At 43.0% G+C, this 57,671-nt stretch carries 43 protein-coding genes (1 of these 43 only partly in view); 22 read left to right on the top strand and 21 right to left on the bottom strand.

Annotated features, from left to right (window positions below):
- From SWP_RS04290 to SWP_RS04275, 4 genes are all read right to left on the bottom strand, one after another.
- Positions 1–1,012, bottom strand: the 5' portion of a protein-coding gene (locus SWP_RS04290; RefSeq protein WP_020911155.1) for an aspartate aminotransferase family protein. Its footprint begins 317 nt before the window's first position; 1,012 of the gene's 1,329 nt are visible here — the first part of the coding sequence; its start codon is at positions 1,010–1,012; its stop codon lies off the left edge, out of view.
- Between the two features lie 155 nt (positions 1,013–1,167).
- Positions 1,168–2,712 carry a glutamate synthase-related protein gene (locus tag SWP_RS04285; RefSeq protein WP_020911153.1) on the bottom strand — a complete coding sequence of 515 codons (1,545 nt, stop codon included), beginning with the start codon at positions 2,710–2,712 and terminating at the stop codon, positions 1,168–1,170.
- A 142-nt stretch (positions 2,713–2,854) separates the two neighbouring features.
- A complete protein-coding gene (gene gabT / locus SWP_RS04280) occupies positions 2,855–4,135 on the bottom strand; it encodes a 4-aminobutyrate--2-oxoglutarate transaminase (RefSeq protein WP_020911152.1) in 1,281 nt (426 codons plus the stop codon).
- Positions 4,136–4,165: 30 nt separating this feature from the next.
- Positions 4,166–5,623, bottom strand: coding sequence for an NAD-dependent succinate-semialdehyde dehydrogenase (locus tag SWP_RS04275; protein WP_020911151.1), 1,458 nt, complete (start codon positions 5,621–5,623; stop codon positions 4,166–4,168).
- A 175-nt stretch (positions 5,624–5,798) separates the two neighbouring features.
- Here SWP_RS04275 and SWP_RS04270 point away from each other — a divergent pair, with 175 nt between their 5' ends.
- Positions 5,799–6,734 (top strand): LysR family transcriptional regulator, encoded by a 936-nt coding sequence (locus SWP_RS04270; RefSeq protein ID WP_020911150.1) that lies wholly within the window; start codon positions 5,799–5,801, stop codon positions 6,732–6,734.
- Positions 6,735–6,831: 97 nt separating this feature from the next.
- On the opposite strand, the gene SWP_RS04265 is transcribed toward SWP_RS04270, so the two are convergent.
- Together SWP_RS04265 and SWP_RS04260 are read right to left on the bottom strand one after the other, a co-directional pair.
- A complete protein-coding gene (locus SWP_RS04265; RefSeq protein WP_020911149.1) occupies positions 6,832–7,917 on the bottom strand; it encodes a DUF3083 family protein in 1,086 nt (361 codons plus the stop codon).
- A 293-nt stretch (positions 7,918–8,210) separates the two neighbouring features.
- On the bottom strand, positions 8,211–9,089 hold the full coding sequence (locus SWP_RS04260; RefSeq protein ID WP_020911148.1) for a LysR family transcriptional regulator: 879 nt from the start codon (positions 9,087–9,089) through the stop codon (positions 8,211–8,213).
- A 122-nt stretch (positions 9,090–9,211) separates the two neighbouring features.
- Here SWP_RS04260 and SWP_RS04255 point away from each other — a divergent pair, with 122 nt between their 5' ends.
- Complete coding sequence (locus SWP_RS04255) at positions 9,212–10,405, top strand: serine hydrolase domain-containing protein (protein ID WP_020911147.1); 1,194 nt, start codon at positions 9,212–9,214, stop codon at positions 10,403–10,405.
- A 445-nt stretch (positions 10,406–10,850) separates the two neighbouring features.
- Here the strand turns inward: SWP_RS04255 and SWP_RS04250 are convergent, their stop codons facing one another.
- Both SWP_RS04250 and SWP_RS04245 read right to left on the bottom strand, forming a co-directional pair.
- Positions 10,851–11,339 (bottom strand): hypothetical protein, encoded by a 489-nt coding sequence (locus SWP_RS04250; protein WP_020911146.1) that lies wholly within the window; start codon positions 11,337–11,339, stop codon positions 10,851–10,853.
- A gap of 254 nt (positions 11,340–11,593) precedes the next feature.
- Positions 11,594–11,842 carry a DUF3297 family protein gene (locus SWP_RS04245; protein WP_044556270.1) on the bottom strand — a complete coding sequence of 83 codons (249 nt, stop codon included), beginning with the start codon at positions 11,840–11,842 and terminating at the stop codon, positions 11,594–11,596.
- A 986-nt stretch (positions 11,843–12,828) separates the two neighbouring features.
- Here SWP_RS04245 and SWP_RS04240 point away from each other — a divergent pair.
- Entirely contained in the window at positions 12,829–13,992 is a 1,164-nt protein-coding gene (locus SWP_RS04240; protein ID WP_020911144.1) for a carcinine hydrolase/isopenicillin-N N-acyltransferase family protein, read from the top strand.
- 269 nt (positions 13,993–14,261) lie between these two features.
- On the opposite strand, the gene SWP_RS04235 is transcribed toward SWP_RS04240, so the two are convergent.
- Positions 14,262–14,564 (bottom strand): glutaredoxin family protein, encoded by a 303-nt coding sequence (locus tag SWP_RS04235; protein ID WP_044555655.1) that lies wholly within the window; start codon positions 14,562–14,564, stop codon positions 14,262–14,264.
- Between the two features lie 249 nt (positions 14,565–14,813).
- Here SWP_RS04235 and SWP_RS24085 point away from each other — a divergent pair, with 249 nt between their 5' ends.
- The 3 genes from SWP_RS24085 to SWP_RS22985 all read left to right on the top strand — a co-directional run bounded on the left by SWP_RS24085 (position 14,814) and on the right by SWP_RS22985 (position 19,428).
- Positions 14,814–14,981 carry a hypothetical protein gene (locus SWP_RS24085; RefSeq protein WP_187148535.1) on the top strand — a complete coding sequence of 56 codons (168 nt, stop codon included), beginning with the start codon at positions 14,814–14,816 and terminating at the stop codon, positions 14,979–14,981.
- Between the two features lie 504 nt (positions 14,982–15,485).
- Entirely contained in the window at positions 15,486–16,046 is a 561-nt protein-coding gene (locus SWP_RS04225) for a CBS domain-containing protein (protein ID WP_020911140.1), read from the top strand.
- Between the two features lie 610 nt (positions 16,047–16,656).
- Complete coding sequence (locus SWP_RS22985) at positions 16,657–19,428, top strand: GEVED domain-containing protein (RefSeq protein WP_020911139.1); 2,772 nt, start codon at positions 16,657–16,659, stop codon at positions 19,426–19,428.
- Between the two features lie 201 nt (positions 19,429–19,629).
- Here SWP_RS22985 and SWP_RS04210 read toward each other — a convergent pair whose 3' ends face one another.
- Positions 19,630–20,409: a hypothetical protein gene (locus SWP_RS04210; RefSeq protein ID WP_143711166.1), complete on the bottom strand. Its 780-nt coding sequence runs from the start codon at positions 20,407–20,409 to the stop codon at positions 19,630–19,632.
- A 521-nt stretch (positions 20,410–20,930) separates the two neighbouring features.
- Here SWP_RS04210 and SWP_RS04205 point away from each other — a divergent pair.
- Positions 20,931–21,371 (top strand): dCMP deaminase family protein, encoded by a 441-nt coding sequence (locus SWP_RS04205; protein WP_020911136.1) that lies wholly within the window; start codon positions 20,931–20,933, stop codon positions 21,369–21,371.
- 67 nt (positions 21,372–21,438) lie between these two features.
- Here the strand turns inward: SWP_RS04205 and SWP_RS04200 are convergent, their stop codons facing one another.
- The 3 genes from SWP_RS04200 to SWP_RS04190 form a co-directional block, all read right to left on the bottom strand.
- Positions 21,439–23,766 (bottom strand): TonB-dependent receptor domain-containing protein, encoded by a 2,328-nt coding sequence (locus SWP_RS04200; RefSeq protein ID WP_020911135.1) that lies wholly within the window; start codon positions 23,764–23,766, stop codon positions 21,439–21,441.
- 368 nt (positions 23,767–24,134) lie between these two features.
- Positions 24,135–24,800 carry an SDR family oxidoreductase gene (locus SWP_RS04195; protein ID WP_020911133.1) on the bottom strand — a complete coding sequence of 222 codons (666 nt, stop codon included), beginning with the start codon at positions 24,798–24,800 and terminating at the stop codon, positions 24,135–24,137.
- A gap of 62 nt (positions 24,801–24,862) precedes the next feature.
- Positions 24,863–25,891 (bottom strand): metal-dependent hydrolase, encoded by a 1,029-nt coding sequence (locus tag SWP_RS04190; RefSeq protein ID WP_020911132.1) that lies wholly within the window; start codon positions 25,889–25,891, stop codon positions 24,863–24,865.
- 461 nt (positions 25,892–26,352) lie between these two features.
- On the opposite strand from SWP_RS04190, the gene SWP_RS04185 reads away from it, so the two are divergent.
- Together SWP_RS04185 and SWP_RS04180 are read left to right on the top strand one after the other, a co-directional pair.
- Entirely contained in the window at positions 26,353–27,327 is a 975-nt protein-coding gene (locus SWP_RS04185) for a methylenetetrahydrofolate reductase (RefSeq protein WP_020911131.1), read from the top strand.
- Positions 27,328–27,878: 551 nt separating this feature from the next.
- Positions 27,879–28,193, top strand: coding sequence for a hypothetical protein (locus SWP_RS04180; protein ID WP_020911130.1), 315 nt, complete (start codon positions 27,879–27,881; stop codon positions 28,191–28,193).
- Positions 28,194–28,868: 675 nt separating this feature from the next.
- Here the strand turns inward: SWP_RS04180 and SWP_RS04175 are convergent.
- Positions 28,869–31,457, bottom strand: coding sequence for an acylase (locus SWP_RS04175; RefSeq protein ID WP_020911129.1), 2,589 nt, complete (start codon positions 31,455–31,457; stop codon positions 28,869–28,871).
- Positions 31,458–31,937: 480 nt separating this feature from the next.
- Here SWP_RS04175 and SWP_RS04170 point away from each other — a divergent pair, with 480 nt between their 5' ends.
- The 12 genes from SWP_RS04170 (at position 31,938) to SWP_RS04110 (ending at position 44,965) form a co-directional block, all read left to right on the top strand.
- A complete protein-coding gene (locus SWP_RS04170; RefSeq protein WP_020911128.1) occupies positions 31,938–33,305 on the top strand; it encodes an ADP-ribosylglycohydrolase family protein in 1,368 nt (455 codons plus the stop codon).
- Between the two features lie 370 nt (positions 33,306–33,675).
- The gene (locus SWP_RS04165) at positions 33,676–35,340 is read left to right on the top strand and encodes a Na+/H+ antiporter NhaC family protein (protein ID WP_020911127.1); all 1,665 of its coding nucleotides are present in this window, start codon (positions 33,676–33,678) and stop codon (positions 35,338–35,340) included.
- A gap of 1,508 nt (positions 35,341–36,848) precedes the next feature.
- Entirely contained in the window at positions 36,849–37,280 is a 432-nt protein-coding gene (locus tag SWP_RS04155; RefSeq protein ID WP_020911125.1) for a hypothetical protein, read from the top strand.
- Positions 37,281–37,361: 81 nt separating this feature from the next.
- On the top strand, positions 37,362–37,895 hold the full coding sequence (locus tag SWP_RS04150) for a Na+/H+ antiporter subunit E (RefSeq protein ID WP_020911124.1): 534 nt from the start codon (positions 37,362–37,364) through the stop codon (positions 37,893–37,895).
- Complete coding sequence (locus tag SWP_RS04145) at positions 37,889–38,185, top strand: MrpF/PhaF family protein (RefSeq protein WP_020911123.1); 297 nt, start codon at positions 37,889–37,891, stop codon at positions 38,183–38,185. Before SWP_RS04150 ends, SWP_RS04145 begins: the two co-directional genes overlap by 7 nt.
- On the top strand, positions 38,182–38,523 hold the full coding sequence (gene mnhG, locus SWP_RS04140) for a monovalent cation/H(+) antiporter subunit G (RefSeq protein ID WP_020911122.1): 342 nt from the start codon (positions 38,182–38,184) through the stop codon (positions 38,521–38,523). Before SWP_RS04145 ends, mnhG begins: the two co-directional genes overlap by 4 nt.
- A gap of 47 nt (positions 38,524–38,570) precedes the next feature.
- Entirely contained in the window at positions 38,571–39,572 is a 1,002-nt protein-coding gene (locus SWP_RS04135; protein WP_020911121.1) for a Na(+)/H(+) antiporter subunit B, read from the top strand.
- Positions 39,572–39,940 carry a cation:proton antiporter subunit C gene (locus SWP_RS04130; protein WP_020911120.1) on the top strand — a complete coding sequence of 123 codons (369 nt, stop codon included), beginning with the start codon at positions 39,572–39,574 and terminating at the stop codon, positions 39,938–39,940. Before SWP_RS04135 ends, SWP_RS04130 begins: the two co-directional genes overlap by 1 nt.
- Positions 39,934–41,412: a monovalent cation/H+ antiporter subunit D family protein gene (locus SWP_RS04125; protein WP_020911118.1), complete on the top strand. Its 1,479-nt coding sequence runs from the start codon at positions 39,934–39,936 to the stop codon at positions 41,410–41,412. The genes SWP_RS04130 and SWP_RS04125 overlap by 7 nt, the downstream gene beginning before the upstream one ends.
- Entirely contained in the window at positions 41,409–42,899 is a 1,491-nt protein-coding gene (locus SWP_RS04120) for a monovalent cation/H+ antiporter subunit D family protein (RefSeq protein ID WP_020911117.1), read from the top strand. Before SWP_RS04125 ends, SWP_RS04120 begins: the two co-directional genes overlap by 4 nt.
- The gene (locus SWP_RS04115) at positions 42,889–43,266 is read left to right on the top strand and encodes a hypothetical protein (protein WP_020911116.1); all 378 of its coding nucleotides are present in this window, start codon (positions 42,889–42,891) and stop codon (positions 43,264–43,266) included. Before SWP_RS04120 ends, SWP_RS04115 begins: the two co-directional genes overlap by 11 nt.
- Positions 43,253–44,965 (top strand): Na(+)/H(+) antiporter subunit D, encoded by a 1,713-nt coding sequence (locus SWP_RS04110; protein ID WP_020911115.1) that lies wholly within the window; start codon positions 43,253–43,255, stop codon positions 44,963–44,965. The genes SWP_RS04115 and SWP_RS04110 overlap by 14 nt, the downstream gene beginning before the upstream one ends.
- Positions 44,966–45,427: 462 nt before the next feature.
- Here SWP_RS04110 and SWP_RS04105 read toward each other — a convergent pair whose 3' ends face one another.
- Together SWP_RS04105 and SWP_RS22980 are read right to left on the bottom strand one after the other, a co-directional pair.
- Positions 45,428–46,036: an AidA/PixA family protein gene (locus tag SWP_RS04105; RefSeq protein WP_020911114.1), complete on the bottom strand. Its 609-nt coding sequence runs from the start codon at positions 46,034–46,036 to the stop codon at positions 45,428–45,430.
- Positions 46,037–46,347: 311 nt separating this feature from the next.
- On the bottom strand, positions 46,348–46,797 hold the full coding sequence (locus SWP_RS22980; protein ID WP_020911113.1) for a DUF1842 domain-containing protein: 450 nt from the start codon (positions 46,795–46,797) through the stop codon (positions 46,348–46,350).
- Between the two features lie 498 nt (positions 46,798–47,295).
- Between SWP_RS22980 and SWP_RS04095 the strand changes: the two genes are divergently transcribed.
- Entirely contained in the window at positions 47,296–49,323 is a 2,028-nt protein-coding gene (locus tag SWP_RS04095; RefSeq protein ID WP_020911112.1) for an amidohydrolase, read from the top strand.
- 496 nt (positions 49,324–49,819) lie between these two features.
- On the opposite strand, the gene SWP_RS04090 is transcribed toward SWP_RS04095, so the two are convergent.
- The 5 genes from SWP_RS04090 to SWP_RS04070 all read right to left on the bottom strand — a co-directional run bounded on the left by SWP_RS04090 (position 49,820) and on the right by SWP_RS04070 (position 57,517).
- Positions 49,820–50,311: a DUF6985 domain-containing protein gene (locus tag SWP_RS04090; RefSeq protein WP_228371111.1), complete on the bottom strand. Its 492-nt coding sequence runs from the start codon at positions 50,309–50,311 to the stop codon at positions 49,820–49,822.
- A gap of 313 nt (positions 50,312–50,624) precedes the next feature.
- A complete protein-coding gene (locus tag SWP_RS04085) occupies positions 50,625–52,751 on the bottom strand; it encodes a TonB-dependent siderophore receptor (protein ID WP_020911110.1) in 2,127 nt (708 codons plus the stop codon).
- 386 nt (positions 52,752–53,137) lie between these two features.
- The gene (locus SWP_RS04080; protein ID WP_020911108.1) at positions 53,138–54,274 is read right to left on the bottom strand and encodes a hypothetical protein; all 1,137 of its coding nucleotides are present in this window, start codon (positions 54,272–54,274) and stop codon (positions 53,138–53,140) included.
- 709 nt (positions 54,275–54,983) lie between these two features.
- The gene (locus tag SWP_RS23345; RefSeq protein WP_020911105.1) at positions 54,984–55,868 is read right to left on the bottom strand and encodes an AraC family transcriptional regulator; all 885 of its coding nucleotides are present in this window, start codon (positions 55,866–55,868) and stop codon (positions 54,984–54,986) included.
- An 83-nt stretch (positions 55,869–55,951) separates the two neighbouring features.
- Positions 55,952–57,517, bottom strand: coding sequence for an Ig-like domain-containing protein (locus SWP_RS04070; protein WP_228371110.1), 1,566 nt, complete (start codon positions 57,515–57,517; stop codon positions 55,952–55,954).
- Positions 57,518–57,671 lie beyond the last annotated feature (154 nt).

Here is a 57,671-nt window from a genome sequence, read left to right as displayed (position 1 = left end):
TATTGATACTGTCATACGCATCACTCTCATTCAAAATAGTCAGTGTCGCTTTGGCTGCACTAAGAGCAATCATATTCGCGGTATAAGTACCACCGTGGGTGACCCCCTTTTTGTTAAAGCTAATCACGTCCATCACATCGGCTCGACCGCCAAAAGCGGCAACTGGGTAACCATTGCCCATTGCTTTAGCATAGGTGGTCAAATCTGCATGGATCCCATAAAGTGCTTGAGCGCCGCCTTTTGCGACGCGAAAACCTGTTTTAACCTCATCCATAATCAACAAGCTGCCGTTAGCATCACAGATATCACGTAACTTCTGCATGTACTCTTGGCTAGAGGCGATACTGCCACAGTTACCCAAAATTGGTTCAATGACGATAGCTGCAATGTCTTCACCCACGCGGGCAAATACTTCATCAATAGCAGCAAAGTCATTTAGCGGTACCGTCTCTAAATGCTCACGGCTCGCCTCAGGAATTCCGCCACCAAAAGAGGCTATCTTAGGTGCAGCTTCAGTGGTGTTATCCCAGTTATCAACATCTGATTTCCACATCATCTCGTCGTATAGGCCATGAAAACCACCTTCTACGACAACAATTTTGTTGCGGCCACTAAAACCACGGGCTGTGCGCACGGCGCCAATAACAGCTTCAGTGCCAGAATTTGCAAAACGCATCTTCTCTATATTTGGGCACATCAGCTTTATCAGTTCAACCACTTGCGAGTCTAAATCGGTTGAGAAACCTGAAATGGTGCCGCGCTCGGTTATCGCCGCAACCACCTCTTGATCTACACGGCTATCGCGGTAACCCAAAATGATTGGACCATAAGCGAGACGAAAATCAATAAACTGTTGATCGTCAGCATCTGTAATGGTGCAACCCAAGCTACTTTTCACAAATACAGTATTGTCTTCACCCCAATAGCGGTAGCTATCAGCAACGCCTAAAGGCATGTTGTTATGGGCTTGTTTTAGCAGTGCATTGGTCGCAGGTTTATTGATTTGGCTCATCTTGTCAGTCTTAATATGAAATTATCTGGCGCGTATGATACAGATCACAATATCAATTGACCATATTGGTGATGAATATCTCTTTATCGCTAACCAGCAATTGAAATGGAAACAATCGCCACTCAAAGCTAGTTAGCAATACTGGCATTAAAACCCTACTTTAACTCGCTGACCCCTGAGTATTTAACCCCCGAAAGTTCAGCCATTTCCTTATGCCAAGTAGCCAAATCATGCTGATTAAACTTAGCTAATGAGTCATGGCCACAAGCTCTAGCCATCACAGACATTAACTCAGTCGAAGCTTGGAAAAAGTTTTGCAGTTGAGTGGCAGATTTCTCTATGTTTAATCGCTGACGGAGATCTTTTCTCTGGGTGGCAATCCCAGCGGGGCAATTGTTAGTATTACACATACGCGCCGCCACGCAGCCAATCGATTGCATAGCACTGTTTGATACCGCAACCCCATCAGCGCCAAGAGCGAGCGCTTTTACAAAATCGATTGGAACTCTTAATCCGCCAGTAATAATCAAGGTCACTCGGCCACTAGCCCCCTGCTGATCGAGATACTTTCGGGCCCGCGCCAGTGCGGGGATTGTTGGCACACTAATATGATCACGAAACATCTCAGGTGCAGCACCGGTGCCTCCTCCGCGACCATCCAAAATAATGTAGTCAGCACTGGCATCAAGTGCAAACTGAATGTCTGCTTCGATATGGTTAGCACTCAGTTTAAAACCGATAGGGATCCCACCTGTGATTTGGCGTACACGATCAGCAAACAATTTGAAATCAGTAACACTTACCAGATCCTTAAAAGTCGGTGGTGAAACTGCTGCAGTACCGGCCTCTATGCCTCTCACTTCGGCTATTTTGCCGACATTTTTATTGCCGGGAAGGTGCCCTCCCGTGCCTGTTTTAGCCCCTTGACCACCTTTAAAGTGGAAGGCTTGTACATTCTTAAGCTTCGCTTCATCAAAACCAAATTCGGCGCTAGCCAGTTCATAAAAATAACGGCTATTAGCAGCTTGCTCCTCTGGCAACATGCCACCTTCCCCAGAACAAATACCAGTGCCTGCCAGCTCTGCTCCTTTCGCCAAAGCTATCTTAGCCTCTTCAGAAAGTGCCCCAAAACTCATATCTGAGACAAATAACGGAATGTTAAGTCGTAGAGGCTTTTTAGCCTTCGGACCAATCACTAACTCAGTGCTGACTACAACATTCTCTTGCAAGGGTTTACATGCCATCTGCGCTGTCATTATCTGTAGTTGATCCCATTCTGGTAGCTGGTAGCGCGGCACTCCCATAGAGGTCATCGGTCCATGGTGTCCGACTTTCGATAGGCCATCTCGTGCTAACTGATGAATAAATTCAACCGTAGGTTCCTCTTTGGTCGCCGTTGCAATTGGCATTGTTGCAGCTTGGATCTGTACACCTGGCCCCTCTTTACCAATTTGTTGTTTATCAAACTGTTTATGACTGCCATCACAATAGGGAGGGTTAGCGGTATGCTTACACTGGCACAAATACGCATCCCCTGTTTGCTCAGCGGTAAACGCTTTTGGGGTAAACTCTGTGCCAGCATGGGAGCCATCGCAAAAAGGCTGGCTCTTAGAGCGGCCACAAGTGCAAAAGTAATACTCCTCCCCTTTATTAAGACTGACATTTTTAGGGATTATTGCTGCCACAATTGGGTTTGCCATGATCATTTCCTTTATGATTTTATTTGACTCGCGTTCCTATCAAATAAGCATAGGCAAGATTATTCAATTTCCCCATTTTGTAGCCACAAAAAAGGGCTTGATAGTCAACGTCTATCAAGCCCTATCATTTTGTTTACTCGCTTCAGTCAGTCAGTTCAGCAAACAACTGAGTAAATTTGTCTAAGCCCTCATAAATTAACTCATCCGCAATAGTTAGAGCAGGCAAGAACCGAATAACATTGCCATAAAAGCCACACGCTAGCAGTATCAGTCCATGTTCAGCCGCTTTAGCTATTATCGCTTGTGTCAGTTTAGTATTTGGCTGTTCATTATCGCCATCGCAAACTAGTTCAATAGCGATCATCGCGCCTTGATTTCTAACTTCTGCAATCACCTTAGGATAGCGAGATTGCAGCAATGAAAGCTGCTCATTAAAGATTTGACCAATCTGATCTGCACGTTTGACTAGCCCCTGCTCCTCAATCACTTCAAGTACCGCAAGGGCTGCTACGCAGCCTACTGGCGAGCCACCATAAGTACCACCAAGCCCACCGGGGAGCGGCGCATCCATGATGTCACTTTTACCTACTACTGCCGCTATTGGAAAACCACCCGCAATTCCCTTAGCCATGGTGATGAGATCTGGCTCAACCTCTGCATGCTCAAAGCTAAACATCTTGCCAGTGCGGCCAAAGCCTGTCTGGATCTCATCAGCAATAAGCACAATACCGTGTGTATCGCACAATGCTCGTAGCGCTTGTAACAACTCTGCAGGTGCAGCATAAAAGCCGCCTTCCCCTTGCACAGGTTCAACAATAATGGCCGCAACATCTGTGGGTGCGATATCGACTTTAAACAAGTTCTCGAGTGCTTTCAGCGATGCTTTCACTGATACATGGTGTAGCTCAGTTGGAAAGGGGGCGTGATATATGTCACCAGGAAAAGGCCCAAATAAGTGCTTATAAGGGCTAATTTTTCCCGTCAAAGCCATGGTCAGATTGGTTCGGCCATGAAAACCGCCATTAAATGCAATCACTCCACGGCGCCCAGTATGAGCCCGCGCTATCTTGACGCAGTTCTCTACAGCCTCAGCGCCCGTAGTAACGAAAATAGCTTTTTTGTCACTATCGCCAGGGGCCAGTTCGGTCAATTTTTCTGCCAGCTCAACCGCTGATTCATAAGGATTCACCATCACGCAGCTGTGACTAAACTTATCGAGTTGCTCTTTAACTGCAGCCACCACTTTTGGGTGGCTATGACCGGTATTACATACGGCGATCCCCGTGCCAAAATCGATATAACGATTGCCATCAACATCCCATAGTTCAGCGTTATCGGCTCTATCAACATATACCGGATACACATTGCCTTGACCGCGAGCGATCACCTTAACTTTTCTCTCTTGCAAGCTGATGTTTGTCATTACTTTAATCCTATTGATACTGACAAGTGATTAACTTTCTAGGCCACCCATACACAGATACTTTATTTCCATATAATCATCTAGACCATACTTAGAGCCTTCACGACCATTGCCCGATTGCTTCACTCCGCCAAATGGTGCTGCTGCATTTGAAATAATACCTTCGTTAACGCCAACCATGCCGTACTCTAGCCCTTCACCGACACGCCAAACTCGGCCAATATCACGAGAATAAAAGTACGCCGCTAAGCCATACTCAGTGTCATTCGCCAGTGTCAGAGCTTGCTCCTCAGTTTCGAAACTGATGATCGGGGCTACCGGTCCAAAAATCTCATTCCTGGCCAGTGGCATATCATTCGTCACACCTGTCACTATGGTAGGCTCATAAAAGTGACTACCAGCGCTACTGACCTTACCGCCACTAAGCAAACTAGCCCCAGCCGCAAGTGTGTCTTGCACCAATTTATCGACTCCAGCAACTGCCTGCGCACTGATCATCGGGCCTACATTAACCCCATCAGCAAAACCATCACCGACCTGTAATTCGGCAACTGCAGCAGCAAACTTATCAGTAAACTCTTGAGCGATCCCCTGCTGCACTAAAATACGGTTTGTACAAACACAAGTTTGACCAGCATTTCGATACTTTGAGATAACTGCGCCTTGCACCGCAGCATCAATATCGGCGTCATCAAACACGATAAAAGGTGCATTGCCACCAAGTTCCATCGATATTTTTTTCACACTGCTAGCGGTTTGGGTCATTAGTATTTTGCCCACAGCAGTAGAGCCGGTGAAAGTAAATTTTGCCACATCTGGATGCTCGGTTAGTACTTTGCCCATGCCAACCGCATCTTCACCAACCACCACATTTAACACTCCAGCAGGGACACCTGCTCGCTCTGCAAGCTCTGCCATCGCTAAAGCTGAAAGTGGTGTTAACGGTGATGGACGAACCACAAAGGTGCAACCCGCAGCTAACGCCGCAGCTGCTTTACGAGCAATCATGGCATTGGGAAAGTTCCAAGGGGTGATCGATGCGACCACGCCAACAGGTTGCTTAATCACTACAATACGCTTATCACTGGCTGGCGCGGGAATCGTATCTCCGTATACTCGCTTGCCTTCTTCTGCAAACCAGTCAATAAAGGCTGCGCCATAGGCTATTTCGCCTTTTGCTTCAGCTATAGGCTTACCTTGCTCCAGCGTTAAAATACGCCCTAGGTCATCTTGGCTTGCCATCATTAGCTCAAACCAACGGCGCATAATTGCCGCCCGCTCGTTAGCCGAGCGCTTTGACCAAGCAGGTAAAGCACGCTTAGCGGCAACAATTGCAGCTTCTGTTTCAGCCGTGCCCGCATTAGCTACCTGCGCAACAACTTGATCATTGGCAGGGTTAATCACATCGAAACGCTCCAGCCCTTCACTCCATTGACCGTCAATGTAAGAGCTCAGCTTCACTAATCCTGAATCATTCACTTGGTGCATAATCTCTCCTGCGCGTCATTTCATCTAATGATGGAGCCCGTTTCTTTGGCAAAACTAAACAGGCTTTAAAAATTCATATTGCTATTGAATCGTAAAAGTAACTCGGGTTAAATACAAAACAACAAACCTTATGTTTTATGGCGATAAAACTTTATCCTAATTGGAAGATAAGCAGATGATAAAAACGAGTAGCAAAAGCTCAATCATCCCCAAAGCAGTGACTGAATATGATCTACGTTTACTGCGGATCTTTCGCACCGTTGTTGAAAATGGCGGCTTTTCCGCATCGGAAGCTGAGCTTGGCGTCACTCGCTCAACAATTAGCGTGCATATGTCTAATCTAGAAAGCCGTATGAAACTAAAACTGTGCAGCCGTGGCCGAGGAGGGTTTGCACTGACTGAAGATGGCCAAGCGGTTTATCATGCTTGCATTGAGCTATTTGATTCACTCAATGACTTTTCGAGACTGGTTAATAACTTAGGTGAAGAGTTGAGTGGTGAACTTATTATACTTTGTGCCGACCAGCTCGATACCCGCATGCAGTTAAAGCTGGCTCAAGTCATTGAGAAAGTGCACCGCACTCAACCACAGCTGCACCTGGTACTCGATAATGAAGCCCTTAAACATATCGAGAAATGTCTACTAAAAGAGAAAGCACATATTGGGCTATTACCAAGCTATCAGCAGGTTGAAGGGCTGGATTATCAGACGATTTACAATGAACCTATTTACCTTTGTTGCGGCCATTCCCATCCCTTTTTCACCCTAGAAGATGGTGAGATAAGTGCCGACATGCTCGCTCAAGTCCCCGCTGTTCATCCTGGTGTTGATATTGATATTGATGGCAGGGAGCAATTAAAACGCCTAAACCTCTCCGCTAAGGCTTATCAGTTTGATACCCGTAAAACCTTAATCCTGTCAGGCTGCTATATCGGCTATCTGCCCCTTAGCTATATCCAGCAAGAGCTGGCATCTAAGCAGCTAAAAATTATTCATCAACACAGCGCCAGCTATCAATTTAATCTGTCAATGGTGTGTAAACATAATCCACGGGAAACCAGTAAAGTTGAATTGCTTAAAAGCATCTTTAACGAGGTATTTAGCCAATAGTGGTAGCGATGTAGAAGAAAATAAAGCGCTTCAATGAGAGCAATATCAAGCACAAAGTAAGTGGGAAAAACACTCCCACTTACATCTTATGTGCAGACTAACTTATTAGCTGCTCTGGCACTTGATAGCTAATATGCTGATGGAACCTCACGATAAGGTCATCGCGTGATCTATCTAATTCAAGCTCTGAGGTTAAACGCTTAAGGGCTTCTTCAACGCGATTCAAGTAACGGCCAAGAGCGCCATCTTTTGAATCTTGTGCACCAGCCGCAATGGTAAAGCTCACCATTTCAACTAAGCGACTGCCATCCCAGTGGCTAATAAACTGCTGCTCTTCGATATTAGGGTCAAAACCAAGCATTTGCACTTCGTCAGTACCATCAACTTGATCGTACTTACTATTGCGTACCAGCGGAGTCAATCCGTTAGCCACCATAGCCACTCGATTCAGTTGCTTGGCGGCCGTTGCTTGAACAAAGGCATCTTCAAGCTTTTGATATAAAGGCGTGAAGTCATCAGTCGCTTCAGCTAATGTCGACTGCTTTAACTGACGACTTAATGGTAGTTTTACCGTGACATAGCACAATGAGCCGTGGCCTTCAGGCAAAGGGCAACTTCTTGCACTGTACCTATTGCTAATAGATCGCAATTTGTAACCATAGGTCGCCTTATTACCTTTCGCCGCTGCAAACAGATCGTAAGACAAATGTTGGTGATCACGAATTTTAATCGTCAGATCTTTCTCTGGTAACAGCGGTGTCAACTTGCCAAGAAAGGATTGAACCTTGATATGGAAGCTCGCTGAGTTTGCTCGAATATCTTCACCCGTCGCCAAGAATACGATGCGGATCTTACGCGCCTTGTAATCATCTTGGCTGTGCAAGCTTTGGGCTTCATGGTATTCCGGGTTATAGAAAAAGACAATCTGTTCCGCGGTAGGGAAACAATAGGCTTCAGTATGAAAACGGACTACTGGTAACTTATCGTTGGTGATCACATGGACATTGTGTAGCTCAGTCTGATCCGCAAGCTTGAAGATATTGCGGCTTAGCGTTTGATAGCAGGTTTTGTAATCTGGGAAATGGGCCAGCAACGCATCGGTGACTTTAATTTCTGCGGTGATGTACTGATTACTTCTAACGTCCTTGGGAATGTACACTTTTTGCTGATGGCTAAGGGACATAAATACTCCTTGAGATAAGTTAACCATGCATAATTCGATGCTAATGGTAGCGTTAAACGATATTAAGAATGCTGCGGTAGACCACACTTTACCTAGTAGCAACACAATACGCCTCGAATATGATTTAATTCTTAAATTTAGAATACAAATTGCTTACATTTGCCCCGTCGATAAAAACGATAAGCTTCAATTGAACAACTAATGAATGGATCGAGCTGAAGATATGCTCCTGCGGTGATTCAGGAGTGAAAAAGACACGGCACTTAACGTATTAACTAGCTTGAAAATAGGCATTAAGCCTTAGAAAAAATCGGTTTAATACCTTTGATAAAGAATTGATGCACTTCATTTAACGGCTGATTTTTCGGCCAGATAAGGTCATATTGGATCTGCATCTGAGTTTGCATAAACTCAGGAGCCAAAATTTTAATGTCAGCTACAGACGTTTGCTGCGGCGCAAAAAGCATCGCCCAACCTACACCAGCTTGCACCAGTTGCAACGTATTGTGGTAACCATTTACACAGCACACTGAAGGCGACATTTTACTCACTTGATATAAAGAGTCTTGCTTATCCAGTGCGCTACCTAATATTTGTGTATGCGCCATTAAGTCGTCATTAGTGATTTGACGTTTTTTAGCCAGTGGATGCTGCTTACTACACGCTATCACTATGTCGCAATGTCCAATCGCTTGAAACTCGTAAAACTGGCTGTTTCCCTCAAGGCTCGGAGTCAGTGCTAAGTCTACCTCACCCTCGCGCGCGGCCGCAAAAATGTCACTGACACATTGGCAAACGACATTAAAACGCAAATATGGCCACTGTTGTTGTGCCTGTTTAAGGATCTTAGCGATTGGTTGGAAATCAATATTTTCATCAATAGCTAATGTAAAAGTGGCAGGCACTCCCGCAGAAAGCTGGTTGGCATTACGGGTAAAACGCTCAACACTATCCACTACAACCTTGGCGCCATCATAAAGGTTTAAGCCAGCTTCGGTCAGTTGCGGGTATTTACCGTCACGGTCAAATAAGAGCACCCCAAGTTCATCTTCTAAACGCGCAATATTACCGCTAACCGTAGCGAGGTGTTTTCCGATCAATCGACCCGCTGCAGAAAATGAACCGGTATCAGCAGCTGCAATAAAGCATTTGAGTAAATCAGGCTTAATCATGATGTTCCCTCAAACCAACCCTATGGTGAAACCATAGGAAACCTATTAACTAGTATCGAAACAACTATAGATAATAACGATAAATTCAACAACAGCTATTAACCAATTTGAGGAATACCACTATGAAGGTGAACATTAGAGCAGTAGCGATCGCAGTTTCTTTAGCAACAACTATGGGCTTAGCACAAGCTAACAATACTCCGTCAAACCAAGTACCACTAAATATTGATACTTGGCAGCAGCAGCGCCATATCGGCCAAGCACAGATGAAAGATTTTTATCCTAATATGCTGGCAGTGAATGCCCAAGATGTGTTTCAAGTTAACCACCAAAAGCGAGATTATGAGCTGCATGAGATCCCGTCACTCGCTCGCTTATTGAATCATCCAGCCACGGGCTCAGTGGTCATTATGAATAGCGAGGGAGATGTGCTGTTGGAACAATATAGAAACGGCCACGACAGAAGCACCACCTTTTCAGATCAGTCTTCAACTAAATCGATAGGCTATATCCTGCTAAATAAGGCCATTGCAGCGGGCAAAATAAAGCTTACTGACAAAGTAGAACAATATATACCGAGTATAGGCAGTGGTTTTAGAGGTCGAACTGTCGGTGATGTTGCCGCGATGAATGTAAATCACTCAGTGGCTGAGCTAGCAGCTTACACAGGTGATAAAGACGCACTGGCTAATTTTGACAAAGACGAAAGCGTTATAGGTATGCAACGAAATGACGATCGCATGGAATTACGTGAGTGGATCGAGTCAATTACATCAATGGGCGACAGCAATGAATGGCAGGGCGAAATAGCTAACTACGCCACCATTAATACTAGCGTTGTTGGCTGGTTAGTAGAAGCTGCAACCGGCGAGCCTTTAGCTAAACAAGTCCGCGATCTGTTTCATGAAGTTGGCGGAGAAAACACCATGTTCATGGGTACCGATTTTGCTGGCACACCAGTAGTTGGCGCTTCAATGATGTCATCGACCATTGACTTTGCACGTTATGGCCGTTTGCTGATTAGCAATAAAGCTCAAGTAGCAAAAGATATCAAAGATGCTGCAAAAGCCGGTCAGCCTGTTCCGGCGCAGCTGACCCATATAGACAGTCATTACTATAAGTCAGCCATTATGAATGAATATGGTGTAGGTCACAGTGGCTGGGCGGGACAATTAATTTGGGCTGACCCTGAGTCTGGCACCATCATCGCAATCAACAGCATGGTGCAGTCTGAATTGCCCGCACCATACGATCACTTTAACAAAGAATACCAAGCCGCCTTTGATGTCGTTAAACATCTGCGAGCCAAAAAATAACCGTTCTGTCAGCCTAAACAGCATCAGCCGTCACCCAATGAGCGGCTGATTTTAGGCTCCTGGCCACTGCTAAGTGTGGAACAATCAAACGACTTCTCAGCCCAGTTTAGACTTAATAGTATTCTTTAATTGCAGCATAAATGTTTTAAAATGCGGCATAAATTCGACAAAAATTGGGGCTTACGATTCTGTACCAACATTGGCCCCAATAAGCAAAGAGCGACGGCTAACCTAACAGCAAGCGTCTGTTCTATTTCGCTAGTACGCTAAATTATCTACCAGCTGAAACAGGTCTTCCCTATCGTCAAACTCAAGGGCTCTAGCAGTCCTATCAGCCGCTGTAATAATCTCTTCAACCGTTATTCGATAACTATTATTTCTTGCTCATATTCATAGGTTGTATCCTTATAGAGCAAAGCCACTAGCACTACTTTTCTGCAAAACTTTACTTTTTCGCAATTGTTCTTTTAAGAGGGATATCTCCGCTAATAATTGTTGCTCTCTCGCCTGTTAAACTGACAAGTTTAGCCTCAATATGCATCGACATCGGGAACTGGTTATCGGGCTGTTTGATGATAACTTCAGCATAAGTTCGATAACGTTTAGATAGGAAGTAATAGGTGTCGTCCCAATGGCAATCAAAAAAGAAATTGGGTTCACTGAGGTTAATATTCTCCAGTCGATTATTCGAATAGCGCAAGTAACTGTCGGTAGTAATAATACTGCATACATTCTCGCTTGCACCATTACTGAAGTTAAAGCTAAGCGCCGCCTTAGCAGCCAACTTAGTATCATTTCCTCCAAGGTAACGATCCAGCTTAATCGTAATGTTAGCATTATCGGCGATGACGTCAGACATGACAGGCTTAGCAACCAATAACAAAACAGTACAGATAGCGACCGCGATAAGGTTTAGTACAAAACGAGTGAACATACTCCCCTCCTTGTAATAACACTTTGTTTAGTCTACTTCCTCGCCCCGTTTTTGCGTACTTTATTTTATATCTTCAATGATGAGCCTGCGGAAATAGCGCCGTGTTACGCTCTTTCTCTTTCATTACCTTGAAGAGCTGGGATAGATACATCCGTGTATAAAAAAAGCGGATCATTTGATCCGCTTTATTAGCAAGCATTTGAATACTTAGGGATATAGAGCTAAGTAATGCTTACTCATGTAAGTAACAACTCTTACTTGTAGAAGGCTTCAACCGTTCCTTTAACTGTCATCATAAGCGGTTGGCCACGACGGTCTAACGCTTTATGTGATGGCACTTTTACCCAACCTTCACTGATGCAATATTCTTCAACATCAAAACGCTCTTTGTCATTAAGCTTAATACCAATATCGTGCTCAAAAATAGCTTCCACATGGTGCTTGCTACGTGGGTTAACGGATAGGCGATCAGGTAAAGCAGGTTTTGAAGTCGTGTCGGTCATGGTAGTGGCCTGTAGTAAAAAATAAAACAAATCGTGCGCCATTGTAGGCAATAGCATCCTTATGCTCAATAGCGACCGCAATAAATGTGTGTTGTCACCCTACATAATAATTAATATTACTCATTCAACGCTCGTATCAATTTTAGCTATAGAAGCTAACTGTATCTATTAAGCATAATAGTTAAATTAACGCCTTAGCCTGTATTAATACTAATTTCTGCCGCTGTGACTTAGCTAAATTTTGTAGAGAAAATAAGGAGAAAACATAAAAAATATAACTCATTAGCAGCATTCTAGCGCTAGCATCAAGCCTGCACACAGCAACACCCAATGCACTGAGTGGCTGTCGTCACCCGCGCAATACAGCGCGCTGGGGTCTAGTTCCAAATGCACCTCAAGCTTTCACTCTGTTAAACAAGCACTAGATTTGGGAGATGATTCGCACGTTACTCTAAAAGTTAAAATGACTTAAGCTATCGGTGGTTAACCATATAACTTTCAAGATGAGACTGCCGATATTGTTGCTCGGGAAATTGATCGTGAGTGGGCCAGTGTCAAAGTCGATGCAGACCTTATTGGCATCGCTCAGTAATGTTCAACGACAAAGAGATACAGTAAGTCTTAAATAACACGATTTTCTATATACTCCAGTTTTACTATGCCAATCAATTTAGCTAACTTAAAAATCCACTCTGGATCTCCCTATCCTAGCCTTCAATAAGCTAAGTTCTGCAACACTAAGATATCCGCCTGGTACTTAAAATTATCAATGCTGCGAACACAGACTAAGTTTGCTTTTATCGATGCTCCGATCTAACTCTCTTAAAAAGCCCTGAGAATTTAACTGTAGTCCATTTAGCCTTCATGCCTCACTCTCCTACAACCCTATGGATAAACCATAGGAAAGCTATTAACAAGTATTTAAAAACTTATAGATAATAACCTTGTTTTCAACAATCAAGAATATTTAAAACGAGGGTCACATTATGAAAAACTCTATCAAAACACTTACCGTTGCCGTTGCTCTAGCTAGCACTATCGGAACCTTTTCTTTCGCTGCCTCAGCAAAGCAAGCACCTGGGGAAGCGCTAGATTATTACGCACCAGATCGCACCGCACATCAAGTGGGCGCAGAAGTCGTTGACTTGTCAGGAAAAGGGCAAGAAGCACTGGCGCAACATCTAGCAACTCTACACCGCCTAACGCCTGAACAAACCGTATTGGACATTGCAGTAAATGCAGTGGCAAACAACCAAGCCATCGCACCAAAATATGCTGAGTTGATGCAACGCCAAGCCGAAATAAAGGGTGTTAAAGTCCATGAACTTTATGCTGCAATTGCACAAGCTGACTGGGACATTAACAAAAGCTTTGTCACTGCGGGTGATAATTTAACCATGCTGCAAGGTGCCGTAGAGACTATGCGTGGTTGTACCACACTCGCTTTTGCTGAAGCAGGTATCGTTGCACAAAACAATGATATGAACATCAATAACCTTTTAACAGCTGAAACTACAGTAATCAAAACTGACGAGCGTATATTCTTAGCAACCGATGGCGGTCACTTTCAAGGCATGGGTAAACACGTTGCTGCAGTTTTAAACTTTATGGGTGAACCAAGTGCACCGTCAGCCACTGTAGAGACTAAAAATGTGGTCACCCCCGATGCAGTGTTTGCAGCAATCACAGCTTCAAAAAGCGTTGAAGACGCTTTCAATAAACTAAAAGATTACACCACTCCGGTAGCGATTAGCTTCACCATAGCCGACGATAATGGCGACCATGGCGCAATCGAAATGACGACCAACGGTACACGCCTAGTGCGCGGAGAGTCAGGGATAGGTCATGGCAATCATACAGCTGAGATGCGAGCAACATTCTTAGAGGATAAAACCGAACTAGAAGCAAATATGATATTTGCCGATACCTTTGCCCGTGAAGATGCGGCAAATATATTCATCAACTACGCCAAAGAGAGAACGGTGCGCGGAATGCAGTTTATTTTAGAACAAAAACCACTGAACTTAACAAAATATGACTCAGACTTCGTCACTGTCGAGTCGATGGTATTTGATACTAAAGCCGGTTGTGCCTATGTATCAGGCGACAACCCTAAATTTGGCGATTACACCAAGGTTTGTTTCAACTAAAAATTTAAAACCTTAGGTAATACTAGCAATTAGAAAGCGGATCACTATGGTTCGCTTTCTATTGAACAAGGACTTAGTCATCATAAAGGTTGAGCGCGACCAAAATAAAGTACATAGTTAAACAATATATTTACTCTCTAATATTATTCGAGTTGTAGACAAACTAACTATTAACTATATTTCTTCAGCTAAAGCACTTTTAATTTCGTCTATTTCCAAACCGAATATACGTTTATTGCCAATAACAAAAACAGGGTAACCATTTGCTTCTAATTGACTATACATCTGAAATGCAGCGCTGTCTTTTTCTGGATTAAGCTCTTATACTCGATACCTTCCTTAGCAAAGAAATCTCTTGTGCGCTTACACACTGGGCACCAGTCAGTACCGTACATCACCACCTTTTTATCTGTATTTTTAAAATGTTCTCCATAGTCACCAACAAGCACAATTTTGGGCTCATTAAGTTTATTATACCCAAGTACAATCCCATACCCTGCAGATGTTCCCACTATAATAAGCAATGAATAAACAACTATCGCTTTAATTAACCCTTTTACCTTTGAATTCATAGTCGCACTCAGCAATATTAATAATTCAACTTAAAACTACAGCATCAAAAATCAATTCTCAACAACAAAATAAGCCGTTGCAACGAATAGCACTTTATGATGACCTAAATTAAAATCCATTAAGCCTTTATGACTATTGACTGTACTAAACAAAAGCCAGATATTAATGACTTGCCCAAGGATATACAGCGGCAATTGTATACTGTTATTAAATTTAAATGGACACTAAATAATACTAAAGGACTAATTATGAAAACTAAAATACTAATGCTATCTTTCGCTTTATCTCTTGGAATTTCTACGGGCGCTTCTGCTATTTCACCATGTTTAGCTGAATTTATGGCGTGTGTTGAAAGAGATGCTGGTGCAAATGAAAGAGTATGCGAAGCTGAGTTTAAAAAGTGTGCAGGATACTAAATTAATATAAAACATTATATTAATTTATATTAAACACCAAATATAAGTGGAAGGTCAGTTTAACTTCCACTTATCACTAATCACTAAGATGCAACTACAACTGCCTCAATTATAATGAGTAGTGAGAAATTAAAAATATTTTTCAGCTTTATTACTTATATTCACTGATATAGGGTTAAGTGCAGCCTCGACAACTTCATAGTTGTACTTACCAGTTTAGAAATAGCTACTTAATAAGTAACTACTTGCCTAAAAACACCTGCTTAATAATAGTATTAATCATCGCTACCGCTGTGGATTTTTAACATTAACACCTACAACTTAAGCATTTGCTTAACCAAAGTTAATTGTTATTCATCTTCTTGAATTGCATGCTTAGGCGGCGCATTCTCTATTTTCGAGATGATGGTTTTCTCGATAACACCTCTGTAAAACCGCACAGGCTGCTAATTGGCAGCTAGGGCGATAATACTCAAATACCCTTTAATGCACTGGAGTTAACTTATGAGAAATTTACAATTATTTAGCACCGCCTCTGTCGATCATCTATTGTGGTCTAGCAAAACAGAGACCGCTTACTTAGACTCGCCTGCATTAGAGGTTTTTACCGATTTTGATGTCGCTCGTCCAATTGTGGTTGATGCATCAACCAGTGCAGTTGAAACTGGCAAAATTATGGAGAAAACCCATGCCTATATGCGCCTTGTCGTCGACAAGAATGATAAATTTCTGGGCGTAATCACTATGCATGAATTATCGGATCTCAACATGCTACTTACAGCAAAAAACATGAACCATACCATTGAAGAGTTACTCGTTACTGATGTAATGGTAAGCAGAGATGATCTTCAGGCTTTTGATTATGAGCAAATTTCTACGGCAAAAGTCAGTGACATCGTGCGTATATTAAAAGAAAATAGTTTGCACCATATGCTGGTCATCGATCACCAACAACACCATATTCGTGGACTCATTGCAGCCAGTGATTTGGCCCGAAAATTAAGTATGCCAATTGAGATCCATCAGCGCCCTTCATTTAGTCAAATATTTAGCAGTGCACACTAAGATCGGTGCACCGACCATCGCCGACTAACCCATCGAGTAATAAACTGAGACTGGCAAACGGAATAAATAAAGCCTAACCGTTTGCCCTCCTCCCACAGTCAATACGCTCGCAATCCCTACGTCTTGATAGCGAACCAAGCAACTCATCAACTAAAAGCTAATGCTTGCATAAAACAGTATTGGCTGGCCCTTGTCATTTCTAGTCGTGAAACAAATAAAAAAGCTAGCAACTTCTATGGCTTGGAGTTGAAGGCGCAACAAATATTCAGGTCTCCCATCTGTTTTCACTGGCTCCCTTCTCCGGAAATTACAATCTGCACAGCAGATGTAGTATATAAAATAACCAATAATTATAATGTTACAGTTTTATTAAAATCTATTAATAATCATAGTTTTGTCATATCCACTTTATAAATAAATTTTTATCAAAAAATATTCAACATGCGAAATATACAATATCCAGCATACCTCTGCTAATCTTCCGACAACCAGTTGTTAACAAAATGTTAATAGAAAGCCGTTATTCTATTAATACTGCGTTAGGTTATAAAAACTATAAAAACCAATACAAATTAGGAAGTTAATCTTACATGTATAAGGACTATTTAAAATGAACTATAAAAATAGCTCATTAATGCTTGCAGCGTGTTTTACCACACTGTCATTAATAAGCCCTACCGCGCAGGCTACAATCACCGATGGCCCACCTCCACCAATAAAAAATGATGTAGGTATATTAGGCTTGTCAGCAGCGGCAAGCTATTGTGCTAGCTCTGGTGGTGGTAAATATGAATACATTGCCAACGTAAATATTGCCGATCTAGACAACGCGTCAAGCGGCACAGCAGCTTACACAGATTTCTCAGGGCTGACCGCCAACTTAGTACAAGGCAGCAATGCCATTACACTCACACCCGGTTTCGTTGGCAACGCCTACACAGAGCACTTTGCTGTTTATATTGATTTCAATAATGATGGCGATTTTATTGATAGCGGCGAGAAAGTCATGACTGGCAGCGGTAAAGGCGCTGTAACAGGCTCGATTAACGTGCCTGCAAACGTCTCTGGTACTACGCGCATGCGTGTATCGATGAAATATAATCAAGCTGTGGCGAACGCCTGTGAAAACTTTGCCTCTGGCGAAGTTGAAGATTACACCGTTTCTATCGGTGATGGCGGTTCAAATATTTCCCCTACTGCCGTAACTAATGGTCCATACTCTGCGGATATTGGTGCTTCAGTAGCCTTTAGCAGCAATGCCTCTTCGGACAGTGACGGAACTATCTCATCTTGGCTATGGGACTTTGGTGATGGCACGACTAGCACCTCAGCGAACCCAAACCATACTTATAATACAGCTGGCACCTACACTGTATCGCTAACGGTGACAGATAATGGCGGCGCAACAGGTATTTCGACGACAACAGCAAATATCACTGGCGGCTCAACCACACCTCCAGCAGGATACTGTAGCGTTACGGGTGGCGGCAGTTATGAGTGGATTGCAGGTGTTAAAGTGGGTGGCCTTAATAACACCTCTGCACAAGGTAATTACACCGATTACACTTCGCAAACGGCCAAGTTATCAGCAGGCGCAAATACAATCACATTAACTCCAGGTTTTAGCGGTAATGCTTACACCGAACATTGGGGAGTATGGATTGATTTTAACAAAGACGGAGACTTCTTAGATGCCGGCGAGCAAGTCGTGTCTAACCTCAGTGGTAATGCAGCTGTAAATGGTACAATCAACGTACCACAAGGCACTACCGGTACTACCCGCATGCGTGTTGGAATGAAGTATAACCAGGCACTTACTGCGCCTTGTACCAACGTCAGTTCAGGCGAGTTTGAGGATTATACAGTATCGTTTGACGGTACAGTTGTAGATCCTGATCCAGACCCTACACCTGTAGGAAGTTTACCTGATGTTTGTGCCACAGAAGAGCCAACAACAGCAACACAGCTCACCGATGGTGTACCAGTATGTGTGGCAGCAACCAACTATAGACATACATTTGGGATCTCTTTATGGCAAAAGCCTGAAATTACCAGCCTAGCGATTACCACTAAGCATGGTTTAGGTAACTTAACATTAAGGGGCAAAGCAACGGATCAGCCGGTAGCGGGTGACGACAGCATAGTCTCTAAACATGTTGGCAATACAGAGTGTGTCATCATTAATAACCCAGATACAGTGCAAAGTGGCTGGAACTATGTTGAGCTAGCAGGTCTATTTAAAGGCGCAAGTGTGGTTGTTGATTTCAACAAAACGTCTTGCCGCGAAACAGTTGGCGCTCCAGATACGGGTGACGGCAACGATAGCTGGGGACATAATAGTGTTAATCTTATTATCTTCCCATTTGAGTTCCAAGATACTCCATTAGAATTTACTACCGCTAAAATTAATGAGGAAATGGAAAAGGTTAAAGCTTACTTCACTGAGCAATCATACGGAAACTTTAATGTCACTTGGGAAATTAAGCCGCTCAATACGGTACCTGCGCCTAAGTCGCAATACGATAATGATAAGAACTCTTGGAAACCTTATTACCGCTCAGCTATTGAAGCTGCAGGCATAGAACCAGATTTCCCAGATGAAGCAACGCTAATCATGATCACCGCGCCGAAAATTGGCCCTACTGATGCAACTTCAATTAACTCACAAGCAAGCCCACCATTACTTGAGCTTTATACCCATGCAGGCAGTACCATTGCTCACGAAATGGGTCATGCATTTGGTTTACACCATGCACGTTCAGTAGAAGCAGGAAATGCTGTAATTTCAGACTCCGCTACCGTTCGTGACTACGGCAATGTATTCGATCTAATGGGTATGGGTGGCCATGACTTTGAAGAGATGAACTTAATGTATAAGAGCTTCTTCAAAGATTGGATTAACGATACACAAGTACCAGTAGTGACCTCATCGGGCACTTACCGTATCTATGCTTTTGACCACGGTTCAGCCTCTGGCACCAACACACCAGGCATTATCGGTATTCGTCTAAAGTCGGCAGACGATGCACTGACTTACTGGGTTGAATATAGAACCTCGGCCCACGGTGAGGAAGGCACTCCTGCTAATCTTCAAACTCGTACACCACTATTAAGAAACGGTGTTCTAGTCAATGTTCAAGGGTTTAAAGAGGAAACAGATCCAGGCTCTTGGTGGAAGCACATATCTAAATTACTAGACATGACACCAAACTCTAAGAGCAACGCCAACTGGAATCAAGAAGATGAAACTGATGCGCCATTGGTAATTGGTAAGAGCTTTACTGATCCTTCAGGAGCTTTCAAAATTACTCCTACAGCTAAAGGTGGTACAGAGAACACTGCTAGCGCTTGGATTGATGTCGAAGTGGTAAAACTAAAATAGTCATCAAACAGAGAAGTTAATCACCAACCAAAAGGTTGCTGTTAACACTTGTTAGTACTGTAAAGAGCCTAACTATTCAATTTAGGCTCTTTTTTCGGGCTTATACCAATCAGCATAAAGATTAATCGTCAAAAACACTCTAAGTAGATCAACTTCTTATACTGATGGGTACTAATCCTCATAATAAAAATAACAAAAACATTAAGTCGCTAAAAATGTCTTAGAAATTGATAACTTCAGATACAACTGCATAAACACCCACCGTCTTTTCAAACTGAGTTTACCGGTTGGGTTCTTCATCAGATGTTTTAGATAATATTTAAGATATCTTCGTCTGCGAATAAGTTTGTAGTAATCATTCGGGACTTTGCCTGTTAATAAAAAACAACGGATTACCGTTGAAAGGATCCCCATGTGATTTAACGCACGAGGTATTCGATGACCGACCCCGTATAGATAAACATGAGTGATATCGCAAGAAAAACGTTTTACATGGCTCACATCCACTGGATACAAGGGGTCATATATTATCGTCACAGGGCAACAGCAAGTCGTTGCATCATTATAGAAGCCATTATTCCACTCTTCATGCTTAGATGATGAACGACTTTTTGGCTCCCACGGCGCTATTTTGTTGCTAAACGTACTTTGTGGCATTAGTAGCAAACAAGTATCTAGCTTTAAACCATTAGCAAAAAGGGCAGAGGCAAACCCTCCAAGACTAATGCCATAACCGATTTTGGTGCTAAATATATCCAGTGATTCGGCTAGCTCTTTGATGAAATTAACAAACTCTTCCGAGCGATAATAAGTGTTCTCTTTATGGATAAAAGAGATAACGTTGTAGCCTAGTTTCTCTATAAAACCAAATGTAGCAATGGTGTCATTCCACTGTTCAAACTTATCAGTACTTATGCCACTACTCATAGCTTCAAACGTAATAATAAGCGGCTTATTGGGATCTACAATGTGATATTGCATGAGAACAGAGTCACATACAGACTGTGTTATTTTTTTTCTAAAAATCAGATTGTTGGACAAGCTCACACTCATAATCTTAACGACTGATAACGAGGGTTCATCCTGAATCCCTTACTAAATTTATCGATTAAATATTAAGGTAAAATTAAGATTTCGATAATTTCGCGGAGTATAAAACCAGCCCTCATGCCAGTTCAACACACAGCAATGTACAAGCCTTTCTTTTGTGAAGCAGGTCACAACCTTAAAGGCTTAATAGGGCCGAGAAGAGTACTTAGCTGGATAGAGATAGCGCTTGATCTATTCTCTACCAGCACAATCGGTAGATAACTATTTATCTAACATCCAAACGACTCCTTCAGTAACACTAACAAGCCCTAGCCCAACGTGAGTGTTCACTCGATATACATTGATTAACTAAAGTAGCTTGGCTTTAGGTTGCTTTATCATTGTTCACCATAGAGAATAGCAAGTAGATTGAGTAGTTTATTCAGTAGTATAGATATAGGAGTGCTTGATAGATGATGACAAAATGGGCGACACGATTTTTACAAATGGCCGAACTCGTTGCATCTTGGAGTAAGGATCCCTCTACTCAAGTGGGCGCAGTGATCACTGAGAATAACCGCATTGTGTCTTTAGGTTTTAATGGTTACCCACATGGGGTTTCCGATAGCGCCGAAACCGACAACCGCGAGATGAAACTGCTCAAAACGCTGCATGCAGAAGAGAACGCCATACTCTATGCCAAACGCGATCTTAGTGGTTGTGAGATCTGGGTGACCCACTTCCCCTGCCCTAACTGCGCAGCCAAGATCATCCAAACAGGATTAAGCACTGTGCACAGTCCTCAACCAAGCCAAGACTTCCTGTCTCGCTGGGGTGAAAAGATTAAGATAAGCCAAGATATGTTTGACCAAGCTGGCGTAACCGTTGACTGGATGCAGGTAGATAAAGAATAAGTAAAATGACATTATTGACTTAGAGATAAAAAAGGCCACATCTGTGGCCTTTTTTACTCATTAGCAATTAAAACGTGTAAGCAACACTCACTCTTATGTCACGACCTGCCGCCGCCACACCATCGCCCATATAAGGCTTATAGTACTGGTTGGTTATGTTTTTTACCGTTAAGTAGGCTTCCCAATTATCTAACGCACCAGACTCTCCGCTAAAGGCAATATAGAGATCCTGTACAAAATAAGCATCTGTCGGTTGATCCGTTCTGAAGCTACTTTCAGTCGGCATTTCATCTTCCGATTTACTGTCATACCACTTACCCCGCCAAGCAAACATTAAGTCGTTTGTTAGGTAATAGCCAAGTTTTAAACCGATATTCGTTGGGGCGAGATCTGCTAGATATTCATCTTCGCCAGTTGAGTCTTTCAAGCTACCATCATGTTTACCCGTTATGTAGGAGGCATCCAAATCAGCAAACAGGTTTTGATACCGGTAGTTAACGACTAAATCAGCCCCCTGATTATAATAACCCTCAAGGTTAGTATTATAACCTTGTGCTTGCTCTACTGAGTTTACACCAGAGCGTTTCGCGACATCATTTTCACCTTTGTGGTAATAGAGGGTAAGCTGGGTAGACAAGGTGTCGTTATCCGCCAATAAGCCACTATTTAACTGCGTAAGCCCCAGTTTATAAGCATGTAATCGTTCAGCCTCAAGATCACGGCTTGAGGTGATAGCCTTGCTCGCTTTAGCGTATTGTACAGTGTAGATATCGTCGATAACCGGAGCTTGTAACGTATAGGCGTAGTCAAAATAAAACTGCGTCTGTTGACTCAACTCATAGTGGACTCCTAAGCGGGGGGAAACGCCAGAGTGTGACACTGCGCTATAATCATGACCCGCTGAGAGATCGTTATAATCTGCGGCCAAGTTGCCCTTGCCTTCACTGCGGATGTAGTCATATCTAATTGAAGGTTTTACTGCAAGCTGATCATTAATCCGGTAATTAAACTCGGCATAAGCACTAGACGTTTGCTGCTTGCCACTGGGTTGATAATAAGGCGTATACAACCCAAAATTCTTGGCTTCTTTCTTTTCATAAGTTTTGTTGTACACCAATGAGTCGCGGTCTGAACTTAGGTATTGAAGTCCTAACAGCAGACTATTATCGCCAAACCAACTGGTATTATTAATATCAACAAATGAACGTTTGTAATCAAGCCAAGATTCATGACCAAAATTGCCCACAGAGACGTACATTTTTTCCCATGCGATATCAGGGCGTACCCAATGTCGCTGGTTATCACTGGTTGACACGACTAGCTGAGTATCTATCCAGTCATTATTTGGTGTATAGCGGTAATTTAATGAGTAGTTGGTGTCTTTATAGGTATTATGAGCCGTCGTTGCAAACAGCGCAGTTTCATAGTCCCCGTACTTTTTAATGTTGTAATCACTAATCGTGGGCATTTGACCACGGCGGTTTGCCCAAGGTTTTTGTCCTTCATCTTTATAATCAGTCATCGACAGTGACATCAAATGGTCGCCATAGTCGAAGTCAATTTTTGCTAATAAGCTGTTTTGACGGTAGCCAGAGTAGCGCAGTTTAGCTTCATCACCAGTATCAAGTTCAGGAGGCTGCCCCTCTTCAGCGACATTGTCTCCCCAAATACCATTGCCCAGCGTTGTATCATTTGCATCTCGATAGGTGTAATTCACAATGGCAGATAGGTGACGATTAAATTGCCCATATACACTGATTAAGCTGCGTTTCTCGTCATTGTTGTCGCTGTAGCCCCCTTTAAGACGAGCGCCAAAATGCTCTCCAGCATCTAAAAAGTCTTCAGCGCTTTTGCTAGTAACATACATGGAACCACCAAAACCACCATTACCAGAGCGAACATCATGCGCACCTTTTATCACCTGAACCTGTTTGATCAAGTCAGGATCAACAAAAAACGAACCATAACGATATTGCTCAAAACCTAGAGGAGCATTGTCTAAGTACAGATTAAGGTCTTCTTCATCACCAAAACCCCACACATTAATGCGCTCCCCGCCCACACGCGTCCCGCCATCAATATTGACACCGGGGAGTTGGTCAACCAGCTCTGCAAACTGCGTTGATTGCTGCTCCTCGACCTCTTTCATGGTCATAACCGCTGTGCCCGGTGGCGCCAGTTTTAACCCTCGTCGATAAGCTCTTCCAGTGACTTCAATAACCTCCATCGCTGCAACTTTAGGTGCGCCGAGTACCTTGTTTGTCGCATCAATTTTGGCTGTTTGTGTGTTAGAGGTTGAGTCCATTGCCGAAACTTCGGTTTGTGCATAAACATGTGACTGAATCGATAGAGCAAGAAAAGATAATGAAAACAGCTTAATAGAACGTGATAACACCAGAGTATTCTCATAGATAAGAAAAGATGGCGGCGAGTATAAAGAAAAAACAACTGAATGATAATGATTATCACTTACAATTTACATATGAAGATCTAATGTTATAAAAACATCTGACTAATGCTCTAAAATTCACATCAAGCATACAAAGTTCAAGTATGCAAAGCGGCTATCGTGGTCGACGCCATTGCCGTTCAATCACCATAAAATAGTATTGACACTAAAATCTGAAGACAGAGTCAGCTGTTTCGAAATAACAAACAACCCTGCCTCTAATACCAATCAGTATAAGAAGTTGATCTACTCTCGCTGAGCGATCAAATCTTTATACTGATTGGTATAATTACTCTCTGTTTTTTAATTTGCGCTTACCATGGCAATACTTGACCGTTTGAGTGCCTAAAGACACCAGATTGGCTCATATCAAGCTGCTCGATTAAACCGACAATGCGGCTAGCGGATTCATTAGCAGAGATATCTCCACCATGATTGACCATATCAGTTTGCACATAACCCGGATGATAGATGCCAACCGTAACCTCTTGGGCAGCTAAGTCATGACTTAATGACATAGAAGCGGCATTGAGTGCAGCTTTCGACATACGGTAACCGTAACGTCCTCCAGAAGTGTTATCTTCAATCGAGCCCATTCTAGAGGTGATCATCGCCACTTTTGCACCACTAGACAGTTGGTTTTTTAACGCTGCAACGACTCGTAATGGCGCCACTGCATTAACTTCAAACTGAGCACGAATAGTATCAAGGTTGAGATTAGTTAAGCTCTCATCGCGCAATATACCAGCATTGCAGATCAATAGATCGATGCTGGTATTCGCTAAAGCTTGCTTCATGTTAGCAATCCCCGCGTCCGTCGCCACATCAATATCGGTCACTACGTTAACGTTTAATGCAGCTAACTCAGCAGATGAGTGGCGACATAAAGCGAAAACATTTTGACCTTGAGCACAATAAAGAGTGGCTAGCGCCAAACCAATACCACGATTAGCACCTGTAATAACGACTGCTTGAGACATATCTACTCCAAATTTGAGAAATCACTAAACGGAAAACACCGCGAAATTAACACTAATGAGCATTACATATTCGCGCACGGTAAGGTACACAGGCCGAGGCTAGCATTGATCGTTTGATCGCCCAACGCCCTATCACGTAATAACTTTAATTCACCTTGAATACTGGGTTGCGGTAAACGTTCTGGCACTTGGAGTCTCCATTCACCGCTGTCATCTTGACTGCCAAATTGAAATTTAAAAGCCAGATTGCCAAACATGCCTAAGCGTAGATCAGTCACAATCAATTGCTTATTTAGTTGCTCATAACGGACAAAATCACCGGTGAAATCGCGCAATGCCACCAGCTGCTCAGGCTGAGTGACTAACGGCCATTCGCCGCGAGATTGAGAGATAAATTCAATATCAGGATGACTATCGAGCACCGATGCTAAGCCTTCCCAATAATGCTCTCCATCTAATGCAACAACACGCCAAAGCAAGGTGTTAAACGGTGTGGGCGCAATAAACACCTTTTCGGTACTGAATCCACGCAGCTTGAGACTTGCATATGCTCTTTCTTCTACTATCTGCTTAGCGATTAAACTCCAACTTAAATAAGCGCTGGAAGCCACAAGCGCTATCAAACAATAACGACTGAGTGACGCTTTGCGAGCCCACCCAATGGCTATTGCGATAAGTAAAGGCAAGGTATAGAGCGGGTCAATAATAAAGACACTCGATAAAGAGTAGTAGCCGTGGAGCGGCCATAATAACTGAGTGCCGTAACTGGTAAAGGTATCCAACAAAGGATGCGTGACTAAACAAAGAAGGACCAGCAACCACAATCGAGAAAAGGACCAGTCAGGGAGAGGTTTAAAGCGTTGGAACAGGCCAGTAACAAGTAAGGAAAACGGCAGTAAGATCAATATTGAGTGACTAAAGCCACGGTGCTTTACCGTATTGCTGATATCATCGCCATAATCGATAAAGACATCCAAGTCAGGCAAAGTGCCGAGCAAAGCACCTGCTAATAACACCTTGGCATTACAACGCCTGCCTGCAATTGCACCTGCAACTGTTGCGCCTAAAGCCGCTTGAGTAATCGAGTCCACAAAACCTCTCTGAAGTTAGTTCAGTTAGCGGTCAAGCCACCAACAATGAGTGCGCTACAGACTAACCTTATAATACTTTGATTAACAACCGTGATATTGACTCAAAACATTTCTTGTAGAGCCCTCAACTGCAATTAATTAACTTTTAAGCCTAAAACTTGCCATAGCAAAACAAGGTATTTATCGCCGTTCTACCTGTAGATTCATGATTCAGTGGGAGTTAAAGGATGTTAATCACGGCATTGATTACCACTAATGGTCACCCCCTTGGTAAAATCAATAACACCGAGTAAAGCCCATCGCCGCAGCTCCCCCATAAAAAACCAGAGGCTTAGCAAAGTTAAGCAAATAACCAAAGTGGCATACTGATTTCAACATGATAAAAAATTATCTTATTGAGCCTTAACAATCGTCGCGATTTAGGACACAATGGAACCTAATATCCATCTAGACGGCTAAACATGAAAAAATCATTGAAACAGCGTTCGTCCGATCATCACCGTGGGATCTACTTTATTGGTACAACCCCACCTAAAATTGATACAGATTTTGAATCGGTCAGTACCATTGCAGATAAGTTGTTAGCCCGTCTTGATGAGATAAGTTTCGATGGTTTAATTATTTACGATATTCAAGATGAAACTAGCCGAATTGATACACCTAGGCCTTTTCCGTTTAAAGCCACATATGACTCAGGCACCTACGCGCAGCTGCTTAATCAAAAGTCCGCCAAGCCTGTTATCGCCTATAAGAGCGTCGCAGGCCTTGATGAGCAGAGCTTTAATGAATGGTTATCTCGTGCTTGGTATCAAAATAATGTAAGAGATTTAGTATTAGTCGGTTCGCCATCGACTCAAGCAACAAGTTCATTGCCTTTAAATGACGCTTACCGTGTGTTAGCCGAGCACTCTAGAGAGTTCTACCTTGGTGGAGTGGCAATTGCAGAGCGTCATTTAAGTAAAAAAAATGAACATATTCGCCTATTAGGTAAGTCCACTTTAGGCTGTGAGTACTACATCACCCAGGCGGTGTATAACGCCCAAGCAACTATCGATATGTTAACCAGCTACGCTGAGGAATGTGCGCTTAATAATATAAAGCCAAATCGGGTAATTCTGACATTTTCCCCCTGTGGTAGCGCTAAAACCTTAGAATTTATCAACTGGTTAGGTGTATCAGTTCCTGAAGCCACTCGCGAGCGTATTTTGTCGGCCGACGATCCTCTGTATGAATCAATTAAAGTTAACCACAGTAACCTACTGAAGATTTTGGCGGCGGTACTACCACTTAATATCCCATTAGGACTAAATATTGAAAGTTTAACCAATCGAAAAACTGAAATTGATGCCTCTATTTTAATGTACAAGCTACTTAAGGGCACAATGAATCAAGCTTTAGCTCAAAATCAAATTGATCAATTTGTGCTGAACAGATAACGACTGCAGTAAAGACAAAGCCCCGCGGTGTTCATAAACCCGTGGGGCATAATACTCTCCGATTTCAATCACATCTTAAGCTTGCCCGAAGGGACACGAACATAGTGTTATACCAATCTGTATAAAGATTTGATCGCTCAGCGAGAGTTTAGCGACTTTGAGGTAAGGTCATTATATGCTCCTGCATTAATGACATTCACCACATCCATGTGGTTAGCAATGAATGAAGAGCATAGTTATTCTACGTTCAAATTCATTAACGCAGCATCAAAGCCGCTAAAACTCGCCTTTAGGAGTGTTTTTGGCTTGCTACTTCTGCGTTGAATAAACTCATAAGGGAATAACCATTATGTCATTACTCACTTTGAATTAGCCGGCCTTGAATTAGCGTGCCAAAAACGCTCTGAGTAGATCAACTTCTTATACTGATTGGTATTACTGATTGCAGTCTCTTATCAATTCTTTAACCAGTTAATTAATCGTTAAGTTACGGTACAGCATTCTGCAGCTATATTCATTATCGAATTAGGATGATTAAGCAGAGGCGACAGATGAAAAATTTAACCAATATGTTAGCTACAGCAGTGAAAACAGTAACGGCTATTGCACTGACTTTATTTGTCTCAATTGGCGGCGTTCATGCCTCACCCAATACTGCGGTAACGGCTGACTTAGTCAAATCCAAAACTGATCAGAATTTGTTAGTTTGCCAATACCAGACTGTATCAGGTAGCCACTTCCAGGTGTTTGACAAGGCCTTAGACAATGAAAGCCGTTGCCCAACTAGCATGCAAGTCGCCCACGAGACTATGCTAACTGATGCAGAACAAGCCCAGATCAAACAGATGCTTTCGCTGAAGAATTAATGATTACTCAAGCGAGCCAAATTGCAACTAAAGCGCAGCACTAGCTACGCTTTCTTGTGGCTGCAATTAACACATTGAGTTAATGCTGGCAGTCTATTCTATTTATTTATGATGTTTAAATTATCCATACAAAAAGGGAACGGCTTTAACCGTTCCCTTTTTGTATCTAGACTTATTCAAACAAGCCTATTCAAATAAAGACAACATAACCCTTTAACAAAAAACTAAGTAAACAACTTATACCAATTACATTAAAAGTTTGACCATTCAGCGGGAATTCAAAACGCTGCAGGCAAGTAGTGGAATTTGAGCTAATAGTTATTATCGGCTCTGGCATCCTGCTTCGCTCTCGATAATTGCTCCTGCATTATTCTACCTTCGACCATCCTTGGTCTCGTACCTCCTAAATCTGACCGCCAAGGAGGGCCGGAATGTCTTATTTTGTATGGAACAAAATAGACCATTTAGTCGTATATCCAAATCCCATAGCGAAGCATACAGCGTTTTGCCAATTTTGTTTAACCTCAGCCGCACTACGTGAGCCCCTCAGTCTTTCCACTTCTGCTTTGCATTGGCTTAAAAGGGAATAACCATTTCTTTACCAATGCGCTTTGAATTGAAAAGGCTGAGGGGCTCTGAACTGCTCAAATACTTAATGCAATTGGTATTAAGCACTTATTGCTGTTGCGAACTTAGCTCAAGGGTTGATTCAACCGCAGCAGCAATATCAGTTTCAGTAAACAACAGTGGACGGAACTGCTTGCTGGTTGAATATAGCGCACTTTGGTCATTAAACTGTGGGCTCGTAATATTGCTCGATTGCGAATATGTCAGTATGCCTTTAGCCACTGGGCCTTGGTCAGTAAAGCTCACCGCCATCATCCAGCTTGAACCATAACGGATCCCATAACCTTGCTCTGATAAACCTGATGCTAATGGATCACCTGTTACAGCGTCCATTACAGCAGCATAACTGTGTTGTGGCACTAGGGTATCATCGCCCGATAAGCGGGTTGAGAATACGTTAAAGCCCCCCTCGGCATTATGCGTTCCAGGCCAAGGTAACTTAGTCCCAGAAGGTGTTCCATCTGGCAGAGACTTTTCAACAAACTGTACAGTGCCCATTGCGGCTGCAACATCAAAGCCTGCGGCTTCTACATTCAGTGCCGCTTTGGCTAATGCCACTAGCGCACTGCCATCTGTGGTTAAAGTATTTGGCGTTGTTGCAGCATTTTCATAATCAAATGGCACAGTCAGCATAGTTGCTTGATCAAATTGATGAGCAAATTCACGTACCAGTGCCCCGCCAATACTGTCGTTGTCCTGTTTACCATTCCACTGTTTAAGGGCGGCGCAAGCAGCTGAGATATCTTTCGACTGCGTTGCACTTACCATAACAGGACTATCGCCTTGCGCTTCACACTGGCCGATTAAATCGCTCAGCACCAAACTGTTTAGGTATACATCATTACCCAAAACTGCGGCTTCTAACTCATCAATCGTAAACTTGCCATCATCGCCTGCCGCTTCACTCATGAGCTTAAGTGCCATACGTGTGCGCAGTGATTGCTGACCTCGCTCAGGACCATACATAGCGGAGTAACCTTCAAGCGGTGCTTCGAGGTTGGTTGACCAAAATGAATTATTAGAGTTTTGCACAAAGTCACTACGTTCAAGCTTAGGTGCGTACTCATAGGCCATTGGTTTATCAAAGGCAAACATGCTGGTATTACCCGGTAAAATGGTAAAGCCCGCTTGCTGGCGCGCTGCAATGATATCTGGGTTCGATTTTAGTAGACTAATAGCGATGCCAGATAAGCCTGGTACCGTTGAGTCGTCGATGTAGAAGGTATTCCCCTCTTTATCGGCATACATGGTGTTATTAAAAATTACGCCATCGAAGTCTTTAAAGGCTTGTTTGAACTCCGCTTTGTTGCTGGCCCGGTTCATGGCTAGCCAATGATCGACAGGATCTTTGTTAGCCATATTGGCATCTTGCAACATAAAAGCTTGGCCATCATCCCAACCAAATGGTGCTTGCGTGGCTGGCGCTTCAGCAATTGGGCCTTTTGGCGTAGTGTAGATATCTTTTTCCGCCACTAGCATGCCTGCTGGACCGCCGTTGACAAAAATTTGCACCGTCTCTTTGGTGATAGGCATGGTTTCACCGTCAAACAGGTACTGCATGCGATCGCCACTCACGAGTTCTAGATTGTAAAGCACAAAATGCTCAGCTGTAGAGAAGGTATGCGTCCAAGCGACATCTTTGTTAAAGCCAATATTAATTGTTGCAGGCATGCCCACTAATGAGCCACCCATGACGTCAATATGTCCTGGGATCGTTAAGTGCGACTGCCAGAACCGTAAGTTACCCGTATGTGGAAAGTGTGGATTACCCAGCAGCATTCCTTTACCGTTTGCCGTCTTGTCTTTACCTAAACCCCAGCCATTTGAACCCAAATCTCTAGGGTTAGTTTCTGGTGTCGTTATTCTGTTTTGGTAAGCGACAAATTTACTATTCACATCTTGAATGAAGGCTGTTTGCGCTTGCGTTGGCGCAGGGCCAACGATACGCGGTAAGTATTCTTGTCCATCTCCTGGGTTGGCGTAAAAAATTAAATCAAGGAAGTTAGCCGCACCAGGAAGTAATGCAATCGAAAATAAGTAATTGGCAACGTCTACGCCATCAATAGGTTTAACCCAAGGTTGACCTGCACAAAAGGGTTCTGCTGTTTGGGTACCCGCTTCAACATCGGCTAAGAACTGGTTATAACCAGCACTAAAACCTTGCATTAACGCGCGAGAGTTATAGCTAAAATTAGGGTATTCGGTTTCAGCTTTCTGACGAATTTTTAGTGCTTTGTAGGCAAAGTCAGAAATTAAGTTACCGTTGTCTTCGGTCGTCGGTAAACCAGTAGTAAAATCAAGCGAAGCATGAGGACCAAAATACATTGAGCGCTCTGAATTGGCTTTAATAAAACCATCGGCGAGCACACATAGGTTGTCTTGTGCTTGGGCATAGCCACTGCCAAAACCTAAGCTTTCAAGGTTATCGGCTTTAATATGTGGCACCCCATAAGTGGTGCGGCGAATTTGCGCTTTAAGCTGACCTTCTGGGGCAAAAGCTTGTAGCGGTGGGACCACTTCTGCAGTGGGGTCAGGGACAAACAGCGAGTCACTTTTATCTGTTTCGTCATAACCACAACCGCTTAGAGCAACGGTTGATGCCATTCCCAATGCTAGCACTAACTTATTTAGACGCATTAAAATATCCTTTTATTGTGTTGATCCGTCAGTCATAGCTGCTGGATGCTTTTATTATTCCGGATGTCTAATTTTTGATTTTAAATAACAACTTAACGATAAAGCCGCCCAAATATTTTCACCAAATACGACAAAGACACAGCAGCCATTTAAGCAATCATTTAAACGTTTGTATACATTTGATTAACACTTGCTAACACTTAATATTGCTAGCCATCTTTAAGCGGATTTACACAGAAATTGGATTCGATTTAAGTAAGCAATTAATGATTGATATCTATAATTGATTCTGAAGAATTGCTTGCTCTTTCAGTTATCCATATTGAAACTTAAGCGCAGCATGAGCCCGAAGATAACCAAATAATAAAGTTTTACTCAGCCGCCAACTCATCCACATATTCTTTTATTTATTGATTTTTAACAAAGCTAACCACTATAGTAACCCTAAATGTAACCGCTTTCATTTTATGAGTGAAAAATATGAAATTGCTCTTCGTTTTGCTTTTTACCCTGCTTCCCTTGAGTGCTTGTCAAACCTCAAGCCAGCTTGCTTCAAGTACAAAGGATGCCCACACTACCGGCAAATTGGCTGCTCCCGCGCCTAAGAGCTTGAAGATCTCCAGAGATAGCTATGGAGATAAGCTTTATGGTTTTTGGCTAGGGCAATCTATTGCTAACTGGACAGGTCTGGTGACAGAAATGGACAAAATTGGTGATATAGGTGAAACCAAAACCGGGGACTTTTATACCAGAGAAGATTGGGGAAAACCTGACCAGCCAAGTATTTGGGGACAAGGGGTTCCTAGCGACTTATCAGACACTATCGACTTTGTTTTCCGAGAGCCTGGTGAAGTATGGGGATCTGATGACGATACTGATATTGAGTATATGTACCAGCACCTATTAGTCACTCATAACACCAGCATATTGACTGCTGAACAGATCCGTGAAGGCTGGTTAAAACATATAAAAAAAGATGAAGAGAATTACCTATGGGTGTCAAACCAACGCGCCTTTGATTTAATGGCACAAGGCATGTTGCCACCAGCAACGGGAGCACCGAGTAACAACGAACACTTTGACATGATAGACGCACAGCTAACCACTGAGATATTTGGGCTATTCGCCCCAGGTAGACCAGACATAGCACTGAAAATGGCTGAGCTGCCAATACAAACGACAGCAAGAAAGGATTCCGAGTACATAGCTAAATTTTATGTGGTTATGCACTCACTTGCATCAGCTGCAGATAAAAATTTGCCGATAAAAGAGCAATTATCTTGGATGGCAACTGAGGCTCGCCAAGTATTGCCTGATACTACCTACGCAGCAGCTATGTATGATTACGTCACACAATTACATGACTCAGGCATACCGTGGGAACAAGCAAGGGATTTGATATACCAGCGATACCAAATAAATCAAGAAGATGGTTATGATATATCCTCCAAACAGCTTTACTGTAATGGCTGTTTTGCAGCAGGCATTAACTTTGCTGCCAGTATCATCAGTTTGCATTATGGTGAAGGCGATATAAAACAGACGATTAAAATTGGCTCATTAGCTGGTTGGGACTCAGATAACCCAACCGCAACATGGGGCGGACTCATCGGCTTTATGATAGGCAAGCAAGGGATAGAAAAAGCGTTCGATAGAAAGTTTGCCTATCAGTTTAATATTCACCGAACTCGGCAAAACTTTCCAAATGACGGCATTGATACCTTTGAGAATATGGCTAAATCAGGCCTAAAAGTTATCGATAATGTTGTTATTGAATTGATGAATGGCTCCATTGACAACAATATATGGATTATTCCGAACACTAAAAATAGGCCATTGTCACCATGATAAATCATCTAGGGCGAAGCATAACCAGCTCTTACCTAAGCAACACCTAAAGATTAAAAAAAGTGGAAGCAGCACCTAACAAAACCACACATAAAGATAAATTAAATCAAGAGATTGATAAAATAGTGAGAAGCAACAATGGCGTTGGGCGATCAAGTTTGTCGCCCAACGAAATTAACTCGAGCAAATGCCATCAATGCTAAGGGTTGTTTGTGCTTACGACTTTCCTCACCTACACTCAAAATCATCAACACTGAGCATTAGACACTATACGCAGCTATGCTTAACAGGCTGCGATGACATGCCGCGCAGTGGCTAACACGCTTAGCCCCCTCAATAACGAGACAGATTGATAAAGTGGGAAGCAAACATGGATATGAAACGCTGGATTTCAATCATTATGCTTCTTATTTTCTCTGCGACTATCGTTCACTTTTCTCCTCCTAGCACTACTCAAGAAAGCTCAAGTGTGGTTTCAGTATTACCTCCAGCGATTGCAATTGCAGCAGCCTTTATTCTTCGGCAAGTTATTATTTCTTTGTTTTTAGGTATTTGGTTTGGCGCATGGGTAATTGCAGGCAAAGATTTAAGCTCACTTTTTATCGGCTTAATCGACGTCCCACAAAAGTATGTCCTTAATGTCATGCAAGATACTGGTCATATATCAATAATCTTAATTACGTTATTTATTGGCGGAATGGTTGGAGTGATTTCAAGCAACGGCGGCTTAATAGGTCTGGTTGAACATATAAAAAAATGGGCCGATAACCGCAGGAGTGTGCAGCTAAGCACCGTTTTTATGGGCTTTATTATTTTCTTTGATGACTATGCTAATTCGCTAATTGTTGGCAATACCATGCGCCCATTAACCGACAAAATGAAAGTATCACGAGCAAAGCTAGCGTATTTAGTGGACGCTACCGCAGCTCCCTTAGCATCGATTGCGCTAGTGTCAATTTGGATTGGATATGAAGTGGGGCTGATTGGAGATGCTATTAATAGCATTGATGCTTTAAACGAACCCTATATTATTTTTCTTAACTCCATTGCCTACAGTTTTTACCCCATTTTGACATTACTATTTGTCGTTTTTATCGCATACACAGGTAAAGACTTTGGCCCAATGTTAGCCGCTGAAAAAAGAGCTGTTTCAGGCGAGAATGCAACAGATACAAGTGAGGTATTTGCAACCGAAACTCAGCCTCTGCAATCTAGTTCCTTAAATGCACTGCTTCCCATTTTCATCTTAATTTGTACGGTTATATTAGGTATTTGTTTAACTGGCAAAGGAGAGACTATTACAGAAATACTCGCCAGTGCGGATTCATTAACAGCCTTATTACTCGGTGGTTTTCTGGCTTCAATGGCAGCCATTATAATGACGGTCTGCCAGAGCATTCAATCGTTAGAAAACACTATAAATGCTTGGGTAAGTGGATTAAGCCGAGTGATCTCAGCACTTGTAATACTGGTATTAAGCTGGACACTGGCAGAAATTACCGAAGCACTGCATACAGCCCACTACCTGACAGGGGTAATTGGTGATGGGATCTACCCCGCTATATTCCCAGCCATTATTTTTATCTTGGCTGGCGTGATTTCCCTAGGAACAGGAACCAGTTGGGGCACGATGGGAATATTGATGCCCTTGGTTGTGCCTGTCAGCTGGAGTTTAGTGTCTACCAGCAATGGCACGGTTAACCCTTCTGATATGCACATCATATACTCTTCAATCTCTTGCGTATTGGCGGGCGCGGTATGGGGAGATCATTGCTCGCCGATCTCAGATACTACCATTTTGTCATCTATGGCTTCTCAGTGTAACCACATTGATCACGTCAGAACACAGATGCCCTATGCACTAGTTGTTGGAGCTGTTGCACTTTTGGCAAGTATAGCCTCTGGGTTTGGACTACCATGGTGGGTCGCGCTTATCGTTGCAGTAGTGTTGTTATGGTTTGGGCTAAACCAATTTGGTCAATCTTGCCAAGCATCACCAACAAGGACGCAAACATCGTCCCTCGATATTATTTGATCTAACGGCCAACACATATTTTTTATATTAGAGTTCATTACTCTTACGCTTTCATACTCGTTTTACAACAATCAGTCGAACGCCCCCATCACTAATGACTGCCGTCGTCGCAAACCCATAGTCGAGTCGAAATGCTTTTGTACGATGTCATTAATATCTGTATTGGTTGCCTTTATAACTGATACGGTTATACCAATTGCATTAAAAGTTTGACCATTCAGCAGGAATTCAAAACGTTGTAGGAAAGCAGTGGGATTTGAGCTAATAGTTATTCTCGGCTCTGGCATCCTGCTTCGCTCTCGATAATTGCTCCTGCATTATTCTACCTTCGACCATCCTTGGTCTCGTACCTCCTAAATCTGACCGCCAAGGAGGGCCGGAATGTTTTATTTTGTATGGAACAAAATAGACCATTTAGTCGTATATCCAAATCCCATAGCGAAGCATACAGCGTTTGCCAATTTGTTTAACCTCAGCCGCACTACGTGAGCCCTTCAGTCTTTCCACTTCTGCTTTGCATTGGCTTAAAAGGGAATAACCATTTCTTTACCAATGCGCTTTGAATTGAAAAGGCTGAGGGGCTCTGAAATGGTCAAATACTTAATGCAATTGGTATTACTTTCCGATGAAGAAGCCCAGATTAAATAGGCTCTCTCGCTGAAGCGTAACTAACAAGTGGAACTGAGTAACTAAATTTTTAGGCTAAGCCAACGAACTAAGTACGCCTGCTCTGGCTTACCTTTCAATTACCCCTAAAAATCCGACAATAGTGCTACCTAAAATAATAAATTTAGAAATTAGATAGAATGCTAACAAGTAAAAAATAAGACCAGAAAAACCAGCTCCCCGCATAATCAACAAAAACAAAACTTATTATGTTCAACTTCGTTTGGAGCCAATAATATAACAACAGCAAGCTAAATATAGTTAATCAAAAACGCTTCTTGTAATACCTAGTCATTATTGAGTAATTCCCTCTTAGTGAAATAAATTACTAACCAATATACAGTTTTAGCCGGCGCCAAAGCTTAAAATAACCTTAAATATAACCACAAACGAGCTTAACTTAACATAAATCGAAACTTAACCATTTCAGAAACAGCATCAGAAAAATGTAAATAGCAAGCAAAAAAGCAAGTAAACACAACAGCCTACCTAAACACCTCGTAATTCCCGATGAGTCATTCAACAATAACCGAGTTTACACAAAATAGCGATTTGCTCTTAACTATCAAGGTCAACAAGTGGCTATGTACAACAATAAAAATATAAATAGTGAGTAAAAGTGACTAATGATATTTATAAAACAAGACTCGACAAGCTAGTGCTCACTACAATATAAACAGCCAAACATTAGTAAAAATGAATATTTAGTCATTGTAGAGCGTGTCTAGATCTGACATTATGGAATAGTTTTAATAATATATTACAACTGCTAATCACTATAAATAAATGACACTTTAAATTACTGACACTCTAATAAGTAAATGTATAAACAAGGAGTTAAAATGAAGAACAGCCTGTTATTAGCGCTTTTAACATTAGCATTGACAATGACCTTATCCTTTTCAGTATTTTCAGCTTCAAAAACTCCTGCAGAAGAGGAGCAAGTGGTACTTGATTCTTGCATGTCACTAGAGAATACCCCTGCTAGCTCTTGTATTCACTACGTTCAGGGGTTTCTAGCAGGTTCATTAGCTCCAAAATCTGATTACGTCTTACGTGAAACATCAGGAGAATTTTTCGATAGGGCCTATCAAACCCGGGTAGGTAAACGCACATCGAAGGAACAACCTGTCCAATTATGCCTACCTAAAAATAAAAATGTTGAGCTCATAGCAAAGCGCCTTGTTGGACATTTGTCATATCCGCTCGAATCAATGCAATTGCTACACACGCAAATTTTCAATGCTCTTGAAGCTGAATATTCGTGTCTGTAAGTCATAGATAAAGCTTAGTTGCGCTGCCTTGTATTAGCCCTCCCCCCCCAATGAACTTATTGGTAACGGTAGAAAGTAAACATGAAAAATAACATAATTTTAGACAAAAATACTTTAGATAAAACGACGAGGAATCTGCCGAGCCACACTCTCAGCCTCTGTTTAAGCTTGTCCCTCTTTTGGTGGGTTAACTCAAATTACAGCAACACACTACTGTTATCACTAGGAGCCGCTTCGATCCTGCTGGTGCTCTACATCGCACATAGAATGGATGTGATTGACCATGAGTCTCAACCTATTCACCTTTCAGTAAACATGCCTAGCTACCTGATATGGCTAACCAAAGAGATCATTATTTCTAACATCTCGGTGGTCAAACATGTCTGGCTTGGCAATAGCAGCATCTCCCCAACCCTTGTCACGATAGATGTCAGTCAGCGCACAGATCTCGGCAAGGTTATCTACGCCAACTCCATCACCTTGACGCCGGGTACAGTCACAGTCGACATAGTCGGTGATCGTATGACCATACACGCATTGATCAAGGACAATATTGATACCTTAAAAACTGGCGAAATGGATCGCCGAGTCACTGAATTGGAAAGCCGATGTTAACTGCAGCCACAATCGCAATTCTTGTTGTCATGCTCCTAGCGATCATTCGCTGTGTCGTGGGGCCTACGCTCTACGATCGGATCCTGGCATTTAATATGTTTGGCACTAAAACAGTGCTACTGATCTCGATACTGGGCTTTTTGATGGGGCGTCCAGAGTTTCTCGATATCGCTCTGGTATACGCCCTGATCAACTTTATCAGTGTTATCGGCGTACTTCGCTTCTCTGATTCAGTTGAGTTCAAGCATTCGCTTCAACAGCAAGCACCGACTAAAGAGGATAAACAATGAGTCTCATACTCGAGATCGGCAGTGGCTTATGTCTACTGCTAGGTAGCTTTCTTTGTCTATCAGGTGGGGTTGGAATCTTGCGCTTCCCTGATTTCTATACTCGCATGCACGCTGTAGGGGTTACTGACACCTTAGGGGCGGGGCTGATACTCACAGGGCTGATGTTAATAACACCTGACGGGCTAGTACTACTTAAGTTGATCATGATTTTACTGTTCACCCTATTTATCAACCCTACAGCAAGTCATGCATTGGCCAAAGCTGCACTGCGCAACAACTTAAAGCCCGTGATCGACGACTCAAGCAACAAAGGAGGGGACAAGCCATCGAAACTTTAGTTGATGTCGTTCTATTAAGCTTTCTTGTCATTATTGCTATTGCCATTGTGCGGACCAAAGATCTGTTGGCGGTAGTGATGTTAACTGGGATCTACGGCTTACTCTCCGCAAGCTTCTTTGTTGTACTCGATGCTGTCGATGTGGCCTTTACCGAGGCCGCCGTAGGTGCCGGAATATCAGGCTTGCTGATGCTGGCAGCGATCACCATGACTGGCCGCAGTGAGGCCCCTAAACGTCATAAACCTCTGCTGGCTTTGCTAGTGGTATTTATTACAGGTGGCATGCTGATCTACGGCACCTTAGATATGCCCTATTTTGGCAGTTTCGACGCACCAGTTCATCAACATGTTGCCCCTCGCTATATTAATGACTCGATGCAGGAGGTCGGTGTCCCCAACATTGTCACCTCAGTACTTGGGAGCTATCGTGCATTTGACACCTTAGGTGAGGTCGCCGTTATCTTTACTGCGGGGATTGGCGTGTTGGCACTGCTATCGCTACCTCTACGTCGCAAGCCACTTCAAATAGATGAGAGCAGTGAAAAGCAGATGCATGAGCAGCATATGGTGCTGCGTATTGTTAGCAAAATATTGATCCCATTTATCTTGCTGTTTGCACTCTATGTGCAGTTCCACGGTGACTTTGGTCCTGGTGGCGGGTTCCAGGCGGGTGTGATCTTTGCTGCTGCAATCATCCTCTATGCCATGTTATTTGGGTTAGACACCGCTAGGCGCGTCTTCAATCAATCGATTGTCCAACTTATCGCAGCTCTCGGCTTGCTGCTCTATGCCAGTGTCGGTGTCGTCTCGCTATTTAACGGTGGTAACTTCTTAGATTACAACGTACTTGCTGCCGATCCTATTGCTGGTCAGCACATTGGTATTTTACTTATCGAGTTGGGAGTAGGCTTCACTGTTACCGCAGTGATGATCATTATCTTTTTTAACTTTGCAGGTCGCAGAGAAGCTCAACAGCAAGCCACTGAGCTGAGCAGTCCAGAGCTAAACGTTACTCAAGCAAACAGTACTGAACAAAAAGGGGGAGAGTGATGTTTCTAGGACTCTATAACTACTGGATAGTGGTACTGCTGATGATGATCGGTTTCTATATCGTTATCGCCCATGGCAACCTGATCAAAAAATTGGTTGGTTTAACGATTTTCCAAACCTCGGTTTTTATCTTTTACATCAGTATGGGCAATGTCGATAGCGGTAGCGCTCCCATCTTGGCTGAAGGTGTGGCTCGCTACTCTAACCCTCTTCCCCATGTGCTTATTCTCACTGCAATTGTTGTTGGTATTGCAACGACGGCGCTCGGCCTTGCTCTGGTCGTAAGAATCAAAGAGTCCTATGGCTCTATCGAGGAAGATGAGATTCAAATTCAAGATCAGCTCACTGAGGATAAAACATCGTGCTAGCCCATCTGCCTATTTTACAAGTTATTGTGCCGTTGATGGCTGCGCCTCTATGCTTGTTCCTAAACCGCTCTAAGCTGGTATGGCTGTTTGCCCTACTCGTGAGCGCTTTTACCTGCGCCAATAGTATATTTTTACTGCAACAGGTAATGAGCTCTGGCACCATCATCTATCAGCTTGGCGGCTGGGATGCCCCTTGGGGGATCGAATATCGCATCGATGAACTCAATGCGCTCTTATTGCTGATCATATCAACCATAGGTACGGTAGTGCTATTTGCAGCACATACCAGCATTCAAAAAGAGCTAGCAGAAGATCGCCACACGCTCTTTTATAGCCTGTACCTACTGTCTATAACGGGTATGTTTGGCATCGTCTCCACTGGCGATCTGTTTAACGTATTTGTATTTTTGGAGATATCGTCGCTATCAGCCTATGCGTTGATTGGGCTTGGCAAAGATAGACGCGCCCTTTGGGCCGCCTATCAATATCTGATCATGGGCACTATCGGCGCGACCTTCATTTTGATCGGCATCGGCTTGCTGTACCAGATGACAGGCACGCTGAATATGGCTGATATCGCCAGCCGGCTTGTCGAGGTTAACCAAACCCGCACTGTATTTGCCGCCTTTGTCTTTTTGATTGTCGGCGTCTGTCTGAAGCTAGCACTGTTCCCTCTGCATCTATGGTTGCCGAATGCTTACGCTTACGCTCCCTCAATAGTCACCGCTTTCCTTGCTGCTACGGCAACCAAAGTGGCGGTTTACCTACTGATCCGCTTAAGCTTTACCATATTTGGTATCGAGTTCTCATTCTCTAGCCTACCGCTACAAAACATATTTTTGGTGCTCGGCTTGGTCGGTATATTCGCAGCATCTACTGCCGCAATATATAAAACCAATGTCAAACATATCTTCGCCTACTCGAGCATCGCTCAGGTTGGCTATATGATCGTTGGCTATGCCATCCAAACCACTACAGGCCTAATGGCTACCCTGCTGCACCTGTTTAACCACGCTTTGATGAAGAGCGCGCTATTTTTAGCGTTAGGCGCAGTGGTGTACCGCATCGGCAGTGCACAACTTAGTCAGTTCCAAGGGCTAGGTAGGCAGATGCCGCTCACCATGGCAGCTATTGTTGTCGCTGGTTTGAGTTTGATTGGCGTGCCATTAACCGTTGGTTTCGTCAGCAAATGGTACCTGCTTGTTGCCGCCGTAGAGGTGGGAATGTGGCCAGTAGCTGTACTCGTGTTACTGGGCTCACTACTGGCTGTGCTTTATATCTGGCGCATCGTTGAGATTGCCTACTTTAAGCCCCCTCTGCCGGGTCGTGAACCGGTCCAGGAAGCCCCTTGGACCTTCCTTGCCCCAGTCTGGGCACTGGTACTGGCTAATATCTATTTTGGCATCGATACCCGTCTTAGTGTGCAGGTGGCACAGGCGGCCTCTCAAAGCTTGTTTGGAATTAACCCATGAATCTATCGTTGGAGCTGTTACTGCAGCTAACCATTATCTTGCCTCTACTCGCCACACTGGCGATTGTGGCAACGGGAAAACATCCCAACCTTCGTGAGGCTGTAACCATCAGTTTCAGTCTTGCGGTGCTCTTTTGTGTGATAAACCTCTATCAAGGGCTCAGTGCTGGCGCATCTATCGAGGTGTTTTGGTGGCAACTGCTGCCTGGGCTAGAGGTCAGCTTTATGGTTGAGCCACTCGGCATGTTATTCGCCCTTATTGCTAGCTTTCTTTGGCTTATCACCACCCTGTATGCCATCGGCTATATGCGCGGCCACGGTGAGGATAACCAAACCCGCTTCTACCTCTGCTTCGCCTTAGCGATAAGCGCAGTGATGGGACTGGCATTTTCTGCCAACCTATTCACACTGTTCATCTTCTACGAAGTGTTAACCCTCTCCACTTACCCATTAGTGACTCACGCTGGCACTGAAAAGGCCAAACAGGGGGGGCGTGTATACCTTGGTATCTTGCTTGGCACCTCTATTGCCTTCTTCCTGTTAGCGATTATCTTAACTTGGTTTGTGGCCGGCACCTTGGAATTCACCGCAGGCGGCGTATTTGGCGATAATGTCGATACTAGCTTAGCGGGCGCAATACTGGTGCTGTTTGTATTTGGTATTGGTAAAGCGGCCATCATGCCGTTTCATCGCTGGCTACCTGCCGCTATGGTGGCGCCAACTCCAGTGAGCGCGCTGCTGCATGCCGTCGCCGTTGTTAAGGCTGGAGTGTTCACCATATTAAAGGTCTGCGTGTTTATCTTTGGTATCGAGCTATTGCCAAACCTGCCGACAACCGACTTCCTGCTGTATCTAGCTGGCGCATCTGTGCTGCTCGCCTCGATTGTAGCGATGCGTCAGGACAACTTAAAAGCAAGATTAGCCTACTCAACTGTAAGCCAGCTGGGCTATATCACCATAGGCGCGTTGCTGGCCACCTCATCAGGGGTTATCGGCAGCTCAATGCACATTGCAACCCACGCATTTGGCAAGATCACCTTGTTCTTCTGTGCAGGTGCAATCTTGGTTGCAACCCATAAATCTAAAATCAGTGAGATGCGTGGCCTTGGCTTTACTATGCCAGTCACCATGTTCGCATTTTTTATCGCTAGCCTAAGTATTATTGGCGTGCCACCTGCAGGCGGTACGTGGAGTAAGTGGTTCCTGTTGATGGGCACCATGGAAACAGGTTATTGGGTCATTATGATGGTATTGATGGTGAGTTCATTACTCAATATCGCTTACCTATTGCCTATTCCCTACCATGCGTTCTTCCCAGGTAAGGACCACCCTGCAGCAAAGACAGGCATCAAAGAGGCGCCAATGGTGTCATTAGTCGCGCTATCCATCACAACCTTGGGTTGCCTAATCTTGTTTATCTATCCGCAACCTCTCTATGAATTGGCCAAAACCATCTTAACTGTACCTGGAGTCAGCCATGCCCGATAACAAGGAAAGTACTAATAAAGAGAACAACAAAGAGCAAAAGCAGTACTTCTTTGATAACCCCAAAAATACTAAGTGGGTTATGAATATTTTCTATGCCTGCTGTGTACTTGTTGTCGTGCTTGATTTTGTTATCAATCGCCATGTCTATCATAGCTGGGAAAACCTGCCTGCCTTCTACCCCCTCTATGGCTTTGTGGGCTGTGTAGTCTTGGTGGTCATCGCTCGCTGGATGCGCACCTTTCTGATGCGTTCAGAGGATTACTACGATGATGACGATCTTGATAATAACAATGATGAAAACACCCATCAGGGTGCCAACATTCAGAATGAAAACAAAAAAGTAGGTGATCACAATGTGGATGCTTGAGATACCGCCCTTTACCCTGTTCTTTATAGGCGGGCTTATTGCTGCACTGACTCAGGGCAAGCTACGCGGTGCGATAATGGTGGCGATTCCAGTCATTAGCGCAATGCACCTGTGGACTGTGCCAGAGGGCATTCACCTGCAGATGACATTTTTAGATTATGAATTAGTGCCCTATCGCGCTGATAAACTGAGTTTGATGTTTGGCTATGTATTTCATATCGCCGCATTCATCTCCATTATCTACTCGCTGCATGTTAAAGATACCGTACAGCAAGTTGCCGCCATGCTCTATGCAGGTAGTGCACTAGGCGCAGTATTTGCTGGTGATCTGCTGACGCTATTTGTGTTTTGGGAGCTACTGGCCTTTACCTCAGTATTTCTGATCTGGGCGCGTAGAACCTCCCGCTCTTATCATGCTGGTATGCGCTACTTGATCATTCAGGTGCTATCGGGCGTCATCTTGCTAGTAGGGGCACTATTTTATGCCTCTGAAACAGGCTCACTGGCCTTTGACTATATTGGCCTAGAGAGTATCGCTGGCTGGTTGATATTTATCGCCTTTGGGATCAAATGTGCTTTTCCGTTTTTCCATAACTGGCTCACAGATGCTTACCCGGAAGCCACGCCAACGGGTACGGTTATCCTCAGTGCATTTACTACTAAGGTCGCCGTTTATGCCCTAGCGCGTGCCTACCCAGGTACAGAGCTCTTGGTTTACATTGGCGCAGCCATGACCTGCTTCCCTATCTTCTTTGCAGTCATCGAGAACGATCTTCGCCGCGTACTGGCCTATAGCTTGATAAACCAAGTGGGCTTTATGGTGGTCGGGATCGGGATAGGTACTGCACTGGCAATCAACGGTGCCATTGCACATGCCTTTAACGATGTGATCTTCAAAGGTCTGCTGTTTATGAGCATGGGCGCGGTGCTACATATGACCGGCAGAATGAACGGCTCAGATCTCGGCGGCCTGTATAAGACCATGCCCAAGACCACTATACTCTGTATTGTCGGTGCGGCCTCTATCTCAGCCTTCCCGCTGTTTAGTGGTTTTGTCAGCAAATCTATGGTGATGTCAGCAGCACTTGAAAACGGTTATGACTGGATCTGGTTGATGCTACTGTTCGCCTCAGCAGGCGTGTTCCACCATGCAGGGATCAAGATCCCCTACTTTGCCTTCTTCGCCCACGACTCAGGTCTACGCGCTAACGATCCACCGCGCAATATGTTGTTCGCTATGTTTATCGCTGCGAGTTTGTGTATTGCCATCGGTATCTATCCGCAAGCGCTATACTCGCTGCTGCCATATGATACGGGTTACAACCCATATGATGCGACCCATGTGTTAGCCCAAACTCAGCTGCTACTGTTCTCAGCCTTAGCCTTTGTTTGGTTAAACTTGAGAAACATGTATCCGCCAGAGCTGCGCTCGACTAATTTAGATGTGGATTGGATCTACAGGCGCGCCATTCCTAATGTACTTGCCAAAGTATTTGCGGTTATTTGGCAGGCCGACGGAGCGCTACGCAACGCGGTGACGAGTAGACTAAGCCAATGCCAACGCTTTATTGCTAGCAAGCATAAAGGCTTAGGCGGCCTGCTTTCAGGCTCATACCCAGCTGGCAATATGGTGCTCTGGGTAGGCGTGCTACTGGCGTCTTATCTGTTTATTGGCTTTGTGAGTAAGTTTGCGGCTTAGCTAGAGAGGATTAATAGCTTTTACTTAGCAGTAAAGAGAAGAGAGATAATTGAGGCGGCTTGCATTAACGGATGTAAGCCGCTTTTTTTGTGCAAATACGGCGAGAGTCTGATACTTCCCCATTATACCATTCATGGCCAAAATTGTTTCAAGCCGTCTGATATATGGGTTTTCCAACTCAATAAGTTAAAAAGCTTTTACAACATTTATAGGGTGCTGATGGGTTCTAATATGTTCTGGAACATTAAGTCGGCACTTTCTTTGAGTAAAAGGAAGAGTAATCCACCCTACAGAAAAAGCCTGACGCGCTTGTTACCAAGCGCGATTTAAGTCAGCGAGAGCTGAATCAAGGATAGTGGAGAATGTAGATAGCAAACTGCCTAACAAACCTCCGACGAGGCATCATGTGGTGCCAAGTCGGAGCGTGAAACACTTCATAAACAGTGAGTGTTTATGATTGTTCTAATTCGCGATAGTGATTGTTGGATCAATGCGGTATAAAGCTTCTAATTTAGACTCCCCTACCTTACTCACATCCAGTTTTGCAACAACAAGGTAATACTGGATCGACTTCCCAATTAATGCAGAATCAACAGCATCGCTGATAGCCCCTCGAATATAATTTTGAGGCGCTGCGATCATACCAAACTCCAAACCTTGCAGCGATTGCAATGAAAAGCCAGAGCTTATTGTCGCCACACCAATTGTTTTGGCCTTTGCCTGTGTTGTTGAAAAAATATTTTCCCAAGCAGTTTTACATGTAAAGCCAGGCACAACTTGGTTATTACTCGTGTAAAACCCGACAATAATCATATCCTTCTCTTTATCTTCTACCGTAAGCGGACTATCCCACCAGCGGACTACATCACCTTGAGCAGCTTTAATACGCAAGCTGTAAGCAGAGGCATTACCACTAATGACATTATCTGACTCACAAATCATCCACAGACCATTTGTACCATTATGAACAGGGATCTCAGCGAGTGGTGTATCAAGGCTAATATTTCCACCTATATTATTCGGGAATTTACTTGGGTCCATTACAACGCGTATATCTATATTTTCTGACATAAAATTCATCCTTGTTAGTGAAGTAAACATATCCAAATCAACATTTAGACTAACCCGTTAGTTGTGGGTTATTGCAGCGAGTATCAATCAATAGTTGTATTACACGGCTATATACAGACCTGTAAAAATAGAAAAATGGGTCTGAGTCTGAGGGCTACTCACTGATTAAAAAGCAGTACACAAACAATCAGCTTGTATACTGCAGTTCAACGTGTATATCTCAAATGGGAGTAACAGCTAAAGTACCTTAACCTGCCTTCAACCTATTTAAAGATTTGAAAAGCAATAGTGACTCCCTTATGACCACGACTTTATACTAGTGTTTTCTTAGCATATTCCGTTGTGACTTCTGCCAATTTTGATATCGATGAAGGTTCTGATAGTTCAACTTTGGCAATCTCACATTCATGCCATTCACCATTAAACAAGTATTGAAAACTCGCAGCACCTGACTGCCAATTATCTGCCAGCGACATTCTTACCTTGGTATTTTCTGCACCATTAAGGCCGACACCATCCAATACCACCAGAATATTGCACGATGACATAGTGCACATATACGACCATTCACCGTTGAGCTTAGATAAAACATTCACAGGCTTACTGGTTGCCTGGAAGACTCTTCCAAACCCTGTCACCTGTTTACCAGCAACATGCAGATCCACATGTAGCGAAACGCCTCCGAGTAGATGATTGGTAATTTCGTAAGATACGTTAAATACACCTTGGATCTGTTCTTGTGAGCTTTGTACCTGAGTCATGTGATAATTCCTTTTGATTAATTGTCTTTAAAACATCCATTTCAACAAACTGATTTGAGTGGCTAGCAAGCCCTTCAACCTGACTGTCGCTATAAAGACTAGAGCAATAGGAACAATTAACCTTCTGATTATATTCTCTTAGAGAACTTTAAGTTTTAAACTTATACATCAGTAACTTAAAATATTTCAGAAAGTACGTTTCAGGGTTAGGAAAGGTTTAACTTTTGACATTTTCTAAAGTAATAGCTACTCGAGATCACGCTTATTAAAGCGCAAAGAAAGGGAAACATAACGCTTCAATATTAATAAGATATCTATGATTGGTTGTATTGAAATGTTTAAAAATTCAATTTACTGCATCAGAAGAATAATAGAAGGCGCAACGCTCCTAGCTTATCTACACTCCCTATTAACAGAACACCTAACGACTCACAGCGATGGATAAAAACTGTGCCGTATTAATAATAAATTAACTTAAATGGAAATTAAGGAATTTAGATGAAATATGTAAAATATATGATGCTGACTTCACTATTCTTATTAGTGGCCTGCAGTGGAAATACTAAACAAACCTCGAGCAAAACTGATAATGATAATTACTTGTTTATCAGCGGGGGGAATATCCTCACAATGCAAGGAAGCATGGGAGATAGCTCAAAAAAACACATATATGACGAAGACTACGCCCTACTTGTAAAAGGGGACAAAATTACCGCGATAGGTAAGTCCACAGCTGTAATAAACAGCATTCCAGATGGTTCTCAGGTTGAGTATCTTGATCTTGCAGGTAGAACCCTGCTACCAGGTTTTATCGAACCCCACGCTCATCTTCAGCTGACCGTTGTTGGAGCTGAACTGACAAATTTGATGCCATGTTTGCCCGATAAATATCAGAAGATATATGAACAAGGGTATGGATTATTATACAAAGAAAATAATATACCGGGTTCAGATAAAAACTGTTTGTTGTATTTGGATGATGCAATGGACGTTCTAGCCGCAAGTAAACCTATGCTAGAAGGGTGGTACTTGGGAAATGGTATGGACCCTTCCCGCATGTTGTTAAATGATGAAAAATCTTTAAATATTAATAGAGAGTTTTTAGCTTACCCTGCTAAATTTCTACAAGATAGACCCGCTTTTAAAACATCTCCAGTGTTCATATTAGATCAGTCGGGACACCTCGCATATGTGAACCAGATGGCATTTAAAAGCGCAGGGATCTGTAATTACAAATTTAATATAAAAAGCCAAGACTATGAATCTAAAACAGGAATTTCATTGACTCAAGCACAGATTGATTTCTTTAATGACTCACAGGGAAAACCAATTCTTTGTGCAGGTAGCAAGAAACAAATGCAACTTTCAGAACAAATGGCTGCTTATCAATATGCGTTTCCAGATGGAGAGTGGGGAATAGTAGAAAGTAAGCCCGGATTATGGACGTTCTCCGGGTTGCTGAAAGAAGAGTCTGCTTTTTATCCACTATTAAACACTCTGAAAGACAGTATTATCATGCCAGAGTCCTTAGAGGATGACATGATTCAAGTATTGAATGTAGCTTCCCAACAAGGGGTGACAACCTTTGCTGAAGGTGGTGGTTCCAACTTAGAGTTAATCAATAATTATAAACAAATGGCAAAACGCTCCGATATGCCAGCACGAATCAGAACCCTGTATACATGGGATGGTGAATGGTGTTCAGAACCCAGTGACTGCTCTATTGAAAAAGTCCCTTTTGTAAATAGTGAATATAACAGCTTATTCTCGGCGGAAGGTATAAAGCTATGGGCTGATGGTTCAACACAAGGATGCAGTGGTGATTTATCAGAAGCCTATTCTAAAGATGGACTATGTAAGTCATATGATAAAGGGCATCAAAATTACACCAAGGATCAGATAGAACAAAATTTGAGAAAGTACGCAAAAGACGATTGGTACATACACATTCATGCAAATGGTGACCAAGCGATAAAGAATTCGGTGGCGGCACTAAAAGAACTTTCTAGTACCTATGACAGCTTTGCAGAATTACCCAGTGTACTTATTCATTCAACTGTTAGCGGTGGACAATCAGATCCTTTAGCTATTCCGGCATTGATTGAGCAAGCAAGAAATACAAACTTACCTAACTTATCATCTAGCCATTTGATTGGTCATGTTGCCTACTGGGGAGATTCCTTTAAAAATGAGCTAGGCAATCAACGAGCTAAGAATATCGACCCAACTAAAACTGAATGGGATAAGAACATTCCGCTGTCTCTACACAGCGACATGTCAATTACACCGCTTTACCCGCTTTGGTTTGTAGAGCAGGCAGTTACTCGCAATACTTGGAGCTACCCAGAATTAGAGGGAGATGGAAAACCGCTCAATTCTGCAGAAACTTTAACCCCTTATCAAGCGCTCATGAGTATTACTATCCACCCAGCAATGCAACATGATATTGATGATGAAGTAGGCTCTCTAGAAGAAGGGAAACTAGCAGATATGGTTGTATTAGCGACCAACCCCTCTAGAGGTTGAAAATACGAAAATTCATGATATTGAAGTATCGTGTACCTTTTTAAATGGCAAGAAAGTTAAGTGGACTAAAGCGGACGGGACCTCAGTTGCTGATTCCTGCGCGTATAGCAACCAATTCTCTGACGCATTAGTGTCGACAGGCTCTAACTCTAAAGTTACCGCTCCACAATCCAACCAATAGATAGAAAGCAGTGCTTAGTAAGCGTCTCATTTAGGGTAATTTATCTTGAATGATGCGCTTACTATACAAAAAGAACCTAAACACCAACCAAGATGCAGGCCACAGTGGTTTCAGCGTCAAATCACGCTAACAAAACTCTCCACTATTAGTCCCAAGCAGAAAGCACAATACTAACGAGAGTTCATCTCTTCCTCGGCATGCAACCTCCTTGTTAAATACGCTTTAAAATCAGAGTAGAAGGCCGTTATTCACGCCATTAATGATGGGGTCTATGATTGCTCCTAATTACCGCCTCCAATTGCTTTTGCAGGCGGACTATAGCTCGCTATACACGACCTGTTCGCCGCCTTGCGAAATAATCTCGTCAGCTTGGATTACAAGCCCAAAGCCATGTTCTTCATCCCAAGCACATTCAAAAATCATCCCGACAGCACTTTTGTCAGGGTGATGCAAAACAAATGCTGATATTTGCATTAATTTAAAGATATTTCCCGCATGCATATCTTCTTTGCTCACCGCGCCGCAACGTGTCTCATAAAGCTCTGAGTCTTCATCAAACACATCTAGAAATTCAGATTCCTCAAGTAGTTCTTGATAGTTTTCATTCACATAATCACAGACAAGTGCATAAATACGCTGCTCGTTATCGATGAACCATTGCTGCATGTTATCTGTAATGGAAAGGTCTTCTTGGGTGAGAAACCCAACACTACCGTACGCGTTAAAATTATGCCAAGCACTCAACTCAGTCATGCCCTCATGCAATTCAGAGCCCACTTTCCAAGTAATATTTAATGGCTTCATCATAGACTCGCAAAAGTAAAAATTATATTTCAAATGAATGAAAATTAGTATGTAGTTCAAGCACAAGCGAGCAATATTATTTAGGGAGTTAGTACTAACGAACGCTATAACCAAGCCAGTTATTCTTATTAACTTGATTAAAGCAACTGAACTCTTCGATATACACAAGAGAAAAGGAACAGGCTTTTATGCCTTGCAGATCTATGTAAAAGATAATCGGAGATAACTAAATTAATGATGGGTTAATTTGCATAAAAAAAGCCATAGCGGTTGCTATGGCTTTTGATTTAAGTGACTAAATCACACTACATAACACTTAGAAGCGATACTTCACATTCGCGTTGATAGTACGGCGCTGCCCATAGAAACAATCACCGCGAGCTAAACAACTGGTAATCACTGTATCATCAGTAAGATTGTCAACATTGACGCTAATATCGAACTGGTCAAATTCATAACCAATCATCATATCAAACAGGTGGTAACTATCGGTTGCAAGCGCTTTATGTGCAACGGTGCCATCTGGCAATACCACGTCAATGCTGCCATCAGAAGTTTCGCCTACAAAGCGGTAACCAACACCCGCCTTGAAACCCTGCCAGAATGACTGTGGGCGGTAAGTCACCCAGGTCGACAACATATTATCCGGCATAGCAGCAAGTTTGGCACCATCTTCACCAGTGGTCGATGAGTGCTTAGTTGAGTCGGTATAGGCGTAGCTGGCATAAACGTCAATCTCATCCCACTCTAACTGCGCTTCTAGCTCCAAGCCTTGGATCTCGACTTCCCCAAGCTGCAAGGTTAAATCTGGACCTGCTGATTGTTTACGGTTTTTGTCGGTAATATCGTAAATAGATGCGGTAAACAGATGTTCAGTGCCACTCGGCTGGTATTTAACACCAATCTCATATTGCTCACCTTCTTGTGGTTTAAATGGCGTACCCACTTCATTAGAACCATAAATAGGCAAGAAAGACTGCGAATAACTCACATAAGGTGCTATGCCGGAATCAAAGCTATAAAGTACTCCGAGTCGACCGGTAGTGGCACTTTGGTCTTGCGTGCCAACTACAGCCGTTTCAGATTCAACTTTGTCATGACGCAGCGCACCACTGATCACCCAGCCACCAAATTTAATAGAGTCTTGCAGGTAAACCCCAAGTTGCTTGCTGTTTTCAGCAGGGGTATCTGGAATATCTGCACTTGTAGGATAACTTTCAGGATTGACGCCATATTTGGGGTTATAGATATCAATCAAACCACCGCCGTTCCAGACAAACAGTCGATCAGTATCAATTTCAACATCTTGATAGTCGATTCCAAACGTTAGGTTATGCTCAACATCGCCAGTATCAAACTGTGCTTGTAGACGCAGATCTGAGGTATACGCCTCTGCAGTTGCATCACTCATAGAAATAGAGCGTAGCAATGAGCGATCATCCGCCTGTAATGCAAACGGCCAAGCGTACATAGTCCGGTACGTTGATTCGCTATCAACATAACGAGTTGCCCAGTGAATAGACATGTAGTCATTCAGGTCTTGATCAACCATTAATGTCACTGCACGCTGTTCAGTGTCATATTGATCAAAGCCAGGCTCACTAACAAAACGTTCACTTGGGATCTGGCCATTAGGAGCAGGCAATATCGTACCAACATGTGGGAAGAACTGGGTACTAGAACCGGACTCATTTTTTTGTAGATTGGCTAGTGCAGTGATTTTGGTACTGTCAGTCGCAAACCAGCTCAGAGCAGGCGCAATAAAGTAACTATTATCTTCTACGTGATCAGTTTGAGTGTCACTGTCACGATATAGGCCGGTTAAGCGATACAAAAAGGTTTCATCATCATCCAAAGCTCCCGTCACGTCTGCAGCTAACTGCTTACGATCATAGCTACCTACTTGCGCCCAAATCTCCCCTTTTTGCTCTGCTTGCGGACGTTTAGTCACTAAGTTAATAATACCGCCCGTTGAACCTTGGCCATAGAGTACCGATGATGGACCTTTTAGGATCTCTATCTGCTGCAACATATATGGATTGGTACGCACATTATTGTAATTGCCAAACATCATCTGCAACCCATCTTGGTATTGCAGCGGTGACACACCTCGTATTTGCGCCCAATCACCTCGAGTATCGACGCCATAGGGGCCATTATAAACCCCAGCCACGTATCCAATGGCGTCTTGTACATTTTCTGCACCCAAGTCAGTAATACGCTTTTCCGTTAATACTGAAATTGAAGATGGCGTCTCAATAATCGGCATATCAGTTTTAGCAGCAGAAGCACTGACGTATGAAATCAGCCCTTTACCACTGATAGTAATCACTTCCATTTCACTATCATCAGCCGCTTTTTTCTGTACTTGATCTTCAGCCCAAGTAGGTAGAGCAGTAAGGGACATCGCGAGCAGCAACCCTGGGTATTTTAATTTAAACATTTGGTCAATCTTCAGCCTCATTGTTAATACAAGCAGAAATCTAAATACGCTAAAAAGGCCGAGATCTTAATGAAAATGATAATTAATCTCAACAAAATTTACAATTGGTTCACCGAGGTGACATCGTGGATTGCAAGGTTAAAAGTAGACAGGTAAAGTGAATAAGGGGGGTTTAATAAGTAATTGAAAGCGTGGGGTAAAATCACTTAATTTACGCTAACAAACTCAATAAATGACCATTTTAAGTCTTAGGAGCTCGCTATTCTGCCATTAATGATGGGTATCTATGATTGGTTAGTAAAAAAGAAAGAGCCAAGACTAGAACGAGTCTTGGCAGATAAAAGCTATCCTCAATCCCAAGATAAGTAAGAATACTCCAGCTATGCTTACTTAGATTGTACGACAGCAATCATTCCAGGTTGACCACCGCTTCCACTGCTCATATAAGTTTGCAGGTGGAAGTCTGCATCACTAAGCTGGTTTCCAATTCCAAAATCGGAGTACTCTTGCTCAAAGAAGTCCTTAGAACTGTTGCACTGAACGCTATCAATAATGCACTTATTTTTCCCAGAGGCTAACGGCACGGAATATCCTAAAAATACTGGTTTCTTAAACTTTTCCTTTACCGATTGCTTGGTGAAGTCGAGTTTAACAGCCCCTTCCATTCCTATTAATGCGGAATCCCTTTTGCTACATAATAGAAAACCAGCCAATGCAAATTCTAGTTCGCCTATCACCTCACCTGAACCTATAGAGCATAACGTATCCTTCTCTCTTGCTCGTGGCTTGTTGACTAGCTTTCCGTGCTTAAAGTAGAAATCCTTCAAATCTATAGTTGAGTTAGTTCGGTTCACGATTAACGATAAAACTTCGGCAGGTTTATCCATAAATATAAATATCGGAATTAAGGCGAGTACAACAACAATTGTAATTGCATTAAATGCAGCGACCTTACCTAAAGATTGAGCTGCAATTCCACAGGCAGCCCTGACAGTAGCGCCTCTATAAACCTCTCTTGCTGCATAAAAGCCCCACTCAACACCGATACCCAATATACCCCCAGCCCCGACTTGAATTCCCATATTAAGGGCACTTCCCTGGCTGGAAGCAAGTTGTAGGTTCTTTGTTTGATATACCAGGTAATTCTTAATATCTTCGCCTCTAAGGCTACAGACCATATTGAGATCATGTTCATCCTCTGTGTTCGATATTGCAATGTTTGGAATATCGTTATCATCAAAAGATTCAATTAGGTTACTTGAGGTTAGTTTCAAGCCTAAACCCGATAATAAACGATCAACTTTATGATCTTGACTTCGGTCTCCACTGTAAAAGCTCAACCAATCGATTCCTCTATTAGTTTTTTCAAATTGAAGAACTTCTTCAAGGAGCTTCTTAGTATCAATATTTTTAAGAAAACTATAATCTATTTTTTCTGCCGAAATCGCTGCTTCTACTTCCTTAACTTTTGAAGATAGATTAAGGTCTTCTGAACATATATCTGCAAAATTTTTATTAAACATAATGAACTCCATTTCTTTCATAGCCAACTTTATTGACGAGTTGGACTAGTCAACATATTCGAACCATGACAATAGCTAACAGGGACCAAGACCTCCTTCTGATAACCTTCTAGCGTAGCTTCTTTACTGCCCCCTAAGCGCAGACAGAGACTACCGCAACATTAAAACCATTGATTTAAAATGTAATTCAGTTCTCATACTCATAAAAATGAAAAGTGGTGGCGTCTCTTCTGCTTCAAAACCTTCAGATAACCTTCCTTTTAGCTATTGCTACCCATTATTAATCAGCGCTCAAAGCAAGTCTTTACCGCCGTTAAGTGGTTAAAAGCTATTAGATAGAAAGGCTGCTGAGTTCGATGAAACAGCGTTTTTTGCTAGAAATTTAAAGCATTTAGGAAAGCGAAGTATTTACACTAATAATGACGATTAGTTCTTGAAAGCCATACAAACTCTAGGTTATTGTTTGGCCAGCTAAGGAAATGCAGGCAAGACTCTAATCTCTTGTAAAAAGTGCAAAACAATAGAGACACCGCCAACAGGGAAGAAACGTGTATAACTCTTATGTTCGCCAATGAAAAGACTCATACAAGCAATTGATTTACATCAAACTTCCATATTTATTCATCACGGAACTGTGACGAGCATGCATATTCAAAAGCACCAAATCATTTAGATTGAAGTTAAGTATACTCTGACCCCACTTATTCACTTATTTCCTATTTCCGCGCTTAAAAGCTGCCGGAGTGACTCCAGTTAATCGCTTAAAATATTTATTAAAGTGAGTGATATCCTCAAAGCCAAGGTCATCGGCAGTTTGCTGTACTGAAAGGCCATCCATGATTAATTTTCGCTTGATCTCAAGCGTGATCCCCAAATCGATTAACTGCTTGGTTGTGCGACCACAACATGATTTACACAGCTGATTTAAGTTCTTGTAGCTAGTGTGCATCAATTGAGCATACTGAAGGGCTTCCCTGGCCTCAAAGAAATGTTGCTCCACTAAACTAATAAACAGATCAAAGCGCTCCTTTTGGTGCTCGCTTAAGTGGCTAAGATGACTCTTTCTTTGCCGACCTAATTTGATCAATAAGCTAGAAAGAAGTAGCTGCACCACCACATCGTCTTCAGCCCTCTCATAAATCGCCTTTTTAACCTCCTTTAACAACACGTTGCAGCTCTCCCTTAAATCCTCAGGAAGTGCCGTTAACACTGGTGATGACGCCATGCTTTGGTGAAACGGTGCAAAGTAGGAGGTGCGTATATTAGACGCACTATCAGAGAAGAAGTCCGTACTAACATTGACCATAGTCCCTTGAGGTAAATCCTCAGGATCGAAGGCATGTACTTGATTGCGGTTAACAAAAATAACACTACCCGATTGGTAGGGGTAGTATTTGAAGTCAATAAGATGCTGCCCTTGCCCTTTGCTGATAAACAGGAAGCAGAAATAACTCACTCGATGTGGTTGATATGGGTCGAACTCGTAACGATTGAGCCTTTCCCGAAAGCACTCAAGATCCATGACTTCGATACCAGAACTCTGTTTAGAAGGAGATCGGTAGTGAATGTTAGGAATTGAATCGCAATTGTTCATGCATGCCACTATAGCACCTCCTTAAAAGAGTTTCTGTGAAGGGACTGATTAGCCAGCGACAAATCGCCGCTGGCCAAAGGGGACTATAAATGTATTTTCCCTATTCGATTGGCTCGCTCATCATAGTCATTTTCATGACAACCTGAACAGCTGTCGTATGCACGAAGCCAGGGCTTCATGTAATTACCATCTGCCGAGAAGTGTCTTGGGTCATCCTTTGCGCCATCTAGATCGATCTTGAACAGATGAGACTCACTAGGCATGTGGCAATCGGTACACTTAGCGACGAATTCATGAACGGAAGCCTCAATAGCAAATTCCTTATTATGACAATCAGTACACTCGCGCACCATGGCGTTGCCATGGCCTGGTTGATCTTGATATTTTTCAGACTGATGCGGATTATGACAAGTTGAACAAGTGAAGTCCTTCTTCTTACCCATAGCCTCACCAGTATCCGGATCGGTACCAATCATGGTTGTACCCGCATGACGGCCACCACGACCACCTCGGCGCCCTTCGGGGCCAAAACCAGTGTTCAGGCTCAAGCGTGCACCTTGGGTTACTCCACCAAAGACTTGGTCAAAGGGAGACAAATAATCTGGGTAACGTCTAACAGCATCATCAGTAGTGTGACACTCAGTACAGGTTGCAGGCTTACCATATCCCATATCCTCTGCAAGGAAATCGTCAGTAACGCGTGCATCTGCAATCTTAACAATATTTTGTTTTGAAGGCGTCTTAATATGTTCACTACCGGCGCCATGACAACTTTCACATTGAACACCAGTCATAGCAAATGTGCCGTCCATCCCTGGCATATCATCTTGTCTATTGGGGTTTCGGTTATCGTTCTCAGTGTAATCCTGCCAACCTGTTGTGTGGCATCTGCCACAATAACCGTAGGGGTGTGAATCTGGTGCAGTATTGGGTTGATAAGCATATGCATAGGGGATCTGCCCCCCTTTAGGTGCCACTCCAACGCCTGCTTTATCACCAGACATGATATAGCCATTTTGATCGATGAACATCGCGCTAGATTTGTAGCCGCCAATCACATAGCTAATGTCCTGCCAGCCCGCTGGGTTGCCCAGAGTATTGTCTATGTCCAATAGTTCAGGAGCGCCTGCAAGCGAGGTAAAAGGGTAGATAGGTTCCTCCCCCTCTACCTTAGTCAGCTTAAAATTATGGCCAGTCTCAAAATAAGACTCCTTGTCCGTATGGCAAGAGATACAGGTATTAGAACCGACATAGGCCAGCCCAGCAGATGTCACCACAACCGTGACGATTGACTCAGCCTCCCCACCGTTACCATCTGAGATGATATAATTGATTTTGCTGGTACCGACCTCAACAGGTTCGAACAAAATCATATTGTCCTCAATCGATGCAACTCCCATCCCCTCCGATACTGTTACAGCTTTTATCGTCAATGCATCACCATCTGGATCGGTATCGTTAGCCAAGGCATCGATAAGACTATTACCGCCTAAAATAGCCTGTGCTTCCACCGGGTTAGCGATCGGTGGGGCATTGCCTGGGACGGTAGGTTCAGCGTTATCATCGCTACCACATGCACTCAAAAGACTGAGAAGCATAGCAGCGAGGAGCGTCTTGCTATGGGCACTGTGCCCGTTAAACTTTATCATCATCATTTCCCTTTATTAGTTGAAACAATTGGCCCCTAGGTATGGGATTTATCCTGGAGCGCATTAATTTGTTCGTTTGTTAAATTAATGCTGAAATCGATAACAAAGTAGGTCAGTAAGAGGCTGTAAGTTGCCGATTAAATACCGAAACATA

The organism is Shewanella piezotolerans WP3, assembly GCF_000014885.1.
Taxonomy (GTDB): Bacteria; Pseudomonadota; Gammaproteobacteria; order Enterobacterales; family Shewanellaceae; genus Shewanella; species Shewanella piezotolerans.
This window is presented reverse-complemented; position numbering and strand designations above follow the sequence as displayed.

Excerpts from the sequence above, each read along its gene's own strand:
- SWP_RS04115 (WP_020911116.1), top strand. The coding sequence starts at position 42,889 with ATGCCCGATAACAAGGAAAGTACTAATAAAGAGAACAACAAAGAGCAA.
- SWP_RS04225 (WP_020911140.1), top strand. The coding sequence starts at position 15,486 with ATGAGAAATTTACAATTATTTAGCACCGCCTCTGTCGATCATCTATTG.
- SWP_RS04155 (WP_020911125.1), top strand. The coding sequence starts at position 36,849 with ATGAAGAACAGCCTGTTATTAGCGCTTTTAACATTAGCATTGACAATG.
- SWP_RS04175 (WP_020911129.1), bottom strand. The coding sequence starts at position 31,457 with ATGCGTCTAAATAAGTTAGTGCTAGCATTGGGAATGGCATCAACCGTT.
- mnhG (WP_020911122.1), top strand. The coding sequence starts at position 38,182 with ATGAGTCTCATACTCGAGATCGGCAGTGGCTTATGTCTACTGCTAGGT.
- SWP_RS04180 (WP_020911130.1), top strand. The coding sequence starts at position 27,879 with ATGAAAAATTTAACCAATATGTTAGCTACAGCAGTGAAAACAGTAACG.
- SWP_RS04260 (WP_020911148.1), bottom strand. The coding sequence starts at position 9,089 with ATGATTAAGCCTGATTTACTCAAATGCTTTATTGCAGCTGCTGATACC.
- SWP_RS22985 (WP_020911139.1), top strand. The coding sequence starts at position 16,657 with ATGAACTATAAAAATAGCTCATTAATGCTTGCAGCGTGTTTTACCACA.
- SWP_RS04235 (WP_044555655.1), bottom strand. The coding sequence starts at position 14,564 with ATGAATTCAAAGGTAAAAGGGTTAATTAAAGCGATAGTTGTTTATTCA.
- SWP_RS04185 (WP_020911131.1), top strand. The coding sequence starts at position 26,353 with ATGAAAAAATCATTGAAACAGCGTTCGTCCGATCATCACCGTGGGATC.
- SWP_RS04240 (WP_020911144.1), top strand. The coding sequence starts at position 12,829 with ATGAAAAACTCTATCAAAACACTTACCGTTGCCGTTGCTCTAGCTAGC.
- SWP_RS04130 (WP_020911120.1), top strand. The coding sequence starts at position 39,572 with ATGTTTCTAGGACTCTATAACTACTGGATAGTGGTACTGCTGATGATG.
- SWP_RS04070 (WP_228371110.1), bottom strand. The coding sequence starts at position 57,517 with ATGATAAAGTTTAACGGGCACAGTGCCCATAGCAAGACGCTCCTCGCT.
- SWP_RS04255 (WP_020911147.1), top strand. The coding sequence starts at position 9,212 with ATGAAGGTGAACATTAGAGCAGTAGCGATCGCAGTTTCTTTAGCAACA.
- SWP_RS24085 (WP_187148535.1), top strand. The coding sequence starts at position 14,814 with ATGAAAACTAAAATACTAATGCTATCTTTCGCTTTATCTCTTGGAATT.
- SWP_RS04145 (WP_020911123.1), top strand. The coding sequence starts at position 37,889 with ATGTTAACTGCAGCCACAATCGCAATTCTTGTTGTCATGCTCCTAGCG.
- SWP_RS04195 (WP_020911133.1), bottom strand. The coding sequence starts at position 24,800 with ATGTCTCAAGCAGTCGTTATTACAGGTGCTAATCGTGGTATTGGTTTG.
- gabT (WP_020911152.1), bottom strand. The coding sequence starts at position 4,135 with ATGACAAACATCAGCTTGCAAGAGAGAAAAGTTAAGGTGATCGCTCGC.
- SWP_RS04110 (WP_020911115.1), top strand. The coding sequence starts at position 43,253 with ATGTGGATGCTTGAGATACCGCCCTTTACCCTGTTCTTTATAGGCGGG.
- SWP_RS04165 (WP_020911127.1), top strand. The coding sequence starts at position 33,676 with ATGGATATGAAACGCTGGATTTCAATCATTATGCTTCTTATTTTCTCT.
- SWP_RS04120 (WP_020911117.1), top strand. The coding sequence starts at position 41,409 with ATGAATCTATCGTTGGAGCTGTTACTGCAGCTAACCATTATCTTGCCT.
- SWP_RS04080 (WP_020911108.1), bottom strand. The coding sequence starts at position 54,274 with ATGTTTAATAAAAATTTTGCAGATATATGTTCAGAAGACCTTAATCTA.
- SWP_RS04205 (WP_020911136.1), top strand. The coding sequence starts at position 20,931 with ATGATGACAAAATGGGCGACACGATTTTTACAAATGGCCGAACTCGTT.
- SWP_RS04250 (WP_020911146.1), bottom strand. The coding sequence starts at position 11,339 with ATGTTCACTCGTTTTGTACTAAACCTTATCGCGGTCGCTATCTGTACT.
- SWP_RS04245 (WP_044556270.1), bottom strand. The coding sequence starts at position 11,842 with ATGACCGACACGACTTCAAAACCTGCTTTACCTGATCGCCTATCCGTT.
- SWP_RS04095 (WP_020911112.1), top strand. The coding sequence starts at position 47,296 with ATGAAATATGTAAAATATATGATGCTGACTTCACTATTCTTATTAGTG.
- SWP_RS04270 (WP_020911150.1), top strand. The coding sequence starts at position 5,799 with ATGATAAAAACGAGTAGCAAAAGCTCAATCATCCCCAAAGCAGTGACT.
- SWP_RS04085 (WP_020911110.1), bottom strand. The coding sequence starts at position 52,751 with ATGTTTAAATTAAAATACCCAGGGTTGCTGCTCGCGATGTCCCTTACT.
- SWP_RS04150 (WP_020911124.1), top strand. The coding sequence starts at position 37,362 with ATGAAAAATAACATAATTTTAGACAAAAATACTTTAGATAAAACGACG.
- SWP_RS04170 (WP_020911128.1), top strand. The coding sequence starts at position 31,938 with ATGAAATTGCTCTTCGTTTTGCTTTTTACCCTGCTTCCCTTGAGTGCT.
- SWP_RS04105 (WP_020911114.1), bottom strand. The coding sequence starts at position 46,036 with ATGTCAGAAAATATAGATATACGCGTTGTAATGGACCCAAGTAAATTC.
- SWP_RS04090 (WP_228371111.1), bottom strand. The coding sequence starts at position 50,311 with ATGATGAAGCCATTAAATATTACTTGGAAAGTGGGCTCTGAATTGCAT.
- SWP_RS04210 (WP_143711166.1), bottom strand. The coding sequence starts at position 20,409 with ATGCAATATCACATTGTAGATCCCAATAAGCCGCTTATTATTACGTTT.
- SWP_RS04265 (WP_020911149.1), bottom strand. The coding sequence starts at position 7,917 with ATGTCCCTTAGCCATCAGCAAAAAGTGTACATTCCCAAGGACGTTAGA.
- SWP_RS04275 (WP_020911151.1), bottom strand. The coding sequence starts at position 5,623 with ATGCACCAAGTGAATGATTCAGGATTAGTGAAGCTGAGCTCTTACATT.
- SWP_RS23345 (WP_020911105.1), bottom strand. The coding sequence starts at position 55,868 with ATGAACAATTGCGATTCAATTCCTAACATTCACTACCGATCTCCTTCT.
- SWP_RS04285 (WP_020911153.1), bottom strand. The coding sequence starts at position 2,712 with ATGGCAAACCCAATTGTGGCAGCAATAATCCCTAAAAATGTCAGTCTT.
- SWP_RS22980 (WP_020911113.1), bottom strand. The coding sequence starts at position 46,797 with ATGACTCAGGTACAAAGCTCACAAGAACAGATCCAAGGTGTATTTAAC.